The organism is Streptomyces adustus (genome assembly GCF_009377175.1).
Classification (GTDB): Bacteria; Actinomycetota; Actinomycetes; order Streptomycetales; family Streptomycetaceae; genus Streptomyces; species Streptomyces adustus.
Genome location: NZ_VJZD01000010.1, coordinates 1 through 55075, shown reverse-complemented (window position 1 = coordinate 55075; position 55075 = coordinate 1). Strand labels below are relative to the sequence as shown.

The 55075-nt window shown below is 71.2% G+C and carries 54 protein-coding genes and 3 pseudogenes (1 of these 57 cut by a window edge); 33 read left to right on the top strand and 24 right to left on the bottom strand.

All coding sequences use genetic code 11. The annotated features are described in order from the left end of the window. From FNH09_RS04410 to FNH09_RS04395, 4 genes are all read left to right on the top strand, one after another. Positions 1-509, top strand: the final stretch of a protein-coding gene (locus FNH09_RS04410; protein ID WP_238426445.1) for an extracellular solute-binding protein. Its footprint begins 835 nt before the window's first position; only the last 509 of its 1344 coding nucleotides appear in the window; its start codon lies off the left edge, out of view; the stop codon is at positions 507-509. 12 nt (positions 510-521) lie between these two features. After that, on the top strand, positions 522-1469 hold the full coding sequence (locus FNH09_RS04405) for a carbohydrate ABC transporter permease (protein WP_152885391.1): 948 nt from the start codon (positions 522-524) through the stop codon (positions 1467-1469). Between the two features lie 11 nt (positions 1470-1480). Beyond that, on the top strand, positions 1481-2347 hold the full coding sequence (locus tag FNH09_RS04400; RefSeq protein WP_152885389.1) for a carbohydrate ABC transporter permease: 867 nt from the start codon (positions 1481-1483) through the stop codon (positions 2345-2347). A gap of 201 nt (positions 2348-2548) precedes the next feature. Further along, entirely contained in the window at positions 2549-3202 is a 654-nt protein-coding gene (locus FNH09_RS04395) for a dihydrofolate reductase family protein (protein WP_152885387.1), read from the top strand. Between the two features lie 120 nt (positions 3203-3322). On the opposite strand, the gene FNH09_RS04390 is transcribed toward FNH09_RS04395, so the two are convergent. Further along, positions 3323-3799, bottom strand: coding sequence for a hypothetical protein (locus tag FNH09_RS04390; RefSeq protein WP_152885385.1), 477 nt, complete (start codon positions 3797-3799; stop codon positions 3323-3325). Between the two features lie 210 nt (positions 3800-4009). On the opposite strand from FNH09_RS04390, the gene FNH09_RS04385 reads away from it, so the two are divergent. Together FNH09_RS04385 and FNH09_RS04380 are read left to right on the top strand one after the other, a co-directional pair. Continuing rightward, positions 4010-4237, top strand: a complete 228-nt coding sequence (locus FNH09_RS04385) for a hypothetical protein (protein ID WP_152885383.1) — start codon at positions 4010-4012, stop codon at positions 4235-4237. Next, positions 4153-4610 (top strand): annotated as a pseudogene (locus FNH09_RS04380) (MBL fold metallo-hydrolase); the annotation flags it as partial. The gene FNH09_RS04385 and the pseudogene FNH09_RS04380, both read left to right, overlap by 85 nt. 49 nt (positions 4611-4659) lie before the next feature. On the opposite strand, the gene FNH09_RS04375 reads toward FNH09_RS04380, so the two are convergent. Further along, positions 4660-6372: a SulP family inorganic anion transporter gene (locus FNH09_RS04375; RefSeq protein WP_152885381.1), complete on the bottom strand. Its 1713-nt coding sequence runs from the start codon at positions 6370-6372 to the stop codon at positions 4660-4662. A gap of 220 nt (positions 6373-6592) precedes the next feature. Between FNH09_RS04375 and FNH09_RS04370 the strand changes: the two genes are divergently transcribed. From FNH09_RS04370 to FNH09_RS04360, 3 genes are all read left to right on the top strand, one after another. After that, entirely contained in the window at positions 6593-7222 is a 630-nt protein-coding gene (locus FNH09_RS04370; RefSeq protein ID WP_152885379.1) for a DoxX family membrane protein, read from the top strand. A gap of 183 nt (positions 7223-7405) precedes the next feature. Beyond that, entirely contained in the window at positions 7406-9787 is a 2382-nt protein-coding gene (locus tag FNH09_RS04365; RefSeq protein ID WP_152885377.1) for a phosphoketolase family protein, read from the top strand. A 102-nt stretch (positions 9788-9889) separates the two neighbouring features. Next, positions 9890-10405 (top strand): DUF2231 domain-containing protein, encoded by a 516-nt coding sequence (locus FNH09_RS04360; protein ID WP_152885375.1) that lies wholly within the window; start codon positions 9890-9892, stop codon positions 10403-10405. Positions 10406-10495: 90 nt separating this feature from the next. Here FNH09_RS04360 and FNH09_RS04355 read toward each other — a convergent pair whose 3' ends face one another. Then, positions 10496-12016, bottom strand: a complete 1521-nt coding sequence (locus FNH09_RS04355) for a bifunctional aminoglycoside phosphotransferase/ATP-binding protein (protein WP_152885373.1) — start codon at positions 12014-12016, stop codon at positions 10496-10498. Further along, complete coding sequence (locus tag FNH09_RS04350; protein WP_152885371.1) at positions 12009-12878, bottom strand: universal stress protein; 870 nt, start codon at positions 12876-12878, stop codon at positions 12009-12011. The genes FNH09_RS04355 and FNH09_RS04350 overlap by 8 nt, the downstream gene beginning before the upstream one ends. 224 nt (positions 12879-13102) lie before the next feature. Here FNH09_RS04350 and FNH09_RS04345 point away from each other — a divergent pair, with 224 nt between their 5' ends. Further along, complete coding sequence (locus FNH09_RS04345; protein ID WP_152885369.1) at positions 13103-14026, top strand: pyridoxamine 5'-phosphate oxidase family protein; 924 nt, start codon at positions 13103-13105, stop codon at positions 14024-14026. A 5-nt stretch (positions 14027-14031) separates the two neighbouring features. On the opposite strand, the gene FNH09_RS04340 is transcribed toward FNH09_RS04345, so the two are convergent. Next, positions 14032-14706 carry a CBS domain-containing protein gene (locus tag FNH09_RS04340; protein WP_202919589.1) on the bottom strand — a complete coding sequence of 225 codons (675 nt, stop codon included), beginning with the start codon at positions 14704-14706 and terminating at the stop codon, positions 14032-14034. A 199-nt stretch (positions 14707-14905) separates the two neighbouring features. Here FNH09_RS04340 and FNH09_RS04335 point away from each other — a divergent pair, with 199 nt between their 5' ends. Together FNH09_RS04335 and FNH09_RS04330 are read left to right on the top strand one after the other, a co-directional pair. Beyond that, on the top strand, positions 14906-17305 hold the full coding sequence (locus tag FNH09_RS04335) for a glycoside hydrolase family 65 protein (protein WP_152885367.1): 2400 nt from the start codon (positions 14906-14908) through the stop codon (positions 17303-17305). Between the two features lie 144 nt (positions 17306-17449). Continuing rightward, positions 17450-18004: a hypothetical protein gene (locus FNH09_RS04330; RefSeq protein ID WP_152885365.1), complete on the top strand. Its 555-nt coding sequence runs from the start codon at positions 17450-17452 to the stop codon at positions 18002-18004. A 51-nt stretch (positions 18005-18055) separates the two neighbouring features. Here the strand turns inward: FNH09_RS04330 and FNH09_RS04325 are convergent, their stop codons facing one another. The 4 genes from FNH09_RS04325 to FNH09_RS04310 all read right to left on the bottom strand — a co-directional run bounded on the left by FNH09_RS04325 (position 18056) and on the right by FNH09_RS04310 (position 20835). Next, on the bottom strand, positions 18056-19030 hold the full coding sequence (locus FNH09_RS04325; RefSeq protein WP_338017463.1) for a DMT family transporter: 975 nt from the start codon (positions 19028-19030) through the stop codon (positions 18056-18058). After that, positions 19027-19623: a TetR/AcrR family transcriptional regulator gene (locus FNH09_RS04320; RefSeq protein ID WP_152885363.1), complete on the bottom strand. Its 597-nt coding sequence runs from the start codon at positions 19621-19623 to the stop codon at positions 19027-19029. The genes FNH09_RS04325 and FNH09_RS04320 overlap by 4 nt, the downstream gene beginning before the upstream one ends. Before the next feature lie 123 nt (positions 19624-19746). Next, complete coding sequence (locus FNH09_RS04315; RefSeq protein ID WP_152885361.1) at positions 19747-20127, bottom strand: hypothetical protein; 381 nt, start codon at positions 20125-20127, stop codon at positions 19747-19749. Between the two features lie 75 nt (positions 20128-20202). Continuing rightward, the gene (locus tag FNH09_RS04310) at positions 20203-20835 is read right to left on the bottom strand and encodes a DUF6058 family natural product biosynthesis protein (RefSeq protein ID WP_152885359.1); all 633 of its coding nucleotides are present in this window, start codon (positions 20833-20835) and stop codon (positions 20203-20205) included. Positions 20836-21051: 216 nt separating this feature from the next. Between FNH09_RS04310 and FNH09_RS04305 the strand changes: the two genes are divergently transcribed. From FNH09_RS04305 to FNH09_RS04295, 3 genes and pseudogenes are all read left to right on the top strand, one after another. Beyond that, entirely contained in the window at positions 21052-21525 is a 474-nt protein-coding gene (locus tag FNH09_RS04305; protein WP_152885357.1) for a hypothetical protein, read from the top strand. A 153-nt stretch (positions 21526-21678) separates the two neighbouring features. After that, positions 21679-21966, top strand: a pseudogene (locus FNH09_RS04300) (SDR family oxidoreductase); the annotation flags it as partial. A 5-nt stretch (positions 21967-21971) separates the two neighbouring features. Then, a pseudogene (locus tag FNH09_RS04295) lies at positions 21972-22220 on the top strand (MerR family DNA-binding protein); the annotation flags it as partial. Positions 22221-22282: 62 nt separating this feature from the next. Here the strand turns inward: FNH09_RS04295 and FNH09_RS04290 are convergent. Further along, positions 22283-22774 (bottom strand): MarR family winged helix-turn-helix transcriptional regulator, encoded by a 492-nt coding sequence (locus tag FNH09_RS04290; RefSeq protein ID WP_152885353.1) that lies wholly within the window; start codon positions 22772-22774, stop codon positions 22283-22285. Between the two features lie 75 nt (positions 22775-22849). Between FNH09_RS04290 and FNH09_RS04285 the strand changes: the two genes are divergently transcribed. Then, positions 22850-23797, top strand: coding sequence for a zinc-binding dehydrogenase (locus FNH09_RS04285; RefSeq protein WP_162468095.1), 948 nt, complete (start codon positions 22850-22852; stop codon positions 23795-23797). Between the two features lie 747 nt (positions 23798-24544). Continuing rightward, positions 24545-25201: an HD domain-containing protein gene (locus FNH09_RS04280; RefSeq protein WP_152885349.1), complete on the top strand. Its 657-nt coding sequence runs from the start codon at positions 24545-24547 to the stop codon at positions 25199-25201. A gap of 267 nt (positions 25202-25468) precedes the next feature. Here FNH09_RS04280 and FNH09_RS04270 read toward each other — a convergent pair whose 3' ends face one another. Together FNH09_RS04270 and FNH09_RS04265 are read right to left on the bottom strand one after the other, a co-directional pair. Next, positions 25469-26929 carry a sensor histidine kinase gene (locus FNH09_RS04270; RefSeq protein ID WP_152885347.1) on the bottom strand — a complete coding sequence of 487 codons (1461 nt, stop codon included), beginning with the start codon at positions 26927-26929 and terminating at the stop codon, positions 25469-25471. 10 nt (positions 26930-26939) lie between these two features. Then, on the bottom strand, positions 26940-27617 hold the full coding sequence (locus FNH09_RS04265; RefSeq protein ID WP_152885345.1) for a response regulator transcription factor: 678 nt from the start codon (positions 27615-27617) through the stop codon (positions 26940-26942). A 151-nt stretch (positions 27618-27768) separates the two neighbouring features. On the opposite strand from FNH09_RS04265, the gene FNH09_RS04260 reads away from it, so the two are divergent. From FNH09_RS04260 to FNH09_RS04250, 3 genes are all read left to right on the top strand, one after another. Then, positions 27769-28356 carry a hypothetical protein gene (locus FNH09_RS04260; protein WP_152885343.1) on the top strand — a complete coding sequence of 196 codons (588 nt, stop codon included), beginning with the start codon at positions 27769-27771 and terminating at the stop codon, positions 28354-28356. 282 nt (positions 28357-28638) lie between these two features. Then, positions 28639-30024, top strand: coding sequence for a glycosyltransferase (locus FNH09_RS04255; RefSeq protein WP_338017462.1), 1386 nt, complete (start codon positions 28639-28641; stop codon positions 30022-30024). Then, a complete protein-coding gene (locus tag FNH09_RS04250; RefSeq protein WP_152885341.1) occupies positions 30021-30854 on the top strand; it encodes a polysaccharide deacetylase family protein in 834 nt (277 codons plus the stop codon). Before FNH09_RS04255 ends, FNH09_RS04250 begins: the two co-directional genes overlap by 4 nt. Positions 30855-30898: 44 nt before the next feature. Here FNH09_RS04250 and FNH09_RS04245 read toward each other — a convergent pair whose 3' ends face one another. Then, positions 30899-32215: a sensor histidine kinase gene (locus FNH09_RS04245; RefSeq protein ID WP_152885338.1), complete on the bottom strand. Its 1317-nt coding sequence runs from the start codon at positions 32213-32215 to the stop codon at positions 30899-30901. 154 nt (positions 32216-32369) lie between these two features. Between FNH09_RS04245 and FNH09_RS04240 the strand changes: the two genes are divergently transcribed. The 8 genes from FNH09_RS04240 (at position 32370) to FNH09_RS04205 (ending at position 41199) form a co-directional block, all read left to right on the top strand. Further along, positions 32370-32999 carry a hypothetical protein gene (locus FNH09_RS04240; protein WP_152885336.1) on the top strand — a complete coding sequence of 210 codons (630 nt, stop codon included), beginning with the start codon at positions 32370-32372 and terminating at the stop codon, positions 32997-32999. A 5-nt stretch (positions 33000-33004) separates the two neighbouring features. Further along, positions 33005-33742: an ATP-binding cassette domain-containing protein gene (locus tag FNH09_RS04235; RefSeq protein ID WP_162468094.1), complete on the top strand. Its 738-nt coding sequence runs from the start codon at positions 33005-33007 to the stop codon at positions 33740-33742. Continuing rightward, positions 33726-34391, top strand: a complete 666-nt coding sequence (locus tag FNH09_RS04230) for an ABC transporter ATP-binding protein (protein ID WP_338017461.1) — start codon at positions 33726-33728, stop codon at positions 34389-34391. The genes FNH09_RS04235 and FNH09_RS04230 overlap by 17 nt, the downstream gene beginning before the upstream one ends. Next, positions 34388-37033 carry an ABC transporter permease gene (locus FNH09_RS04225; RefSeq protein WP_152885334.1) on the top strand — a complete coding sequence of 882 codons (2646 nt, stop codon included), beginning with the start codon at positions 34388-34390 and terminating at the stop codon, positions 37031-37033. The genes FNH09_RS04230 and FNH09_RS04225 overlap by 4 nt, the downstream gene beginning before the upstream one ends. 81 nt (positions 37034-37114) lie before the next feature. Next, entirely contained in the window at positions 37115-37843 is a 729-nt protein-coding gene (locus FNH09_RS04220; RefSeq protein WP_152885332.1) for a response regulator transcription factor, read from the top strand. A 142-nt stretch (positions 37844-37985) separates the two neighbouring features. Beyond that, entirely contained in the window at positions 37986-38627 is a 642-nt protein-coding gene (locus tag FNH09_RS04215) for a response regulator transcription factor (RefSeq protein ID WP_152885412.1), read from the top strand. Beyond that, entirely contained in the window at positions 38618-39886 is a 1269-nt protein-coding gene (locus FNH09_RS04210) for a sensor histidine kinase (protein WP_152885330.1), read from the top strand. Before FNH09_RS04215 ends, FNH09_RS04210 begins: the two co-directional genes overlap by 10 nt. 38 nt (positions 39887-39924) lie before the next feature. Then, positions 39925-41199 (top strand): COG4705 family protein, encoded by a 1275-nt coding sequence (locus tag FNH09_RS04205; protein ID WP_152885328.1) that lies wholly within the window; start codon positions 39925-39927, stop codon positions 41197-41199. 29 nt (positions 41200-41228) lie between these two features. On the opposite strand, the gene FNH09_RS04200 is transcribed toward FNH09_RS04205, so the two are convergent. Both FNH09_RS04200 and FNH09_RS04195 read right to left on the bottom strand, forming a co-directional pair. Next, positions 41229-41672 (bottom strand): VOC family protein, encoded by a 444-nt coding sequence (locus FNH09_RS04200; protein WP_152885326.1) that lies wholly within the window; start codon positions 41670-41672, stop codon positions 41229-41231. Positions 41673-41802: 130 nt separating this feature from the next. Continuing rightward, positions 41803-42474 (bottom strand): peroxiredoxin-like family protein, encoded by a 672-nt coding sequence (locus FNH09_RS04195; RefSeq protein ID WP_152885324.1) that lies wholly within the window; start codon positions 42472-42474, stop codon positions 41803-41805. A 117-nt stretch (positions 42475-42591) separates the two neighbouring features. Between FNH09_RS04195 and FNH09_RS04190 the strand changes: the two genes are divergently transcribed. Beyond that, entirely contained in the window at positions 42592-43191 is a 600-nt protein-coding gene (locus FNH09_RS04190) for a TetR/AcrR family transcriptional regulator (RefSeq protein WP_152885322.1), read from the top strand. Positions 43192-43194: 3 nt separating this feature from the next. On the opposite strand, the gene FNH09_RS04185 is transcribed toward FNH09_RS04190, so the two are convergent. Continuing rightward, positions 43195-43668, bottom strand: coding sequence for a MarR family winged helix-turn-helix transcriptional regulator (locus tag FNH09_RS04185; RefSeq protein WP_152885411.1), 474 nt, complete (start codon positions 43666-43668; stop codon positions 43195-43197). A gap of 147 nt (positions 43669-43815) precedes the next feature. Here FNH09_RS04185 and FNH09_RS04180 point away from each other — a divergent pair, with 147 nt between their 5' ends. Beyond that, complete coding sequence (locus FNH09_RS04180) at positions 43816-44196, top strand: HGxxPAAW family protein (protein WP_152885320.1); 381 nt, start codon at positions 43816-43818, stop codon at positions 44194-44196. 75 nt (positions 44197-44271) lie between these two features. On the opposite strand, the gene FNH09_RS04175 is transcribed toward FNH09_RS04180, so the two are convergent. Continuing rightward, positions 44272-45033 (bottom strand): DeoR/GlpR family DNA-binding transcription regulator, encoded by a 762-nt coding sequence (locus FNH09_RS04175; protein ID WP_152885318.1) that lies wholly within the window; start codon positions 45031-45033, stop codon positions 44272-44274. Positions 45034-45123: 90 nt separating this feature from the next. On the opposite strand from FNH09_RS04175, the gene FNH09_RS04170 reads away from it, so the two are divergent. Further along, positions 45124-46332, top strand: a complete 1209-nt coding sequence (locus FNH09_RS04170; RefSeq protein ID WP_152885315.1) for an MFS transporter — start codon at positions 45124-45126, stop codon at positions 46330-46332. A gap of 111 nt (positions 46333-46443) precedes the next feature. On the opposite strand, the gene cutA is transcribed toward FNH09_RS04170, so the two are convergent. Next, positions 46444-46776, bottom strand: a complete 333-nt coding sequence (gene cutA, locus FNH09_RS04165) for a divalent-cation tolerance protein CutA (RefSeq protein WP_152885313.1) — start codon at positions 46774-46776, stop codon at positions 46444-46446. Positions 46777-47150: 374 nt separating this feature from the next. Further along, positions 47151-47927, bottom strand: coding sequence for an SDR family NAD(P)-dependent oxidoreductase (locus FNH09_RS04160; RefSeq protein WP_152885311.1), 777 nt, complete (start codon positions 47925-47927; stop codon positions 47151-47153). Between the two features lie 356 nt (positions 47928-48283). On the opposite strand from FNH09_RS04160, the gene FNH09_RS04150 reads away from it, so the two are divergent. Then, positions 48284-49480: a HEAT repeat domain-containing protein gene (locus FNH09_RS04150; RefSeq protein WP_152885309.1), complete on the top strand. Its 1197-nt coding sequence runs from the start codon at positions 48284-48286 to the stop codon at positions 49478-49480. Between the two features lie 312 nt (positions 49481-49792). On the opposite strand, the gene FNH09_RS04145 is transcribed toward FNH09_RS04150, so the two are convergent. The 3 genes from FNH09_RS04145 to FNH09_RS04135 all read right to left on the bottom strand — a co-directional run bounded on the left by FNH09_RS04145 (position 49793) and on the right by FNH09_RS04135 (position 51329). Beyond that, positions 49793-50131, bottom strand: coding sequence for a thioredoxin family protein (locus tag FNH09_RS04145; protein WP_152885307.1), 339 nt, complete (start codon positions 50129-50131; stop codon positions 49793-49795). Positions 50132-50231: 100 nt separating this feature from the next. Continuing rightward, positions 50232-50609 (bottom strand): DUF6234 family protein, encoded by a 378-nt coding sequence (locus tag FNH09_RS04140; protein ID WP_152885305.1) that lies wholly within the window; start codon positions 50607-50609, stop codon positions 50232-50234. A gap of 84 nt (positions 50610-50693) precedes the next feature. Then, positions 50694-51329 (bottom strand): TetR/AcrR family transcriptional regulator, encoded by a 636-nt coding sequence (locus FNH09_RS04135; protein ID WP_152885303.1) that lies wholly within the window; start codon positions 51327-51329, stop codon positions 50694-50696. A gap of 251 nt (positions 51330-51580) precedes the next feature. On the opposite strand from FNH09_RS04135, the gene FNH09_RS04130 reads away from it, so the two are divergent. Beyond that, positions 51581-53188 carry an MDR family MFS transporter gene (locus tag FNH09_RS04130; protein ID WP_152885301.1) on the top strand — a complete coding sequence of 536 codons (1608 nt, stop codon included), beginning with the start codon at positions 51581-51583 and terminating at the stop codon, positions 53186-53188. Positions 53189-53369: 181 nt separating this feature from the next. Here FNH09_RS04130 and FNH09_RS04125 read toward each other — a convergent pair whose 3' ends face one another. Both FNH09_RS04125 and FNH09_RS04120 read right to left on the bottom strand, forming a co-directional pair. Beyond that, positions 53370-53723: a hypothetical protein gene (locus tag FNH09_RS04125; RefSeq protein WP_152885410.1), complete on the bottom strand. Its 354-nt coding sequence runs from the start codon at positions 53721-53723 to the stop codon at positions 53370-53372. A gap of 459 nt (positions 53724-54182) precedes the next feature. Then, a partial coding sequence (locus tag FNH09_RS04120) for a tetratricopeptide repeat protein (RefSeq protein WP_152885299.1) occupies positions 54183-55075 on the bottom strand: 893 nt, incomplete at its 5' end.

The window sequence follows — 55075 nt, the reverse complement described above, 5'->3', positions numbered from 1 at the left end:
GCACGGGCAAGGCCGGCTTCCTCTTCGACGGGGAATGGCAGATCCCGTCGTACCGGGGGGTCAAGAACCTGAAGTTCGACGTCGTGCCGTTCCCGGCGCTGCTCGGCGACAAGCCGGTGGCCTACGCCGACTCGCACGCGCTGATCCTGCCGCGCAACGACCGCGGCGACGAGACCCGCACCCGCAATGCGTCGAAGTTCGTCAAGAGCCTGCTCGACAGCAGCGCGGTGTGGGCCGAGGGCGGGCACATCCCCGCCTGGCTGCCCACCCAGAGGAGCAAGGCGTTCCTCGACCTGTCGCCGCAGCGCAACTACGTCGAGGCCGCCTTCAACGCCCAGTACGACCCGGTCGCCTGGTACACCGGCGCCGGCTCGGACTTCCAGGGCGTGATCGGCGGAACGGTCATCGAGGCGCTCGCCGGGCGGATCTCGCCCACGGGCATGGCGGGCGCGATGCGCTCCGCGCTAAAGCGGTACACCACGTCCCGACCGCCGGTCACGATGAAGTAGGAGGCAGTCACCATGACGACCGTCGTCTCGACGCGACCGGCACCCGCCGCAACCCCCACGGCACTCGCCGCCGACCGGCCCACCTCTTCCGAACGCCGGGCGGGCCGACTGCTCACCGCCCCCTTCCTCGTGATCTACCTGCTGTTCCTGGTCGGCCCGCTGCTCGTCGGTGTGGTGCTGAGCTTCTTCAACACCACCACCGTCAAGAGCGGCCTCGGGGACTTCGTCGGCCTGTCGAACTACCGCGAGGTGCTCACCGACTCCCTTTTCTGGGAGAGCCTGTGGCACTCGGTGCTCTTCACCCTGCTGACCACGCCCCCGCTGGTGATCCTCGCCCTGGGCGTCGCCATCCTGGCCTCGCGCATACGCCGCGGCCGGCTCTTCTACCGCATCGCGTTCTTCGTGCCGTACGTCGTGCCGTCCTCCGTGGTCACCCTGGTCTTCCTGTGGATGTACACCCCGCAGATCGGCCTCATACCCAAGGTGTTCGACGCCGTCGGACTGCCGGTGCCGGACTTCATCGGCAGCACCTCGGGCGGCTGGACCGCCGTCGTGCTGATGACTGTGTGGTGGACGTTCGGCTTCAACTTCGTCCTCTACACCGCGGCGATCCAGGACGTCCCCGCGGACGTCTACGAGGCGGCGGCCCTCGACGGCGCGAGCCCCTGGCAGCAGATCCGCCACATCACGATCCCCCTGCTCGGCCGGACCACCAGCCTGGTGCTGATCCTCCAGATCCTCGCCTCGCTGAAGGTCTTCGACCAGATCTACCAGTTGCTCGGCGGCGGACCGAACCAATCGACCCGACCGGTCATCGAGTACATCTACGACACCGGCTTCACCGCCTACCGGGGTGGCTACGGCGCTGCCGCCACCATGGTGTATTTCGTCATCATCGTCGCGATCTCGGCGGCCTGGTACGGGCTGCGGCGCCGTCGCGCGACCAGCAGCGCGGCCTGAGCGGAGGACCCATGACCACCATCACCCAGCCGCAGCTCGCCGAACCGAACGGCACGGTCAACGGCGCCAGACTCTTCAACCGGCTCTGCGCCGTGTGCCTGACCCTGTTCGCGCTGATCTGGCTGGTGCCCTTCGTCTGGGCACTGATCACCTCGCTGCGCGACGACGCCGCCATCACCCAGAGCCCCACGTCGATCTTCGACGGCGGCTGGTCGCTGAAGGCGTACTCGACCGCCTGGGACAACCACCCGATCGGCACCTGGTACCTCAACAGCCTGGTGATCTCGGTGCTCGCCGTGATCTTCACCGTGGCCTTCTGCTCGATGGCCGGATTCGCCCTGGCCTTCCTGCGCTTCCGTGGCCGCGCCCTGGTCATGGCGGTCGTCACGGCCGGCCTGATGCTGCCGACCGAGGCGCTGGTGCTGCCCCAGTTCATCGAGTACCGGTCCTTCCACCTGCTCGGCACGTTCTGGGCGCTCGTCCTGCCGTCGGTGGCGGCGCCGATCTCGGTGTTCGTCTTCCACTCCTTCTTCCGCGGCATCCCCACGGCGCTGATCGAGGCCGCCCGTATCGACGGCGCGAGCTGGTGGCGGGTCTACGCCAGCGTGTGCATGCCGATCTGCCGCCCGGCGGTGTCCACGGTCGCGATCCTCACCTTCATCAGCTCCTGGAACTCGTTCCTGTGGCCGCTGCTGGTGCTCAGCCAGACCAGGTCCCAGACCATCCCGGTGGGCCTCGCCTCCCTCGTGGACCCCAGCAGCCCCCAGTACGCCGAGATCATGGCCTCCTCCGTCCTCGGCTTCATCCCGCTCATCGCGGTCTTCCTGGTCTTCCAGCGGCAGATCGTCCAGGGCATCGCCACGACCGGCATCAAGTAGCGGTCCCGACCCGCCACCGCGGCGGTGCCACAGCCCCTCGCCGGGAGACCGGAACGGGTGACGGCACCGCCGCGGCGGCGTTCGCAGGGGTTCTTCGGGGAAGAGTTGCCGGGCACTGTCGATCCGGCACCGCCTCGTTCGACGTCCTGATGTGGGGCCCGTCGCCGGACGAGGGACGGGCCAGGACCTGAACGAGGAAACATGACAGAACAGCTACTGAGAGTGATGAACTTCTGTGTCTCGCGCGACGGGATCGCCTGCGGACCCGGCGAGGACCAGAGCCTGGAGGAACCCTTCGGCCTGCCCCGTCCCGAGCGGCTGTTCTCCTGGGCCGGCGCCACGGCCAGCTGGCCCAACCGGACCGACCCCGGCGGCAGCCGCGGCCTCGACGACTACTTCACCCGGGACTTCCCCCGCAACATCGGCGCCGAGATCATGGGGCGCAACAAGTTCGGCCCCCAGCGCGGGCCCTGGCAGGACCACGACTGGCAGGGCTGGTGGGGTGACGAGCCCCCGTTCCGCACCCCCGTGTTCGTCATGACCCACCACAGCCGCCCGTCGTTCACGCTCTCCGACACCACCTTCCACTTCGTCGAGGGCGACCCGAAGACGGTCCTCGAACAGGCGAAGGAGGCGGCACAGGGCCAGGACGTCCGACTCGGCGGCGGGGTCACCACCGTCCGCCAGTTCCTGGACGCCGACCTCGTCGACACCCTGCACGTGGCGGTCGCACCGGTGGAACTCGGCTCGGGGCTCCGGCTGTGGGACTCGCCCGACGAACTGGAGGACCGGTTCAATCACGAGGCCGTGCCCAGCGCGAGCGGCGTCGTGCACCACCTTTACTGGCGGAGGTGACCGGAGCACACCGGCCACGCTCCGTCGCCGTGCTGAGATGCCGCGGAGACCTGGCGGGCGGCCGAACCCGCTGGTCTCCGCGGCATCAGGGACGAACGAAGCGCTCGACGCGCAGTCGGCTCAGCTGAAGACGAAGGGTCCTGGCGACTGGGCGGCGCTCGACGTACAGGTCACGGTGATGCCGAAGATGACCATCTTCAGCGAGCCCTTGTAGAAGTCCAGGCTGTCGCCGACGGCCACGGTGCCGGGGAGCGGACCGACGGTGACCGCCCCGCCTGCGGGCATGGCCGGGTTCACGGTGCCGCTGAAGACCCGGTTGGCGCCCGTGGAGTTGGTCATGGTCAGCGTGGAGTTGATGGAGTTCGCCGTGAGCGCGAGCGGGGTGGTGATGGCGGTGGAGCTGAGGGTGATGGTGGCCGAGGTGCTGCTGACCTGGGTCGCGGTCAGTGTGGCCGTGCCGCCGCCGAAGAGACCGCAGCTGGCGGTGATGGTGGCCGAACCGGGGGTGACGGCGGCGGACGCTGAGGGTGCGAAGGCCAGCGCCGTGGCGGCCAGGATGCCAGCCGTGAGTGCCGCACCTGAGGCTAATCGCTTCATGGGATCGAGCTTCCTTCCCGTACGTGGGAATGCCATGTGGGAAGCGACCCCGTCCGGGTGGGTGCGGTCACACCGCGGGGCGCCGGATCTGACGGACCGTCGGATCCTGGGTCCCATTGATGCGCGAGCGGCACGGGCCGACAAGGTTGAAATTTGGCCGATCGCGTGAACGCCCTTGCGGATCAGCGAAGTTGCGCTGACCATCCCTCGATGAACGGCTGTTCCTGGCCAACGGTCACGGCACTGCGCGTGGGTCCGGGTCCGGCTGTCCTGTACCAGCAGGGCCGGTTGCCGCTGGAGAAGTTCGTCACCGAACGCATCGGCCTGGACGACGTCGAGGACGCCTTCCACACCATGCACACCGGGCCCCCGAACTCGGTGAGCGGCTGGACGCACCGGTCCGACTGCACCCCGGTGACCGCCAGTTGTGGGAGATGACGCATCCGGGACGCACCTTCCAGGAGTTCGCGGACGGCACCCGCATCCGCGTGGCCGGTACGGAGCCGACGGCACCCGCATCCGCGTGGCCGGTACGGAGCCGACGGCGATCCACACCCCGGGCCACTCGCCCGGCTCGGTCTGCCTGCATCTGCCCGACGCGGACGCCCTGTTCTCCGGCGACACCCTGTTCAGCGGCGGCCCCGGCGCCACCGGACGCTCCTTCTCCGACTTCCCGACCGTCATCGCCTCGATCCGCGACCGGCTGCTCGGCCTGCCCGGACACACCCGGGTCCACACGGGGCACGGCGACGGCACGACCGTCGCGCGGGAAGCACCCCACCTGGGGGAGTGGATCCGCCGGGGCCGCTGACACCGTAGCGAGCCGGGCCAGTTGGGCGTGGTGCACGGGTGACGATCGCCTATCGGCGGCCGAGCCACCCGCGGTACGCGGCCACGGCGGTCGGGAGCGTCGGGAAGATCAGGTCCCTGCCGACCGACTCCGCGAGACCGTACGCCTCAAGATCGTCCAGCAGTTCCTGCTTCACGCGGGCGAGGGCGAACACGAGGCCGCGGTCGATCAGTTCGCGGCGCAGCTCGTCCACCGCGTCGAGGGCGGTGATGTCGACCTCCACATTGGCCTCGGTGTTGAGGACGAACCAGAAGACCGGTTCGGTCTGCCCGTCGACGGCGGCCAGGGCCCGGCGCCGGAAGTTCTCCGCGTTGGCGAAGAACAGCGGAGAGTCGTAGCGGTAGACGAGCAGCCCGGGAATCGTCCGGGCCTGCGGATAGTCGTCGACGTCGTGCATGCCGGCCATCCCGGGGACCAGTCCCTCGACGGCGTCGTGCGGACGGGCCACCCGGGACAGGAGTTCGACCACCGACAGGCCGACGGCCACGATCACGCCGTACAGGATGTCCAGAGCGAGGACCCCGGCCAGGCAGCCGAGCGCCAGGAGCAGCTCCCGGCGGCGGAAGGACGCCAGTCGGCGGAAGCCGCCGAGATCGACCATACGGACGGCGGCGTAGACGACGAGCGAGCCGAGCACCGCGGAGGGCGTGCGCGTCAGCAGCGGGCTGAGGAAGAGCAGCACCGCGAGCACCACCCCCGCGGCCACCAGCGAGTACCCCTGGCTGCGAGCGCCCCCCGAGGCGGCGAGGGCGGTGCGGCTGGCACTGCTGCTCACCGGGAATCCGTGCAGTACCCCCGCGCCCAGGTTCGCCGCGCCCAGAGCGAGGAACTCCTGGTCGGCGTCGAGCCCGGGACCCTCGTCGTCCCGGCCGTTGAACGCCCTCGCGGTGAGGATGAAGTCGGTGTACGCGACCAGCAGCACACCGAGCGCGGGCAGCACGAGGTGCGGCAGCTCACCCAGGTCCGGGACGGCGAGACCCGGCAGACCGGACGGGACCTCACCGATCACCTTCAGCCCGTACCGCCCGTCGAGGTCGAACACCACGACGGCGGCGGTGCCGAGTACGAAGGCGACCAACGGGCCGGGCACGGCACGGGCGTAACGGGCCGTCACGAACAGGAACACCAGGACGACGGCGGAGAAGACGACGGTCGCCGGGTCCGCGTCGGACAGGTGCACGAGGAAGGACCACAGCTGAGGGAAGAACTCCACACCGCTCGTCGTCACACCGGTGAGCTTGGGCAACTGGTCCACCATCATGATGAGCGCCACGCCCGCGAGATAGCCGATCAGGACCGGACGGGACAGCAGGTCCGCGAGGAAGCCCAGCCGCACCACGCGGGCGGCCAGGCAGAGCAGCCCGACCGTGACCGCGAGCGCCGCCGCCAGCGACGCGTAGCGCCCGGGGTCCCCGGCGGCGAGGGGCGCGACCACGGTGGCCGTCATGAGGGCGGTCGTGGACTCCGGGCCGACCGACAGCAGCCGTGAGGAACCGAACACCGCGTACAGCGCGAGGGCCGGGAGGATCGCCCACAGACCGGCGACCGGCGGCAGCCCGGCCACGCCGGCGTAGGCCATGACCTGCGGCACCAGATAGGCGGCCACCGTCACCCCGGCGAGCAGGTCACTCGACAGCCACGACCGCCGGTAACCGAGCAGGGCGACGAGGCCGGGAGCCAGCCGGCGCCACTGCGGGACGTGCCTGCCCGAACCTTTGGACATGTGTCGCCTTTCCGTCGTCTGCCCCCATGATCCACCGGACCTGAGGGCTACGCCGAGAGCCCGTCTGCCCGGTGTGCCCCGCTCGGCCCAACGGCCGGACAGAACAGGGCCGTTCGGCCCCGCGGACACGGACCTTCGGCATCCGTCGCCGTTCGGCGCGCGCGGCCAGAGTAGGGAGTGTCAGGCACCGAGCCGACCACTCCCGAAGGGAACCACCACGATGGCCCTGCACGAGCACCCGCACCGGGGCTCCGGCTTCCACCTGCCGTCGCTGCGCGGGAACCGGACCGCTTCCGCATCCGAGTCGGCCGTGTCGGCGGACGCCGGCACGCACACCGCGCAGGCCTACGCCTTCGCGTCCCTGCGTCTGCTCACGGGGTTCGTCTTCCTGTGGGCCTTCCTCGACAAGACCTTCGGGCTCGGCTACGCCACCCCGTCGGGCAAGGGCTGGATCGACGGCGGATCGCCGACGAAGGGGTTCCTCGGCTCCGTCGCCGCCGGCCCGATGCGATCCACCTTCCACTCCTGGGCCGGCGCCCCGTGGGCGGACTGGCTGTTCATGCTCGGCCTGCTCGGGATCGGCCTGGCCCTGACCGTCGGGCTCGCGCTGCGGATCGCCGCCGTCGCGGGCACGGCGATGATGGCGCTGATGTGGATCGCCGAGTGGCCGCCGGCCAGGCACCTCGCGGACGGTTCGGCGAGCATGTCGGCGAACCCGTTCGCCGACTACCACCTGGTCTACGCCGTCGCCCTGATCGCTCTGGCCGCCGCCGCGGCCGGCGACACCCTGGGCGCGGGCCGGTACTGGGCCGGACTGCCCCTCGTCCGCGACCACCGCTGGCTGCGCTGATCAGCACCGGCTCGGTGGCCCCCGCCCGGACCACCGAGCCGAGCCGTTCGGGGGCCGGTCGATCCCGATCCGGGACCAGCGGCCCCCGCACGCGGAACCGCCTGATCACCCTCGCCCTCTTGCCGGCCCGGCCATGCCGCCGCCACCGCCCGACGGCCCCACACCGACTTCCGGAGTCCCCTCATGTCCAAGGCCGAACACCAGGACGCCCCCGTACTGACGGACGAGGAGCTGCGCTCCCTGGACGCACACTGGCGGGCCGCCAACTATCTGGCCGCCGGCCAGATCTACCTCATGGCCAACCCGCTGCTGACCGAGTCCCTCAGGCCCGAGCACATCAAGCCCCGGCTGCTCGGGCACTGGGGCACCTCGCCCGGCCTCAACCTCGTGTACACCCACCTCAACCGGGTGATCAAGGCCCGGGGGATCGACGCCCTGTGCGTGTGGGGTCCCGGCCACGGAGGTCCCGCGATCCTGGCCAACTCCTGGCTGGAGGGCAGCTACAGCGAGACCTACCCGGACGTGCCGAGGGACGGTGCGGGCATGGCCCGGCTCTTCCGGCAGTTCTCCTTCCCGGGCGGTGTGCCCAGCCATGTCGCCCCGGAGACGCCCGGCTCCATCCACGAGGGAGGTGAGCTGGGCTACTCGCTGTCCCATGCGTACGGCGCGGCCTTCGACAACCCTGATCTGCTGGTCGCCTGCGTGATCGGCGACGGCGAGGCCGAGACCGGGCCGCTGGCCGCCGCCTGGCACTCCGACAAGTTCCTCGATCCCGTGCACGACGGAGCCGTGCTGCCGATCCTCCACCTCAACGGATACAAGATCGCCAACCCGACGGTGCTCTCCCGTCTGCCGGAGGCCGAACTCGACGCCCTGCTGCGGGGATACGGCCACGAGCCCCTTCACGTGACCGGCGACGACCCGGCCCAGGTCCACCGGGACATGGCGGCGGCGATGGACGACGCCCTGGACCGGATCGCCGCGATGCAGCAGACCGCCCGCGAGGGCGGCGTCACCGAGCGCGTGCACTGGCCCGTGATCGTGCTGCGCACCCCGAAGGGCTGGACCGGCCCCGCCGAGGTCGACGGCGAGCCCGTCGAGGGCACCTGGCGCGCGCATCAGGTACCGCTGCCCGGCGTCCGTGAGAACCCCGAACACCTCCGCCAGCTGGAGAACTGGCTCCGCTCCTACCGGCCCCAGGAGCTCTTCGGCCCCGACGGACGGCCCGCCGCCGACGTCCTCGCGTGCGTCCCCGACGGGGTCAAGCGGCTGGGCGCCACCCCGCACGCCAACGGCGGCCTGCTGGTCCGTGACCTGCCCATCGCTCCGCTCGACGACTTCGCCGTACCCGTCGACAAGCCGGGCGCCACCCTGCACGAGCCGACCCGCGTGCTGGGAGACCTCCTGGCCCGGGTGATGAAGGACACGGGGCGGCGACGCGACTTCCGCCTCGTCGGCCCCGACGAGACCGCGTCCAACCGGCTCCAGGCCGTCTTCGACGTCAGTGGAAAGGCATGGCAGGCCGAACGGCTGCCGGTCGACGAACACCTCGAACATCACGGCAGGGTCATGGAGATCCTCTCCGAACACACCTGTCAGGGCTGGCTGGAGGGATATCTCCTGACCGGCCGGCACGGCCTGTTCTCCTGCTACGAGGCGTTCGTCCACATCGTCGACTCCATGGTCAACCAGCACATCAAGTGGCTCAAGACGTCACGGGAGCTGCCCTGGCGAGCGCCCATCGCCTCTCTCAACTACCTGCTGACCTCGCACGTGTGGCGCCAGGACCACAACGGCTTCTCCCACCAGGATCCCGGCTTCGTCGACCACGTCCTCAACAAGAGCCCGGAGGTCGTACGGGTCTATCTGCCGCCGGACGCCAACACGCTGCTGTCGGTGGCGGACCACGCGCTGCGCAGCCGCGACTACGTCAACGTCATCGTGGCGGGCAAACAGCCCTGCTTCGACTGGCTGAGCATGGACCAGGCCCGTGCCCACTGCGCGCGCGGCGCCGGCATCTGGGAGTGGGCGGGCACGGAGAACGGCGGCGAGCCCGACGTGGTCCTGGCCTGCGCCGGTGATGTGCCCACCCAGGAAGTGCTCGCCGCCGCCGCTCTGTTGCGCCGCCACCTTCCCGACCTCGCCGTCCGCGTGGTCAACGTCGTCGACATGACGCGGCTCCTGCCCCGCGAGGAACACCCGCACGGGATGAGCGACTTCGAGTACGACGGGCTCTTCACCACCGACCGGCCGGTGATCTTCGCCTACCACGGCTACCCCTGGCTCATCCACCGCCTCGCCTACCGCCGTACCGGTCACCGGAACCTGCACGTACGCGGATACAAGGAGTCCGGCACCACGACCACGCCGTTCGACATGGTCGTCCGCAACGACCTCGACCGCTACCGCCTCGTCATGGACGTCATCGACCGTGTCCCCGGCCTCGCCGTGCGGGCCGCCTCCGTCCGGCAGCAGATGGCCGACGCGCGCACCCGGCACCAGGCATGGATCCGCGCATACGGTACCGACCTGCCCGAGGTCGCGGACTGGACCTGGGACGCCTGAGGGTCGGCACAAGAGATCCTCAGAAGAAGCTGAGAAGTTCCTGTGCGAGGCTGGCGCGCCTGATCAACACAGGGAACCCCAACTCGCTGGAGGATTGCGCCGATGAGCCTGGTCAACGGCCTGCCCGCACACATACTGCTCGTGCATTTCGTTGTCGTCCTCGTTCCCCTGACCGCACTGGCACTCGTGGCCTGTGCGATCTGGCCCAGGGCCGCACGACGCATGGGGGTCGTCCTGCCCGTGCTCGCCCTGGTCACGCTCGTGAGCGTTCCGCTCACCACACAGGCCGGGGAATGGCTGGAGGGACACGTCGCAGGCAACGCGCTGGTGCACCGGCACGCCGAACTCGGCGACGGCCTGCTTCCCTGGGCCGGAGGCCTGTTCCTCCTCTCGGCCGCCGTCTGGTGGGCGACCGGCCGGACCGCCGGGTCGGGGTCCGGCGCCTCCGGCACCACACGGCGGTCCGGCGTGCCGGTGCGCGTCGCGGCGGCGGTGCTGTCGCTCGCGGTGGCCGCGGGAGCCGTCGTGGACGTCTACCGCATCGGCGACTCGGGGGCGAAGGCCGCGTGGCAGGACGGCTTCGCCAAGACGGCGTCGGGCGGGGGCGACGACCACTGAGCTGCCGTGGGCCAGGCTGGCGCGCCGCCGAGGAGCCCGGCCGGTTCGTCGCGTGCCTGACCTGGCCGGTGCCGAGGGGCGCGTCCGTCTTCAGTCCGGCTCCATGTACGGGCGGCGGAACACCGGTGCCTGAGCGGTGCCCCACGGACGTACGGCGGCCAGGGCCCGGGAGGCGGCGGCTTCCAGCGGCCCGCTGGTGTCGACGGTGACGGCTTCGGGCCAGGGGGGTTCGGCGGCCGCCATGGCGGCGGCGATGTCGGGGTCGGCGTCGGACGGCCCGGACGCGCGCGTGCTCAGGCGGGCCGCGGAGACCTCGTCCGGCACCTCGCAGTGCAGGGCCACCAGGTCGGCGCTGGTGTGCTCGGCCACTGCCCGTGCCGCCGTACGCTGCTCCGCCGTGGACCAGGTCGCGTCCAGGACGACGGATTCGCCGGACGACAGCAGGGCGGCTGCGCGGTCGAGCAGGGCGGCGTAGGTCCGGGCCGTCCACTCGGGTGTGTACAGGCCCTCGCCGTAGGGGGCCGCCGCTGACTGTTCCGGGGCGATGCCCGCCAGTTCCTTGCGGAGACGGTCGCTGCTCAGGAGGGTGGCTTCCAGCCGGTCGGCCAGCGCGCCGGAGAGCGTGGACTTCCCGCTTCCGGGCAGTCCGCCGACGAGCGTCAGTCCGACGGCGGCGGTGCGCAGATGGCGCAGGGTCGTCGAGACCAGCCGTCGTGACGCCGACTCCGCGCCCGGCGCTCCCTGCTCGGCCTGGATCAGCGACACCTTGGCGCGGACGAACGCGCGGTAGGCGACGTAGTGGTGCCACAGGGACGGGGGCGCGGGATCGCCGGAGTACCCGCTGTAGCGGGCGAGGAAGTAGGCCGCGGCATCCGGGGCGCCGAGTTGTTCGAGGTCCATGGCGAGGAAGGCGGCGTCGTCGAGACCGTCGACGTACCGCAGGTGGTCGTCGAACTCCAGGCAGTCCAGGATGCGGGGTCCGTCGTCGAGGCAGAAGACGTCCTCGGCGAGCAGGTCTCCGTGGCCGTCCACCACCCGCCCCTGCTCGATGCGGGAGTCGAACAACCGCTCGCGCCCGGCGAGGTAGCGGCGCACCAGCCGCTCCACCTCGGGCACCCCGTCGGGCACGGAGTCCTCCCCGGTCAACGCTCGGATCTGTGCGAAGCTCGCCTCCCACCGTGCCGCCAGCGCGTCCCGAGTGCCCTGCGCGTCCACGTCCGGGCCGCGCGGCGCCTGCGTGTGCCAGGCGGCGAGCCGTCTGGCCACGACGTGCAGCACGTCGTCGAGCGGTGCGCCCGTGCGCACCAGCCGTGACAGGCGCCGGTCCGCCGGCATCCGGCGCATCACGACGAGCGGTTCCGGCGTCTCGGAGTCTGGGCCGGAGATCTCGCCCAGGCCCAGGTAGACGTCCGGCGAGAAGCGGCGGTTGAGGGCGATCTCGCGTTCGCACGCCGTGCGACGGGCCGCCGGTTCGGTGTAGTCGAGGAAACCCAGGTTCACGGGTTTCTTGGCCTTGTAGGCGCGGTCGCCGGCGAAGAACAGGATCGCGGTGTGGGTCTCGTACACCTCCGCCCGCGGCGGCTGCCGGCCGGGCGGGCCGGGCTCAGCCATGGGGGACGACGGCGACGGGGCAGCGGGCGTGGTGCAGGGCGGCGTGGGCGACCGGACCGAGATGCGGTGCCACCCCGTGCCGGTGCGCGCGCCGGCCGACCACCAGCAGCGCGGCGCCCTCGGCGGCCTGGACGACGGCCTTGGCGGGGCTCGCCAGACGGATGCTGTCGGCCACCTCCACCTGCGGGTACTTCTCGTGCCAGGGACGGAGCGCCTTGCCCAGCGCCTCGCGTGCCTCCTTCGTCATCTCCTCGGCGACGGCGTGGTCCGTGCCCCAGGGCGTGCGCGCGTGGAGCGGTACGCTGCGGCCGTGGACGGCCAGCAGGGGAACATGCCGGGCCGCCGCGGTGTGGAAGGCGAAGTCGAGCAGTTCGTCACCGCTGTCGTGCAGTTTCAACGCCACGACCACACCACCCGTCGGTGCGTGGAACGGTCCCTCCTCCGTCGGCTCCGCGCGGACGAGGACGACCGGCCGCTCGGCACGCGCCACCACCGGCATGCTGACGTCGCCCATGAAGTAGCTCTCGGCGGCTGGCAGTCCCCGGGAGCCGAGCACGAGCATCTCGGACTCGGCGGCGGCCTTGACGAGGGCCCCTTGGGCGGCCTCGGGGACCAGCGTCCCGACCACGGTCAGGCCCGGATGGCGTGCCTGGAGTTCGGCGCGCGCGGTGTGGACGAGACGCTTCGCCCAGTAGTTCTGGTCGACCTCGGCGGCGCCGAGGGCCGGTTGCGGCGCCAGCAGTGGCCAGGCGTGCAGCAGTTGCAGGGTGAGCCTGAGCTTCTCTGCCTCGTCGGCGGCCCAGCGGGCGGCGGCGAGGCTCTCGGGTGAGCCGTCCAGGCCCACGGTGACGACTGGCTGCATGGCGGCGGTCTCCGTCTCGTACGAAGCTGGAGATGACGGTGAAGGAGTCAGGCGGCGCGCGCCTGGTCCGGACGCCGACGAGATGCCGGGCGTGCGTTCTCCCTTTTCGAGAAGTACCCCAGTTCCCTCCGCGGCGCATGTGGGCCAGGGAGACCGCGTGGGCGGACAGCGAGACCGGATCCCCACGGCAGACACAGCACCATCTTCAGGAGAGGGCGGCCGCCATGCGAGCACATCTCGGTGACCAGCTCGTCGTCGAACGCACGAAGCCCGGCGCGGCGCGGCGCGACGGGGAGATCGTGGGACTCCACCACATGGACGGCACACCGCCGTACGACGTGCACTGGTCGGACACGGACGAGGTGGCGCTCGTCTTCCCCGGGCCCGACGCGCACATCCACCACCCGGAGCACGAACGGTCCGGCACGGCTCAGGGGCCCGTCGCACCGCACATCGCTGCGACGGAGGCCGCATTCACGAGTGACCCGGCGGCCGGTGCCGCCGACCCCGGGGACATCGGCCGCCGGGTGGCCGCCGAACGCCGCAGCCGAGGCCTCAGCCTGGAGGAGACGGCCCGCCGGGCACGGATGTCGCCCGGCTACCTGTCGTACCTGGAGGAACACCCTGCCGACCCGAGCCTGGGGGCTCTCATCAGGCTGGCCGACGCGCTGGGCGTGACCGCGGCCGTTCTGCGTGGAGCGGGAGTCGACCGGCCGCCGGGGCAGGGCCACGCCCTGCTGCACCCGCGGCTTCAGGAACTCGACCCGGGCGAGTGCCGTGCCCTGCTCTCGTCCCACGGCTTGGGACGCATCGCGGTGTCGTCGCCCGACGGCCGCCCGGCGATCGTCCCGGTCAACTACGAGGTCGTCGACGACGTCATCGCCTTCAGGACCGCCCCCTACGCGCTGCCCGCGGCGGCCGTCGGAGCGGAGGTCGCCTTCGAGGTCGACCACGTGGACGACGCGCGCAGCCAGGGCTGGAGCGTGCTCGCCGTCGGACGGGCGAGCGAGGTCACGGATCCCGACGCCGCGCGCAGGCTCACCGAACGGGCCCACACCACGCCCTGGCCGGGCGGAGCGCGCGGGATGTGGGTGTCGATCCGGCCCACGAGTCTCACCGGCCGCAGGATCACCGCGGCGGACCAGTAGGCGGGTCACACGTCCCCGGACCGGTCCGGGGACGCGTCCTCGCCGCCGAGTCTGGCCTCGACGCCGACCACGCCCTCCACGGCCCGGACGAGGCGTTCGGCGACCCAGGCGAGCGACGGGTCGTGGACCTTCCCACGAAGGGTGACGACCCCGTCGAGCGCGGACACGTGGATCGTGTGACCGAGCGCGGGGAAGAGGTACGACACCACTGTGCGGCGCACTTCCTCCTCGATCTCCTCGTCCGGTCGCAGGAAGACCTTCAGCAGGTCGCCACGGCTGACGATGGCGCGCAGCCGCCCGTCCTCGTCGACCACGGGCAGACGCTTGACGTGCTCCACGGCCATGATCCGGGCCGCCTGGGCCAGGGTGGCGTCCTGGTGCACCATGATCGCGGGGGTGCTCATGATCTCCTCGGCGGTCAGGGCTGCCGCCTTGGCGAGGTCGGACGGGCGCCGCAGCTGCTCGGCGCGGGTGACATCGCGGTCCCGGAACTCCTCCTTGAGCAGCAGATCGGACTCGGAGACCACGCCGACGACCCGCCCGTCGCCGTCCACGACCGGCACGGCGCTGACATTCCGGTCGACCAGGGCCCGCACGAGGTCCTTGAACCGCGTGTCGCGCCGGACGGCCACCACAGGGTAGGTCATCACGTCACTGACGATGTGCGGGCTGTCAGGCATGTCCCGTCCTCGCGGGCCGCGGTTTCGGTCCCACGTCCCAGCATCACCGGGCCGCGTCACAGCGCAACCCGGCCGGCGCGGGCCGGCCTGTGTCGCACCGACTCGGGGGCGGTGCGACGGTATTCACAGGGGTCTCTCGGTGGCGGTCGACCGAGACCCACCGCGCGGCCCGATTCTGCTGTCGAGAGAAGGGCGCGGGATGTCGGACTGGACGTGGGAGTGGGAGGGCTACGTCCCCGAGAGCGAGCAGCTGCGTGAATCGCTGTGCACGCTCGGGAACGGCTACTTCGCCACACGAGGAGCGGTGCCCGAGTGCCGGGCAGGGCTGGTGCACTGTCCCGGAACCTATGTGGCCGGGTGCTACAACCGCCTGGAGTCCACGGTGGCGGGACGACAGGTGGTGAACGAGGACCTGGTCAACCTGCCGAACTGGCTTCTCCTGCGCTTCCGGGTACGTCGTGCCGGCGGAGCGTGGGGCGCCTGGCTCACCCCGGACACGCACCCGGTCCTGGACCACCGGCACGCCCTGGATCTGCGCCGTGGCACGCTCACCCGCGCCTTCCGCCACCGGGTGGACGAAGGCGGCGTGCTCGCCGTCGAACAGACCCGGCTGGTGCACATGGGCGAGCCCCACCTGGCCGCGCTGCGCACCGTCTTCTCGGCCGAGGGCTGGTCGGGTGAGGTAGAGGTCCGGTCCGGCATCGACGGCGACGTGATCAACGGCAACGTGCACCGCTACCGAGCCCTCGAACGCCGCCAGCTGACCGGTGTACGCACCGGATTTCTGGAACCCGGCACGGTCTGGCTGACCAGCCGCACCAGCACCTCGGGCGTCGAGGTCGCCATGGCGGCCCGTACGGCCGTCACCGGCGCCGCCCCGGTCACGTCCGTGTTCCCGCCGACCCGTCGCCGAGCCGTGCACCGGCTGGTGGTCCCGCTCACCCCCGGCCGGCCCGTCACCGTGGAGAAGACCGTCGCCCTGCACACCTCGCGCGACTCGGCGATCGGCGACCCGCTCGGCGCGGCGATCGACCGGGTGGCCACGGCGGCGGACTTCCCGCGGCTGCTGGACTCCCATGCCGCCGCCTGGGAACGGCTGTGGCGAGGCGCGGAGATCCAGGTGCCCGGCCGGGCGGGCCACGTCCTGCGGCTCCACCTCTTCCACCTCCTGCAGACGCTGTCCCCGCACACCGCCGACCTCGACGTGGGCGTCCCGGCCAGAGGGCTGCACGGCGAGGCGTACCGCGGCCATGTCTTCTGGGACGAGCTGTTCGTCCTGCCGTACCTCAACCTGCACTTTCCGGAGGTTTCCAGGGCGCTCCTCGACTACCGCTACCGGCGCCTGCCGCGGGCCTGCCGGACGGCCGCCGAGGCCGGCCGGGCCGGGGCGATGTACCCGTGGCAGAGCGGATGTGACGGCCGCGAGGAGAGCCAGGCATGGCATCTGAACCCCGCCTCGGGACGCTGGCTGCCCGACCACTCCCGGCTCCAGCACCATGTGGGCTCGGCGATCGCCTACAACGTCTGGCAGTACTGCGAGGCCACCGGCGACACGGAGTACCTGCACACCAAGGGCGCGGAGATGCTCCTCCAGATCGCCCGGTTCTGGGCAGGCCTCGCGGCCTTCGACCCCGGTACGGGCCGCTACCGCATCCGGGGCGTGGTCGGCCCCGACGAGTACCACGACGCCTACCCGGACGCCGCCCGGCCGGGCCTGGACGACAACACCTATACGAACGTCACCGCCGCCTGGGTCCTCGTCCGTGCCCTGGAACTGCTGCGCCGTCTGCCCGCCTGGCGCAGGGAGGAACTGTGCGACCGCATCCGGCTGGACGCCGACGAACCGCCCCGGTGGGAGGAGGTCTCCCGAGGGCTGCGGGTCCCCTTCCACCAGGGCGTGATCAGCCAGTTCGAGGGTTACGGCGATCTCGCCGAGCTGGACTGGGACACCTACCGGGCCCGGTACGGCAGCATCCGGCGGCTGGACCGGATCCTGGAGGCCGAGGGCGACACGGTCAACCGCTACCAGGCGTCCAAGCAGGCCGACGTCCTCATGCTCGGCCACCTGTTCTCGCCCGCCGAACTCGGGCGGCTCTTCGCGCGCCTCGGCTATGCCGTGGACGACGAGGTCTGGCACCGGACGGTCGACTACTACCTGCCTCGTACCAGTCACGGTTCCACCCTCAGCGGGCTGGTCCACGGACTGGTGCTCGCCAGAGCGCGACGGGCCGAGGCCTGGCAGTACGTCCAGGAGGCACTGGAGGCCGATGTCGCCGACATCCAGGGCGGTACGACCGGCGAGGGCATCCATCTCGGGGCGATGGCCGGAACCCTCGACCTGGTCCAGCGAGGACTGACCGGCCTGGAGACCCGCGAGGACGCCCTCCGGTTCGACCCGGTCCCCCTTCCGGCGCTCTCCGAGTACGGCTTCTCGCTGCGCTACCGCGGACACTGGGGCGTGCGCGTGGGGCGCCGGAGCGGACAGTTGGAGATCCGGGTGCCGCGCTCGGAGGAGTCACCGCTGCGCGTCGTCCTGGCCGACGGGGCCGTGACCGTGGCGCCGGGGCAGACCTGCACGCTCGTGGTGCCGGAGAACTGAGGATCACCCCGCTGTCGTACAAGCACCTCTGGGAGTAGTCGCTTTCGACATCGGCGTCCGCGACGATCCGAACGATCAACGGGCCGGGTACGGTCCCCCCGGAGGGCCGAACCCGGCCGTCATTTCCCGACGCCAGGAGCACCGTTGTCGCTCATATCGTCGTCCGTCTCCACCCGTGTCGGCCTGGCGGCGGCCCTCTTGCTGCCGACCGCCTTCCTCGGTGCGTGCTCCGTCCTCGGCGGGGACGGCTGCCACGGCACGGAAGCTGCGCTCAAGGGGATGGCGGCACAGCCGCTGTTCGACGCGGCGCCCGCCCGCGCGGCGGAACCCGCCAACTATCGCGGCGTGGGTGTGACCACCGGCTGCGACGACGACAGCTCCGGGGAGCCCTGGCTGCACGCGGACCGCCTCTACACGTACCCGGGCAAGCCCGCCGACGTGATCGCCTACTACACCGGGACCGCCGCCTCGGCCGGCTGGCGGTTCGAGCGCAACCCGGACCCCGAGGCATCGCCGGCCACCGCGCCGGAGGCCTGCTGGACCAAGACCGACCAGGGCCGACACCTGCTGCTCGACGTCGACTTCCGCACGGAGGACTACTCGCCCGCGCCCGAGGTGGGCAAGGAAATCGCCTACGAGGTGTCGGTCGGCAGCACGGCGGACGGCGGTGGCGGCAGCGAGGCGGCCTGCTGGCAATGAGCCTCGGCCCCTGCAACGCAGGGGAGTGCGACCGATCTTGAGATTCGATCTCTAGACAGCGTCTGCGGTCTTCGGGGACCGGTTGCTGTCGTGGCCCACAGGGTTGCGTGCCCTGCGGGCGGGTGTGGGGGTGGTGAGGACGGCGAGGCAGGTGACGACGAGGGCGATGCCTGCCCAGCCGGCGGCGGGGAGGCGTTCGCCGACGACCAGGACGGCGAGGAGGGCGGCGACGGCCGGTTCCAGCAGGGACAGGGTGGTGGCGGTGCTGGCGGGCACGTGGGCGAGGCCCCAGCCGAACAGGACGTACCCGACGAGCATGGGCACGAGCGCCATGTAGGCGCCGACGGCGGCATTGGGCCAGGAGGCGACCAGCGGCGCGCCCGTGATCGCCAGCACGGGCAGGAGGAGGAGTCCGCCGATTCCGAAGACGGCGCCCATCGCCGCGCGGGAAGGGATCCGGCGGGTGATGAGCCGGTGCGCGGCCCAGGAGTAGAGGGCGTACGTGGCTGCGGCCACGAGTCCGAGGCCGATGCCGAGCAGGGTGGCGCTCAGGGAGGAGCGGCCGGTGGCAGCGGTGGCGTGGGCGGCTTCGGCGACGCAGAGCAGGACGGTGCCGAGGAGGCCGAGCGTGGCCGCGAGCAGCCAGCGGCGCGTGAGCCGGCGGCCGTCCACCACACGCTCGATCAGGGCCGAGGCGAGTGGCGCGGTACCGATGGAGACGACGGTGCCGACGGCGACTCCGGCCAGGTGCATGGAGCTGTAGAACGCCAGCGGGTAGACGGCCACCGAGGCGGCGCCCAGCAGCACCGTGCCGCGCCGCTCGCGCAGACCGGCGACGCTGTCGGTGATCTGCGGGGCGGCGAGGAGGGCCTGAAGGAGGCCGCCCAGACCCATGGCGGCGGCGCCGATGGCCAGGGGGCCCACGGCCGGGGCGAACGTGGCGGCCGTGCCGGTCGTACCCCACAGCACGGAGGCGGCCAGCACACACAGGGCTCCGACCCCGGCGGACCGGCCGGTGCCGGTCACAGCCGCTCCAGCATGGCCGCGGCCATCGAGCGGGCGTGCCGGACGCGCTCGCCGTCGCCCTCCAGTCCGGCGCGGGCCATCGCGCCCTCCAGCAGGAACGACAGCTGCTCGGCTGCCGCGCGGGCGTCGTCCGGCCGGTCGGGCAGCAGTCGCTCCAAGTGGCCCGCGAGCAGCTGCTCGACCTCCTCCTTGTGGGCGCGCACCACGGCCCGTCCCTCGTCGCCGACCGGGAGCTCTGCGGCGGCGTTGAGCAGCCCGCAGCCGCGGAAGCCGTGCTCGTACGCGAACGCCGCGTGGTCCGCGTAGGCGTCGAAGACGGCCAGCACACCTTCACGAGGGCCGTCGACGCCCTCCAGCCGGGCCCGGTAGAGACCGAGCCACTCCTCGTGCCGGGCGTCCAGATAGGCCCGGACCAGGTCGGCCTTGGAGGAGAAGTTGTTGTACAGGCTCATCTTCGCCACGCCGGCCTCGGCCGTGATGGTGTCGATGCCTGTCGCCGCCACCCCGTCGGCATAGAAGCGCCGGGCCGCCGCCTCCAGAAGCCGCTCCCGGGCAGGCCGCCGCCGTCCGGCGCTCACGTCGCTCTCGCTCATCACAATCCAAAATAGGTAGGTCGGTCTACCTAAAGTAGAGGACGGTCGCCGGAACAGCGAAAGATCTCCAGCACACTGGTGCGCCGTCGGGGACAGGCGGCTGACATCGCAGAGTGGCCTGTTCTAGAAGGGCGGCCAGTCGGAACCCGGAGGCGGGGCGGGAGAGACACGGTTGTCGTTCCGCATCTCCAGGGGCCAGCGTGCGTCGATGACCGCGGCCACCTCCTTGCAGACCTCGCAGGCATGCGGCCCATCGGGCAACCACGGATACGGTGAGCTGGTCAGACCCTCGTGGGTCAGTCCGCACAGCGTCGCACCGAAGCCCTCGGCGGAGTACGCGGACGCCACGTCGTAGGCGTGGGCCACCTCCTCCGGGAGCTGCGGGGATTCCGCCCAGTCCCACGGCGCGTCGCTGTACTGCGGCCGCGAGACCTCGCGCGGGTCGTGTCCGAATTCGGTCCAGGCGTAGCACCAGGGACAGAACCAGCGTTCCTTGACGGCCATGTTCCATGGCATCCGCGGTTCGCGGACCGGCATTCGTCGCATCTCGTGGTCACAGACATCGCAGTTCACACCGCATCATGCCTGACCGGGGACAGCCGTTGCCCCGGGTCGTGGTCGCGGGAAACGGGCGCGCACGGCGTCGACGCAGGTGTCCCGGGACGTCGGTCCGGCGAACCGGAGACGGTCGTAGGCCGTGAACGCCGGTTCCAGTGCGTCGAGTTCGTCGACCAGAGCATGCAGCCGCTCACACCACCGCGCCGAACCGGCATCCGGTTCGCTCTCGGCGGCACTGATCGCGGACGTCAGGTGATCCTTGCGCTGAATGGCGGCCGGAGTCACCGAATGCAGGCAGACGTACTGTCCGCTGAGGTAGGCATCCCACTCCTCCTTCCCGGCGATCGGGTCGGCCCAGTGACCGGTGAACCACGCCTTGAGCGCCTCGACACCGCCCGCGTCATCAGCGAGAGCGAACAAGTCGCCCGGCACCATCTCGGCACCGTCCGAGCGGAGATATCCAGGAAGGGGCAGGCGCTGCCCCAGCATCAGCCGACGGACCTCATCGGCATCGCGACCATGGACCGCGCACAGTTCCTCCAGGGCAACGAACTGCGCGCTGACGTACACGTCATCCGCGTCGGTCATCGGATGGTCGCCATTGACCTCGCGAAACCGCGCGGCAAGCTGCGACTTCAGATCCGTCTTCGACATCTGGTTGCCTCCGGCGTCACCGGCGCGGGCCTCTTCCGCGCAGGACTCCGCACGTTACGGACCGGATGGTTCGGCACTCACCGAACCATCGACGAGATCACGGCAGCACGAGGCTATCCTCGTCCTCGTCTCGGCCCACCGATCCGCAGCGTCCCCGGTCCGCGACGGCGCACGATTCGAGAACGGCGTCCCGGTCGAGCGTGAGGAGCAGGCCGTTTGAACGTCCACGAGATCCTGCGGAACCCGGACGAGCACGTCCGCTTCGCGGCCTACCTCGACGAGCTGGGGCTCGTTGCCGATCCGGACGAGGTCGACCTGGTCGGCCGCGTGCTCACCGACCCGGACCGGACGATGGCCCGGTCCGCCGTGCTGCGGCACCTCGACCGTCGAGCCGACGGCCTCTACCCCGGTCCCGCCTACGACGGTTGGGCGCGGACGATGACCCAGGCCGTGATCGACCACCCCTTCCTGGCCCAGCGTCTGCGGGAGTGGGCACTCTTCCGCGCCGTCACGCTCGAACTGCCCTGGCAGCCGGACGAGTTGCTCGCGTCGTCCAACTGGCTCCAGCTCAAGACCGCCGCCGGCACCAACACCGAGGCCATCGAAATGCTCGCCGAAGCCGGCCGCACCAGGCGAATCCGCAACACCGCCAGGACCGCCCTCGACCACCGCGGCCTCGCGCTGGACTGAGTCCACTCGAGCCCGCTGATGGGCCGCGAACGTACCCCCGTTTCATCGCCCGGGCAGCGTCGGGGCGGCTTCGAGCGCGCCTGTCCCGTCGAACTCGCGCGGATCCCGCGCTCCGGTTGTTCAACCCTCCTTGACCGCCGTCCGACCCCATGTGCTCCTGTCCATCTGGAGACACAACGTGGAGTTCCTTGGCGTGAGGCCGCTCGCGGGCTGATCGTCAACGTCAGTACGTCGGTCGGGCAGCGGGCCTGGCCCGGCAGCTCGGTCTGCGCCGCGGCCAAGACCGCCCTGGACTCGCTGACCCGCAGCTGGGCGGTCGAGCCGGCACCCCGGGGGATCCGGGTCGTGGCTGTCGCCCCGGGCGCGATCGACACTCCCATCGGCGAGCACCAGGGCCTGACACCGGAGCGCCGGGCCGCGGTGCGGGAATGGCAGTTGGCGGAGGGGCGGCGGTACGGGTGCGCAGCATCCGTTCCTTGCCGGCCGCCGGACTCACCCTGGACGACGTGCGTGTGTTCCTGCCGTGCCCGGACGGCGATGTGGCCGGCGCACCGCCGTCGGACATGGGTCTGCGGGTCGCATGGCAACGGCTGGCAGCCCTCCATGAGCGGATCGCCACCCAGGCCGAGGCCCGCGACCGGCCGGCAGCCGCGCTCCGACGGAAGACCGGCGGACTGATCCGCCCGGTGGACTGACCGACCCCCCGGCGGGATCACGCCGAATGCCGGGGTGCGCTGCGTGTACGGCTGCCGGGGCCTCAGGCGGAGGGCGGGGAGCTCGCGTTGCGGGTCTGCTGGATCAGCACGGTGGTGGCTCTCTCCAGGAGTTCGCACAGGGCGGCGTGTTCGGACGGGGTGAAAGCGTCGGTGAGTGCGCGTTCGAGGATGATCACCTCCTCGTAGGCGCGGTCCAGGAGTGTCCGGCCCTGGTCGGTGAGGGTGGCGATCTGCACCTTGGCATGCACTGGGGACGTCTCGCGGTGGATGAGCTGCTTGGTCTCCATGTTGGTCAGCACGCTGCTCATGCTCTGCTGGGTCACCCCGCAGGAGCGGGCCAGCTGGGAGCCGGACATGCCGCCCTCGCGTGAGAGGGCCAGCAGCACCGTGTACTGGGTCATCGTCAGGCCGTAGGTGCGCAGCACCGCCTCGTGGTGCGCCATCAGCGCCTGTTCCGACCGCCTGATCCGGGTGCAGAGGTCCTGTTCGACCGGGGTGTGCGCCATGTACTCCCACTCCAATGACAGGTCCATGGATTGACTAAGGAACCTTATATACCTACCGTCTTCGACAGTAAGGATACTGAGTCAGCACAGGGGGTTGTAATCGTGAAGTCTGTCCTTCTCGACGCCGAGAACCGCTACCGCATCGCAGAACTCGCCGAGCCCGCACCCGGCCCCGGCCAGGTGGCGATCCGCGTCGCCTACGCAGGGGTCCAGTGGGGCGACACCATGGTCCGGGACGGCCACTTCCCCGTGCCCCGGCCTTTCGTGCCCGGCTTCGAGGCGTCCGGACACATCGCCGCGGTCGGCGAAGGCGTCGACCCGGGCCGTATCGGTGAACCCGTCGCCGCGCTGACCACCGCAGGAGCCTGGGCCGAAGTGGTCGTGGCACCCGCCGTACTCGCACTGGACATCGGCGGCCTGCCGCTGCGTACGGCAGCAGGCGTCGGCTGGGGCGGGCCGACGGCCTACGACCTGGTCGACACCGTTTCGCAGGTACGTCCCGGCGAGAGCGTGCTGGTGCACGCCGCCGCCGGCTCGGTGGGCACCCTGGCCACCCAGTTCGCCCGGCTCGCCGGCGCCGGTCGCGTCGTCGGAGTGGCCGGCAGCACCGCCAGGGCCGAATACGCCGCACAGTTCGGCTACGACCAGGTCCTGCTGCGCGAGGAGTTCCCGGGCAAGCTCGGTGACGAGAAGTTCGACGTGATCCTCGACCCGGTCGGCGGCTCGACCCGGCTCGCCGGTCTGGAACGGCTCGCCGCACACGGCCGGCTGGTGGCGTACGGCAACCTCGGCACCTATGAACCGGTCCTGGCCGACGCCAACGACCTTCTCATGCAGGGGAAGTCCCTCATGACCTACAACGGCAACCTGCTCGGCCGGACCCGCCCGGAGCAGCTCGCGGACAGCGCCCGCCGCGCGCTCGGCCTCGTCGCCGACGGCCAGGTGCGGGTGGACATCACCGCCGAGTACGAGCTCGCCGACCTGGCCACAGCCGTACAGCGGCTCGCCGACGGCTCCACCCACGGCAAGAGCATCCTTCGTATCGCCTGACAGCGCACATGCGACGGCCCGCGGAGCGCCGGCAGGACCAGGAGCGAGTCACCCCCAGGTCCGGCGGCACAGGCCCACGATGCCGGAGGAGGCGACGCCGTTCGCCTGGCGGCACAGCCGACGCATCTGACCGGGCCAGTTCTGCGGACGGCCGCGCGGTGCCCGTTGAGCCGGGCCGTGGTGGGACTTCGCGTGCGGGTGCGCGCGCGACGGCTCCCGGTTCCGCGGGGCGGCCGGCGCAGGTGGCGCCACACGCGTCGGCGGGAGCGCACGTGGCGTGTGTGGCGCCGGTCCCGTCGCCTGGTGCCGGGGAGTCGCTCCGGCCTCGGCCGTACGGCGCGGTCGCTGCGGATCGGTCCTCACCAGAGCGGAGCGGGGCGAGGACTGCACCACGGGTACGGGCACGTGCACGGGTGTCGGCGAGGCCGCGCCGTCCACCGAGAGCGAGGCACCCGCACCCGGGGGGCCGACGGGCGGCGCGGTATCGGGAGCCACGGTGGTGCAGCCCGTGACACTCAGCAGTGCCAGGAGCAGGACGGTCAGCCGAGGAGAAGACACCGGGCCACTGTGCTGCACCGCGGATCCCGGCGAGCGGCACCACGCGGCCGGTCTCACCGCAAAGCGGGAGGGCGCGCCGCGGGTTGACGGGGTAGAGGCCCGTGTGCGGGCGGCGAAGACGGCAGCGGTCCGATGGCCGTGGAGCACGACGCACCCTGCGCGCCGGACCGTGCGTGCCACGATGAGGTCATGAGTGATGAGCGTCGCCGTTTACTTGCCGAAAAGACACCCTTCCCCGACGACCTCGGTGATCGACTGCATGCCCAACTCACCTTTCTCGTCGAGATCGACCAGCTCAAGACCGTCCTGCGTCAGTCTCCCCTGGCTGCGGCGGACCGCCGTGAGAACGACGCGGAGCACTCGTGGCACCTGGCGATGATGGTCGTGATCCTCTCCGAGCACTCCGACCAGCCCATCGACGTGGGTCACACCGTCCAGCTCGTCCTCGTGCACGATCTGGTGGAGATCTACGCGGGCGACACCCCCCTGTACGACAGTGCCGCGGGCGGCGATCAGCGCGAGAGGGAAGTCGCCGCTGCCGACGAGCTGTTCGGTCTGCTTCCGGCGGATCAGGCTCGGCGCATGCGGCTCCTGTGGGACGAGTTCGAGGAACGTCGCACTCCGGAAGCCAGATTCGCCAAGGCGATGGACCGGTTTCAGCCGCTGCTGCTCAACTGGATGGCGCGCGGCGGTACATGGCGTACTCCGGGCGTCACCGCCGACGATGTGCGGGCCCGCAAGGCGGTGATCGGGGAGGCGTCCGCCTCCCTGTGGCGGGCCGGGCGGCGCCTCATCGACGAGGGCGAGACACGCGGCTGGTCGAGACGCGCCACGCCTCCGGAGTGACGGGTGCATACGGTGACCGCCCTGTGACGGAGAACGTGCCACGGCGGTCACCGAGGCGGAGTCGTCTTGCGGAGCGGTTCGAACCGGCTCGTCCGTGAGGTGACGCTCACCCGGCCCGAGACGGCGGATCTGGTGGTCCAGGGGCGTGAGGACGTGCCGGTGCGTGGCCCGCGGCGCGCGGCCTACGCGCTGACCGCGGCCGGGCAGGAGCGGGTTGCCGCGTGGATGGCCGAGAGCGTCGGGCTCAGAGCTCAGTGCCTTCGGGGTTCATTGCCGGGCGGTGGTGGTCAGGCGGGTGCGGAAGGTGGTGCCGTCCGGGGTGTCGAGGACGGTGACGGTGCCGCCGTGGAGGGCGGCGATGTCCGCGGCGATGGGCAGGCCCAGGCCGGTGCCGCCGTCGTCGCGGCTGCGGGCGTCGTCGAGGCGGGCGAACCGTTCGAAGATCTTCTCCCGGTCGGCGGGGGCGATCGGGGGCCCGTCGTTGGCGACGTCGACAACGGCGTCACCGGTCTCGACGTCCGTCGACAGCCGCACCGTGACGGTGGTGCGGGCATGGCGCTGGGCGTTGTCGAGGAGGTTGGTCAGCAGTCGGCCGATCCACAGCGTGTTGCCGGGCACGGTGATGTCCCCGGGGGCATGGAGGGTGACCGGGTGGGGGTCGGTGGAGCGGGCCGCGACGGTGGTGCGGGCGAGTTCGGTGAGGTCGACGACTTCGTCGCGCCGGTTGTGTCCGGTGGCGTCGAGGCGGGCGAGCAGCAGCAGGTCGGCGGAGAGCGCCTGGAGGCGCTCGGTGTCCTGGAGGGCGCCCGCCACCAGAGTGTCGCGCACCTCCGGATCGGGATGGGTGAGAGCGACCTCCAGCTGGGTGCGCAGCACCGCGAGGGGGCTGCGCAGCTCGTGCGAGGCGTCGGCGATGAATTGGCGCTGCCGCGCGCCCGCGGCCTCCAGCCGTTCGAGCATGGCGTTCATCGTGTCGGCGAGGCGGGCGACCTCGTCGTCGCTGCGCGGGGCGGGGACCCGGCGGTCCAGGCCGCGGTCGCCGATGGCGGCCACCTCGGCGCGGATCGCCTCCACCGGCCGCAGCGCGCGGCCGGTCGTACGCCAGGTCAGGGCGCCGACGGTGCACAGCAGCAGGGCGCTCAGGGCGGCGAGGGCCCCGGTGGTCACGTCCTCGGCGGCGTCGGCGGTGCGCAGTGAGGCCCCGACGTGGATGGTGACCGGGCCGGTGGGGGTGGTGGCGGTGACGGTGGTGACGCGCTGGTGGTGCTCCTCGCCGAGGGCGTCGAGGTCGTACGTCCGGTGGCCGTTGCGGGTGCCGGTGGGGGTGAGGGCGGGGCGGCCGGTGAGGTTCTGGCTCTGCGCCACGACCTTCCCGTGGGCGTCGACGACCTGCACGAAGTCGGTTCCGGGGGTGAGCGTCAGCGGTTGGGTCAGACGGCCGGCCGCGGCGAGACGGGCGACGTCCCGCGCCTGAGTGTGGACCCCGGTCTCCACGGTGCGTTCGAGGTTCGCGCGCAACAGCAGGACCACGACGGCCGACGCGGCGAGCATGACGACGGCGACGCTCGCGCACGCGGCGAGCGTGGTGCGGGCCCGCACGGAGCGCGGCGCCCGCCGTCGGATCACTGCGACCGCCCGGGGATGCCTGGTCAGCCGGCGCAGCGAGGCACGGGCCCGGCGGCGCACCGCGCGCACAAGCCCGGGGCCGCGCCCCGGTTCACGGGCCATGGACTCCGTCTCAGCCACCGTCGGCCGCCAGCCGGTATCCGGCGCCCCGGACGGTCTGCACCGCGGCCCGTCCGAACGGAGTGTCGATCTTGCGTCGCAGGGCGCTGACATGGACCTCGACGGTGTTGGGGTCGCTGTCGACGCCGCTGTCCCAGACCTCGTCCAGGATCTCCCGCTTGGAGACGGCCTCCCCGGCCCGCCGCGCGAGGTGGTCCAGCACGGCGAACTCGCGCGGGGTGAGCGATATGGACACGCCCCCGCGGGTGCAGGTGCGGGCGGCGGAGTCGACCACCAGGTCGCCCAGCACGGTGCGCCTCGGGGCCCGGCTGCCGATCCGGCGGGCCAGTGCCCGCAGACGGGCGACGAGCACCACGAAGGAGAACGGTTTGGAGAGGTAGTCGTCGGCGCCGGTGTCCAGTGCCTCGGCCTCGTCCCACTCGCCGTCCTTGGCGGTGAGCATGAGGATGCCGACGTTGCTGCCGGTGGCGCGCAGCCGCTGGCACACCCGGTAGCCGTTGAGGCCGGGCAGCATGATGTCCAGCACGACCACGTCGTAGGCGCGCTCGGTGGCCTTGGCGAGCCCGGACACGCCGTCGTGGGCGACATCCACACTGAAGCCCTCGACGGTCAGCCCGTGCTGAAGCGCCAGGGCCAGCCGGCGCTCGTCCTCCACCACCAGTACACGCATGCCCCCCAGAGTGACAGGTCGCGGGACGGGCAACGCACCAAGCTGAAGGCGTCTTCAGGTCTTCAGCAAGTCTTCAGCACCCTCCGGCGATGCTGTCCCCGGATGTCCGGGCACAGGGCCCGGACCCTTCCAGAAGACCAGGGCGGGCACAGTGAGCGAAAGCATGGGCGCGGGGGAGCCGCAGGAGCGGACGGACGAGGACGGTCCGGGCCCGACGGAGAAGAAGCCGTTTGGCATGCGCCGGCTGCGCGGACGCGGAGCGCGCTGGGCGGTGGCCGGCGCGGCGGCCGTGGTGGTGATCGGCGGCGGTGCGGCCGCGGCGGCGATCCACCACCACGAGGAGGAGGACCGCGGCGAGCACAGGACGGTGTTCGCCGGGGGACACGAGTGGCGCGACGGGCAGCGGGCGGAGTCCGAGGACCGCGACGGATCCGACGGCGCGAAGGAGCGCGACGGCCGGATCCGGGACGGCGAACGCGGCTCGCGCGCCGAGGACGGCCTCGGGTCGTCGGCCGACGAGGCCCCGGCCCCGCTGCCCTCGCTCGCTGCCGCGGACGCCGTGGACAAGGCCGTCGCCGCGGTCAAGGACGGCAAGGTCGAGTCGTTGGCGCCGGTCACGCAGCAGGGCGGCGGCCAGGCCTGGCGGATCGTGGTCGTCGGCCCCGACGGGGTGCGGCACGCGGTGACCATCGACGGCACCGGGGGCACCCTGACCGGCAACACCGTCCTGGGCGGCTGAAGCCGGACCACTCGTGCGGCGCGGCCCGGCCGCGCCGCACGCGACACGGCGGCGCACCCCGCCCGAAGCGCCCCCGGTCCGAAGCAGCCGCGGCCCGCTGCCGGCGGCCGTGACCTGCGCAGTGCGCCGACCGGGCTCGTACCCGCCGAGGCAGGGCACCTCCGGTGGCCGCGACTGCCCTGGTGCTCGACGCGCGGGACGCGGTGGCCGGCGCTGCGCGTACGGCCGCCCGGACGAGGCAGGCCGGGGTTCTCGATCTTCCACCTACACAGAGGAAAGCCCATGGCCAACAGCGGACGAGCGCATCTGACACCAGCGGTCATGGGCGAGTCCCCTGGACGGGTGCCGACGGCACACCCGGACCGCATCGCGATCGTCTCGGCGAGCATCGGCGCCGGTCACGACGGCGCTGCCGCGGAACTCCAGCGCCGTCTGACGGCGCAAGGAATCGTCGTCGACCGATACGACCTGCTCGACCTCGTGCCCGCCCGCCTCGGCCGAACCGCCAGGGACGCCTACCGTCTGATGCTCGACCGTGCGCCCTGGCTCTACCAGCGGATCTACTCCAGCACCGAACGCGCCGGCGGTGGTGGCCGCGAGGTACGCGCCCTGCTGAGGTCCGCCGAGAACCGCGTCCTGAAGGCCCTGCACCCGCAGACCGGCGCCGTCGTCTCGACCTACCCGGGGGCCAGTCGCGTGCTGGGCAACCTCCGGCTCGACGGACGCCTGGGCATCCCCGTTCTCACCTATCTGACCGACTTCTCGGTGCACCCCTTGTGGGTGGCGGACGGCGTGGACGTGCATCTCGCCGCCCACGCCGTGCCTGCCGCTCAGGCGCGGGCGGCGGGGGCCAAGGACGTTCGCGTCCGCGGGCCGGTGGCCGACCCCCGGTTCCAGCCCCGCGACTTGCGGCAACGCAGCCTCGCGCGCGTGAGGTTCGGGCTTCCTCCCCTGGCCCCGCTCGCGCTGCTGGTGGCCGGATCGTGGGGCGTCGGTCCCGTCCGGCAGGCCGCCCGGGAACTGCGCGACTGCGGCGCCGTCGTCCCGGTCGTCGTGTGCGGCCGCAATACGGCGCTGGCCGCGCAGTTGCGTGCCGACGGTATCGAGCATGTCCACGGCTGGGTCGACGACATGCCCGCCCTGATGCACGCGGCCGACGTTCTGGTCCAGAACGCGGGCGGACTCACCACGATCGAGGCCTTCTCCGCAGGGCTTCCTGTGGCCAGTTACGGCTGCATACCGGGCCATGGCCTGACCAACGCCGAGGCCCTCGACCAGGCAGGTGTGGCGGTCTGGATACGTCACCAGGATCAACTCAAGGACGTACTGGACAACTTGATCGACGGGCCGCTCGGGCTGAGCCAACGCGACGCGGGACTCGCGCTCTTCGCGGATTCCCCGGACCATGGACCGGCGGCCGAGGCGGTGCGCGTGCTTCGCTCCGGACGGCCGCTCGCGGCATCGCCGCCCGCCACCCGGCGACGCACCCGGCTCCGGCAACTGGCCGTCACGACCACCGTGGCCTGCGCGGTGTGGACGTCCGCCGTTGCCGCCGGGGTCGCGACCAGTGACGAAGGCAGCACCCTGATGCACGCGGTGAGCCAGAGCCTCGACCCGGACCTCGACTCCGGCCACGCCGGTCACGGTGCGGACGGACATCATCGATGACGCGCCCGCTCAGGACAGCGCCCCTTCTCAGGGCCGTCGCGACAGCCGTTCCGGCCGTGCTGGCCACCGCCCACTGCGCACCGGTCATCTCGACGTTCGGGCCTCTTCGCAACCGCGTCATGCCCCGCCTCGCCGGCCAGGGCCGCGCGGATCACGTAGCCCTCACCTTCGACGACGGTCCCGACCCCAAGTCCACGCCCTCGTTCCTGCACCTTCTGGCCGCGAGGCGGGTGCAGGCCACCTTCTTCCTGCTCGGCACCGAGGCACGCCGCTCGCCCGACCTGGTCCGCGAGATCGCCGCGGCAGGTCATGAGATCGGCGTGCACGGGTGGGCGCACCGCCCGCTGCTGCTGCGCGGCCCGCGCGCGACCCACACCGACCTCGCCCGCGCACGCGACACCGTCGCCGAGATCACCGGCAGACGGCCCACGCTGTTCCGCCCGCCGTACGGCGTCATGTCCGGGTCGGCCCACCAGGCGGCCCGCCGTCTCGGACTCACCCCTGTCCTGTGGACCTGTTGGGGCGAGGACTGGACCGCCAGGGCCACCCCGGAGTCGGTCCATCGCACCGTCGTCACCGACCTGTACGGCGGAGGCACCGTGCTGCTCCACGACTCGGACTGCACCTCCGCGCCCGGTGCGTGGCGCTCCGCCCTCGGCGCCCTTCCGCGCATCCTCGACACCTGCGAGGAACGAGGGTACGAGGCAGGTCCGCTCCGTGACCACGGATCCCCTCCTCCCCGCTCGGCGGATCGGGCACGGACTGCACTGACGCGGAGCCTGCGGTGCGATGCGAAGCGCCCCGACGGTCGGCTCCGGCACGGCGTTTGAGGACACGGCGGCAACGGCCGGCCGCGACGGAGAGCGCGCCGGTCTCAGCGAGTCAGGTCCTCCTCGCCGCCCTGGGCGATGGGCAGGAGGAGCATGAAGGTGGCCGGACTGGCGTGCGTCACGGAGAGCCGTCCGCCGAGCGAGACGGCCAGGTCACGGGCGAGCGCCAGACCGATGCCCGCTCCAGGACCGCCACCCGAATGCCCGCGGTCGAACAACCGCGCGGGATCCCCCTTGATGCTGCCCTCGTCGCTCACGTCGAAGGCGAGGGCGCTGCCCAGATCACGTACCCGGAGCCGGACGGTGCCGCGCCCGTGGACTCTGGCATTGTCGAGCAGAATGCCCAGCACCTCGGACACGGGCCCGGCCGGGATCCGTACATCCGCGGGCAGATCATCGGCGGCGCTCACCAGGCGCCGGCCGTCCCGGGCGAAGAGCCCGTGCCACCTCTCGGCCGTCTCCCGGATCAGCTGTTCTGCCGCCACCTGCGTGGCAGCCGAGTGGGCCCAGCCCTGCGAGCGGGACAGCCGTAGAAGTTCCTCCACCGTGTGGTGCAGACGTTCGGTGGTGGCCAACGCCTCGGCCACGACCGGCCGCAGCCGGGTTTCGTCGTCCTGGCCGAGCCCTTCCTCCAGCGCGAGTTGCAGACCCGCCAGCGGGGTGCGCAGCTGATGGGATGCGTTGCTGGTGAAGTCGTGTTCATGGCGCAGGAGTTCGGACAGGCTGTCCAGCATCTCGTTGTGGGTGCGCGCGACCTGGTCGATCTCGGCGATGCTGCTGGAAGCGGCCCGCCGGGACAGGTCGCCCTCGGCGACGGCCCGACAGTGCCGGGAGAGCTCCTCCAGTGGTGCGGCCAGCGCCCGTGCCTGGCGACGGGCGACGAGCACCGCGATGCAGACCGCCAGCACAGCCACGCCCAGCAGGACGCTCCATGCCGCGAGGACCCGGTGCTGCACGGAGGCCGCCGGTGACGACGCCCGCACGACACCGATCACCTGCTCGGCGTGCGGGACCGGAACGGTGACGACGATCTGTCCGCGCGTCTCGCCGCGGACCAGTCCACCGCCCAGGGCACGGCGGACCGGAGCGTCCCCGTTCGTCGGACCGCTGCCCGCCCGCAGCCGGGCTCGGGGGTCGTACAGGCCCAGGTGCCCGCCGGACGGAGCAGGGGGCAGTTCCACGAGGTCGCCGGTGACGTAATCGGGGCTCACGCGCACCGCGGCCGCCAGGGCCTCCCGCTCCAGAGCGTCGCGCTGCGCCGTGTACAGGGACGACCGGATGACCAAAGCCAACGGGACGGCAAGAAGGACCACGGCGACCAGTGCGGCGGTGAGCGCTACTCGCACCACTCGCTGTCTCATGCCTTCATGATGCGGGCCCGCCACCTGGTCCGACGCGACGCGGCACCGCTTTTGCCTTCGTCTAACCCTCGCCGGGCGCAACGTTAACCGGCCGGTTCCTAACGTCACTGTCATGGCAGGGCGGCACGGGTACCTCAGGAGAGGGGCAGCAACCATGGGACGACACACACCAGCGGTCGCGGCGGTGGGGGTGGCGATCGCCGTCGCGGTGACCGCCGGCTGTTCCGGTTCCGGAGCGCAGGGCTCGGCACCGACGAAATCCACGGCGGGCGGTGACGGGCAGGCTCATGCCGCGCCCACCGAGTCCAACCCGCCCGGCGACATCCCCGACAACCAGGTCTACGTCGCCTACCGGCCGACCGGCGGCTCGTTCACCGGTTTCACCGTGAAGGTGCCCGAAGGCTGGGCCCGCACGGTCCAGGGCGGCACCACGACGTTCACGGACAAGCTGAACACCATCACCATCACGTCGGTGCCGGCCGCCGCCGCCCCGACGACCGGCTCGGTCAGCGCCACCGAGGTCCCGAAACTTCGCACCCAGACACCGAAGTTCGCCGAACCGAAGGTGTCCGAGGTGACCCGGCACGCGGGACGCGTCGTTCTGCTGACCTACCGGGGCGACTCGGCCAAGGACCCGGTCACCGGCAAGGTGGTGCGCGACGCCTTCGAACGCTACGCCTACTACCGGTCCGGTCATGAAGTGAACCTGACCCTGTCCGGCCCGGTGAACGCCGACAACGTCGACCCGTGGCGCATCGTCAGCGACTCCGTCACCTGGCGGTGAGAGCAGTGCGCAACCCCACCGTCGTACGCTCCGGCGACGAGGACGTCCTCACCGCCCGCGAGCTGTACCGCTTCTACCGCGCGGGCGAGGAGGAGACACTCGCGCTGCGCGGGGTGTCGCTGTCGGTGCGGCGCGGTGAGACGGTCGCCGTCGTAGGACCCTCGGGGGCGGGCAAGTCCACCCTGCTGGCCATTCTGGCAGGTCTCGACGAACCCTCCGGAGGAGAAGTCCGCGTCGACGGCGTCCGCGTCAGCCACCGGCCCGAGACGGAACGGGCCCGGCTGCGCTCCCGTCACATCGGCGTCCTGCTCCAGACCCGCAACCTGCTGCCGCACCTGAGCGTGCGCGACAACGTCCGGCTGCCGCAGCAGGCCGGTGGCCGCAAGCCCACCGTCACGGCCGACGAGCTCCTGGCACAGGCGGGGATCGGCGAGCGGTCCCACGCCCTGCCCCGCCAGCTGTCCGGCGGCGAACTCGCGCGGGCCGGACTGGCCGTCGCCCTGGCGAACTCCCCTTCCGTCCTCCTGGCGGACGAACCCACGGGTGAACTCGACGGCGAGACCGAACAACTCGTCCTCACCATGCTGCGGCAACGGGCGGCGGAGGGCTGCGCGGTGCTGATCGTGACACACAGCGCGGAAGCAGTCCGCATCGCCGACCGGGTCATCGCCCTCGACGACGGAAGGGCCACCGACAGGCCGTCCTCTGCTGCCCCGGGGAGAACCCATGATGCCGCCCGATGACGCACTCGTGACCTGCACCGACGCAGCCCTCACCTTCGGCCGCGACGCGCAGGCGGTGGTGGCGGTGCACGGAGCGAACCTGACCATCCGTGCGGGCGACCGGCTCGCCGTCGTCGGATCGTCCGGCTCGGGCAAGAGCTCGCTGCTGCACCTGATCGCCGGACTCGAACAAGCCACCACCGGATCCGTCACCCGAGCCACGGATGTCGAGCGGAGCGACATCGGGCTGGTCTTCCAGAACGACAGCCTCATTCCCGCGCTGAACGTGGCCGAGAACGCCGCCCTCCCGCTGATCCTCGCCGGCCATCCCGAGAAGGAGGCGCAGCAGGCCGCTCTCACGGCACTCGACCAGGTCGGCGTACGGCACCTGGCCGACCGGCTGCCCGAAGAGATCTCCGGCGGCCAGGCCCAACGCGTGGCCGTCGCCCGCGTACTGACCCAGGCCCCCCGCCTGATCCTCGCCGACGAACCCACCGGCCGCCTCGACCACGCCAGTGGCGGACGCGTCCTGGACGCCCTGCTGGCCGCCGCGGACCTGACGCGGGCCGCACTCGTCGTCACCACCCACGACCCGTCCGTCGCCGCCCGGCTCGCCCGGCGCCGCACCATGCGCGACGGACGACTGCTCGCACCCGAGGAGACGCCATGATCACCGCATGGGCGAAAGGCCTGACCCGTCACCGCACCGGACGGCTCCTGGCCGCCCTGGCCGGCGTCGCCCTGGCCGTCGCCCTGATCGCGGCACTCGGCTCCTTCCTCACCGCGTCGAAGGCGACCATGACCCAGCGCGCCCTGCGCTCGGTCGCCGTCGACTGGCAGGTCCAGGTCCAGCCCGGCGCCGACCCGAACACCGTCCTGTCCCTGGTCCGCAAGGCCCCCGGCACACAGACCGCGCTCCCGGTCGGCTACGCCCACACCACCGGCTTCAGCGCCCAGGCGCACGGCAGCACCCAGACCACGGGGCCCGGAATCGCACTCGGCCTGCCCGACGGCTACCGCGACCGGTTCCCCGACGCGATCCGCACGCTCGCGGGCTCCCCGACCGGCGTCCTGCTCGCCCAGCAGACCGCGTCCAACCTGCACGCGGCCCCGGGAGACACCATCACCGTCGGGCTCCCCGGCGTCGGCCGCCGCCAGGTCACCGTGAACGCGGTGGTCGACCTGCCCCAGGCCGACTCCCTCTTCCAGACCGTCGGCGCACCCAGCCAGTCCCAGCCCACCGCGCCGCCGGACAACGTCGTACTCCTGCCCGCCGCACAGTTCGCCGCCCTCACCCACGGGGCCACCGCGACCACGACACAGATCCACGTCGCCCGCGACCACACCCACCTGCCCACCGACCCCGCGGCCGCCTTCACCACCGTCACCGGCGCAGCCCACAACCTGGAGGCCCACTCCGCGGGCACCGCACTCGTCGGCAACAACGTCGGCGCCGCCCTGGACTCCGCCCGCCAGGACGCCCTGTACGCCCAGGTCCTCTTCCTCTTCCTCGGCGTCCCCGGCGCCGTCCTCGCCGCGGCACTGACTGCCGCGGTCGCCTCCGCGGGCGGTGACCGCCGCCGCCGGGAACAGGGGCTGCTGCGGCTGCGCGGGCTGCGCCCCGGGCAGATCACCGCGCTCGCGGCCCTGGAAGCAGCCCTGATCGGCCTGCTCGGCGGTCTCGTCGGGCTGGGCACGGCCGCCCTGACCGGACACCTCGTCTTCGGCGCCGCGTCCTTCGGTGCCGGCCGTGCCACCTGGCCGCTCTGGTACGGCGTCGCCTTCGCCCTCGGGGCCGCGGTGGCCGCCGGAGCCGTCCTCGTACCCGCCCTGCGCGATCTGCGCACCGTCACCGTCGCCGAGACCCGTAAGGAGAACAGTCCCCGGCGTACCCCCTGGTGGATGCGCTACGGCCTGGACTTCGTCCTGCTGGCCGGCTCGTGGCTGGTCTTCCGCGCCTCCTCCGGCAACCAGTACGCCCTCGTCCTCGCGCCCGAGGGCGTGCCCACCATCTCCGTGTCGTACTGGGCCTTCCTCGGGCCCGTACTGCTGTGGATCGGCGCAGCCCTGCTCGTGTGGCGCCTCACCCTGCTGGCCCTCGACCACGGCCGCCCCGCGCTGACCCGGCTCGCCCGCCCCCTGACCGGGAACCTGGCCGGCACCACTGCGGCCACCCTCTCGCGCCGAAGCCGCACGCTCGCACGGTCGGTGGTCCTGCTCGCCCTCGCCGTCTCCTTCGCCGTGTCCACCGCGGTCTTCAACGCCACCTACCGGCAGCAGGCGGAAGTCGACGCCCGGCTGACCAACGGCGCCGACGTCACCGTCACCGAACCTCCGGGCGCTCACATCCCACCGACCGAGGCAACCGCTTTGCAGGTCAGCGGCGTACGACACGTCGAGCCGCTCCAGCACCGGTTCGCCTACGTCGGCTCCGACCTCCAGGACCTCTACGGCGTCCGCCCCGACACCGTCACCCGGGCCACCTCGTTGCAGGACGCCTACTTCGCAGGCGGGACCGCGCAGCAGCTCATGCGCAGCCTGGCCCGACGCCCGGACAACCTCCTGGTCAGCGAGGAGACCGTGCACGACTTCCAACTCCGGCCCGGCGACACCGTCAACCTCCGCATCCAGGACGCCCGGACCAAGGCCCTGCGCACCGTCCCCTTCCACTACGCCGGAGTGGTCAAGGAATTCCCCACCGCCCCCAAGGACAGCTTCTTCGTAGCCAATGCCGCCTACATCACCCGGACCACCGGCAACGACGCCGTGGGTGCCTTCCTGATCGACACAGGCGGCAGCCGGCAGCAGCAGATCGCCGCTCACCTGCGCAAGCAACTGGGCAGCGACGCCACCGTCACCGATCTGACCCAGACCCGCGGCACGGTCGGCACCAGCCTGACCTCCGTCGACCTGGCCGGCCTCACCCGCATCGAACTCGCCTTCGCGGTACTGCTGGCCGCCGGAGCCGGAGGACTGGTCCTCGCCCTCGGACTCGCCGAACGGCGCCGCACCTTCGCCATCGCCACGGTCCTCGGCGCGACGAAACGGCAACTGCGCGGCATGGTCCTCACCGAGGCCCTCCTGCTGGCCGCGCCCGGCCTGGCCGCGGGCACCCTCATCGGCTGGGCCCTGTCACAGATGCTCGTCAAGGTCCTCACCGGCGTCTTCGACCCCCCGCCGGCCACGCTGGCCGTCCCCGGCGCCTACCTCACCCTCACCGGGCTCGCCGCCGTCACCGCCGTACTGGCCGCGGCCCTCAACGGCATCCGCAGCTCCCGGCGCCCCGCCGTGGAGGAGCTGCGCGACATGTGAACCGGAGCTGCGCGACATGTGAACCACGCCGAACGAGCCGCAACGATCGAAGAACTCACCAAGGGACCTACGCTGGCGACCATGGGCACGTCCACGGCACCGGACCGAAACAGCCTGCGCGTCCTCGTCGTGGAGGACGATGAAACCATCGGCCACCACCTCAAGACCGGCCTGCGCGGCAACGGCTACGCCACGGCCTGGATCCGCACCGGCGTCGCCGCTCTCACCGAGGCAGGCACCTCCTCCTACGACGCCGTCCTGCTCGACCTCGGCCTGCCCGACATCGACGGCCTGGACGTCGCACGGGACCTGCGCACCCGGTTCCCGGACCTGCTGATCGTCATCCTCACCGCACGCACCGACGACATCGACATCATCGCCGGCCTGGAGGCCGGCGCCGACGACTACCTGGTCAAGCCCTTCTCCCTGACCGTGCTCCTCGCCCGCCTGCGTGCCCATCTGCGCCGCCGAGCAGCCACACCCACCGAGCAGACCCCGATACACCTGCACGACCTCGTCGTCGACGCGAAAGCCCGCCGGTGCACCCTCCACGGCGAGGAGATCAGACTGCGCCCCAAGGAGTTCGAACTGCTGGCCACGCTCGCCCGGCACCCGGGAGAAGCCGTCGCACGCGAGACCCTGATGGCCGAGGTGTGGGACGAGAACTGGTTCGGTCCCACCAAGACGCTGGATGTCACCATGGCGGGCCTGCGCCGTCAGCTCGCCCAGGCCGCGGAGGCGGCGAGGCGCCCGTGCCGACTGCCGCGCGTCGTCACACTGAGAGGACACGGCTACCGGCTGGAACTGTGACGGCGACTACAAAGCTGTAGTCGTATAGTGGCTTGTCCGAACCCCTCCCTCCGAGAGAGTCTCGCGGACCACCGGTGCGCCGACCAGGGAGAGCGGAGAACTCTGGCCGTGGAGCATCTAGGGGCAGGCTGTGGCTTTGATTATGGTGTGTGAGGACGACGCTGCGGTCCGTGACGTGCTCAAGCGCGCACTCGAGCACGACGGCCATACGATCGCCGTCGCTTCCACGGCGGACAGCCTGCTGCGGCACCTTGAACCCGTCCCTCAGCTGATCGTCCTGGATCTGGGGCTCCCGGACGCCGACGGCCGCGACGTCTGCCTGGCGCTGCGGGCACGCGGCGTCGACGCCCCGGTGCTGATGCTCACCGCCCTGGACGGCATGCATCACAAAGTGGGCGGCTTCGAGGCGGGAGCCGACGACTACATGACGAAACCGTTCGACATCCCGGAGCTGCTGGTGCGGGTCCGCGCCCTGCTGCGCAGAACGACCGCGACGACCCCACCCAGGGGCGTCGTCCTCGATCCGGCGAAACACGTCGTGAGGCACGGTTCGACGAGCGAGAACCTGACGCCGACCGAGTTCCGGTTGCTGGGCCGGCTCATCGCCTCGCAGGGCGACGCCGTACGCCGCCACGCCCTCGTCGCCGCGGGCTGGCCGCATGGCGCGCACGTCAGCGACAACACCCTTGACTCCTTCGTGCGCCGGCTGCGGACCAAACTCGGCGCTCTGGGCGTGGCCGATCGCCTGGCGACGGTCCGTGGGGTGGGCTATCGATGGGAGTGACGGGTTTCCGCGGGAGGGTCGTCGCGCTCGCGGTTCTGATCGCGACAGCGGTGGTCGCGGTGCTGGTGGTGGTCTCACATGTGTTGCTGAGCCAGGTGACCGACGCCGACGCGAACGCTCTGGCGCACAGCCGTGCGGAGGCGGTGGCGGCGAACGTGGCCGTACGCGGTGGCCGCGTCGTGCTGATCGAGAGCGGAAACGAAGCGCTGGACACGGTCTCATGGGTGTACGCCGACGGGCACCTCATCGACGGGCTCGTGCCGGATGGTGACGTCGCCCGCGTCGACGCGCTCGTCGGCTCCGGGCAGTCCCGGACCACCCTGGTCGGCAGTCACCTCCTGTACGCCCGGCCGATCCGGCTCGAAGGCCACCACGTCATGGCGGTCGTGCGGGTGGATCTGACGCCGTACGAGACGTCGGAGCAGCGCAGCCTGACGATGTCGCTCATGCTGGGCGGCGTCGTGATCCTGCTCGCAGGCGCCGTCGCACACGTCGTGGTGGGTCGTGCGTTGCGGGTGGTCCACGACATGGCCGCTCTCGCCGACGACTGGGGCGATCACGAACCCGGACGCCGGTTCGACCTCGGCGTTCCGCGCGATGAGTTCGGGGAGCTCGGGCGGACCCTCGATCGCCTGCTCGACCGTGTGGACAACGCGCTCGCGGACGAGCGCCGGCTCACCGACGAGATCGCCCACGAACTGCGAACGCCCTTGACGGCCCTGCGGGGCGAGGCGCAACTGGCGCAGCTCTCCGGTCATCGTCTGGCACCGGAGTCCGTCCTGACCGAGGTCGACCGTCTGAACACGGCGATCACGACGATTCTGGGTTCCGCCCGGACACGGATCGACGGCGGTACGCGTTGCGATCTCAGGGCGGCGGCCCGACAGGCGATCGCCGGGCGCTCCATCGAACTCGCCGTCCCGGCCGACGTCGACGTCGCCGTGGCCACGGAACTCGTCGTGGCCGTGCTGTCCCCCCTGCTGGAGAACGGCCTGCGGCATGCGAGTTCGCGCGTGTGGGTCACGGCGCGCATCCAGCCGCAGGGGGTCGTGATCGATGTCCTCGACGATGGCCCGGGATTCGATCCGGCGGAGGTCGACCGGGTCTTCGAAGCGGGCGTGACCAGCGGCGACGGGCACGGGTTGGGGCTGGCCGTGGTCAAGCGTCTCGCCGCGTCCGCGGGAGTGGCGGTCCGTGCGATCGCGGACGGCCACGGTCGCGTCGAGGTGACCTTCCCCACCCCGGAGGCGATCGCGTAGTCAGGTTGCGTGCAGGTCGGCCGAGCCAGCCTTGCCGCATGACGACGACGAGCGAGACCCGCACGGGCCGCAGCGGGCGGCTGCTGCTGAACAAGGTTCCCGAGGTCACCATCTGGTTCTGGGTGATCAAGATCCTGTGCACGACCGTCGGTGAGAGCTTCGCCGACTGGATCAACATGAAGCTGGGCGTCGGCCTGGTGAACACGGCCTGGATCTTCACCGCGGTGTTCGTGGTGGTGCTGGGCGTCCAGCTGCGGCTGAAGCGGTACGTCCCCTTCCCGTACTGGCTGACCGTGGTCGTCGTCAGTGTCACGGGCACCCTGTACACCGACATCCTGACCGACCAGCTCAATGTGCCGCTGTGGATCAGCACCGCGGTGTTCTCGGTCCTGCTCGCCGTGGTCTTCGGCGTGTGGTGGCTGCGCGAGCGCACCCTCTCGATCCACTCGGTCAACACGCTGCCGCGTGAGTCGTTCTACTGGCTCACCGTGCTCGTCACCTTCGCCCTCGGCACCGCGACCGGCGACTGGACCCTCGAACTGACCGGCTGGAGCCCGGGAGCCTCGGTCCTGCTGCCGCTCGGCCTCATCGCGGCGATCACGCTGCTGTGGAGGTCCGGCGCGAACCCGGTGCTGTCCTTCTGGCTCGCCTACATCCTGACCCGCCCGCTGGGCGCCAACATCGGCGACTGGCTCGCCTCCCCGAAGGTCGCCCAGCCGGGCGAGCCGACCGGACTCGCGCTCGGCACCTTCACCACCAGCCTGATCTTCCTCGGCCTGATCCTGGCGACTGTCGTCTACCTGACGGTGACGCGCTCCGACGTGACCGAGACCTACGACGCCACGCACACCCCGCAGACCACCGCCGACCCGCGCAGGGAGCGCGTCGCGCTGGCGGGCTTCGGCCTCCTCGCCGTCGCCACCACGGGCCTGCTGGTCTGGGCGCACAGCCAGCCGCACGTCGGCCCGGCGCCGGAGGAGGATGCCACCTCGACCGTTCACCTCGCCCCTGGCCAGGCCGTGAAGAAGTTCCCGGCCACGAAGGTCGACGCGCTGAAGGCACTCGCATCGACCTCGCTCAAGGACGCGCAGTCGGGGAACGCGACCGGGGCCCACGCGGCCGCCCAGTCGCTGCGCGACCTCTGGGACGCCGACCAGGACACGTTGCAGCCGCTGGACAACACCGGCTGGACGTTCCTCGACGCGCAGATGGACCAGGTCCTGAAGACCTTCGGCATCGACCACTCGAACCCGCCGATGTCGCCTGCACAGCAGGAGGCCGAACTCAACACCCTCCTCACGGACATGCGCTGAGGACCTGATCGGCGCACGGTACCGGCGGGTCAGCGGCCGATCTCCTCGGCCAGGGCGAGGACGATGCCCGAGGGGCCGTGGAGGTAGCAGAGGCGGTAGATGTCCTTGTACTGCGCCACCTCGCCGATCAGTTCGGCGCCGTGGCGGCGCAGGCGGGCGATGGTGTCGTCGATGTCGTCGACGGCGAACATGACCCGGTGCAGGCCCAGCGTGTTCGGCGGCGGATTGTGGGATCCGTCGCCGATCGCCGTGGGGGAGTGGTACTGCGCGAGCTCCAGCTTGCCGTGGCCGTCCGGGGTCCGCATCATCGCGATGTCGCTGCGGACCCCGTCGAGTCCGACGGCCTGATCCGCGAAGAGGCCCTCGATCTCCGCCCTGCCCTCGACCTCCATGCCCAGTTCGGTGAAGAAGGCGACGGCGGCGGCCAGGTCCTCGACGACGATGCCGACGTTGTCCATCCGCTGAAGCGTCATGACGGTTCTCCCTCTGTGTCGCGCGACCCTCCGAGGCCACCGGTATACCGGGGACGGAGCCGACGACCCATTCTCGACACCCGCGAACCGGCTCAGTGCTCACCGAGCCGTCTCCCGGCCGCGCACTCTCCTAATTCATGCCGTCGCCGGTTTCGCCGAGCATGTCCAAGGCCGCGACGACGTCGGCCGGTTCGGCGCGGGCGGTGTAGTCGGTGTCGACGAAGGCCCAGCGGATCACCCCGCCCCGGTCGATGACATACGTGGCGGGCAGGGGCAGTGTGCGGGGGTGGCTGTCGTTGACGCGCTGGAGGTCGAAGCCGAGCTTGTCGTAGACGGCGGCGAGCTCGTCGGGGAGGTCGAATGCGAGGCCGTACTGCTTGGCCGTGTCGGAGCCGAGGTCGCTGAGGACGTCGAAGGCCAGACCGTGCTTCTCGGTGAGGGTGAGCGACTCGTCGGGAATCTGCGGGGAGACGGCGACCAGACGGCCGCCACGCGCGGTGATGTCGGCATGGTGCCGCTGGAGGGCGCGCAGGGCGAGGTTGCAGTACGGGCACCACGCGCCGCGGTAGAAGGTGAGGACGACCGGGCCCGAGGCGAGCAGGTCGTCCAGGGTCACCAGGGCGCCGGTCGCGGAGGGCAGGGTGAAGCGCGGTGCGGGCTCGCCGACGGTGCGGGCACGGCCGCCCTGACCGGAGTCGGCGAGCTCCTGGGCCGCCCGGTCCATGACCTGGCGCATCTCGACGGGGATGTGCTGGTCCCGGGTTGCGCTGAGCGCGAGCAGTTCGGTGGCGAGGTCGGTCATCGGGGTTCCTCCGCATCCGTGGAACGAGCTTCTTGAAACGACCGTTCCAAGATAACGACGGCCCTGTCCTCGCGCCAGGTATCTTGGAATCATTGTTTCAAGTTGATGGGGTGGCACATGCCGGACGTCAAGCACTTCGATCCGGACGCGGCGCTGGACACGGTGGTACGGCTGTTCTGGCACCAGGGCGTGGCCACGACCGGGATCCAGGACATCGTGACCGCGACCGGCCTCAACCGCTCCAGCCTGTATGCCACCTTCGGCGGCAAGCAGGAGCTCTACCTCGCCGCGCTGGAGCGATACCGCGAGCAATGGTCCCGGCCGGCGTTCCGCGGACTCGCCGAGGACCGCCGGGGGCTGCCCGCCGTCGCGGAGTTCTTCGACGCGCTGATCACGGTGCGCTGTTCGGGCGCGTACGCGCGCTGGGGTTGCCTGGTCTCCAACGCGCAGGCCGGCGCGGAGAACGGCGACCCCGACGTCCGTGCCTTCCTCGACCGGCACCACGAGGAACTGCGGGAGGCCCTGCATGCGGTGCTGCTCGTCGCGGAGGCGGAAGGCCAGTTGGCTCCCGCCACCGACCCGGCCACGGCGGCCGACCTGCTGGCCTTGCTCACCTACGGCGTCAACCTGCGTTCCCGCGCGGGCGCCGAGGCCGGTTCGCTGAGCGCGACCGTGGTTGCCGCACTGGGGTCACTCGGCGGCCGTCCGGCCGAGTAGCCGTCATCCCTGACGGGATCGAGACGCGTCGGGTGACGGTGAAGCCGATGCTCCCTCTCGGATCTCGTGCAGCGCCTCGTCGAACATGCTGCGGGCGCGGGTGAACCAGTCCGTCAGTACGGCGATCTCCTCCGGCCCGTAGTCACCGAAGAGGGCCGCCAGTCGCTGGTAGACGGGGCCGTAGATCTCGACAATGCGCCCCTGGGCGGTCTCCTCCATGACCACGTACACCCGTCGACGGTCGCTCGGGTCCGCGGTGCGCCGGATGTAGCCGGCCTTCTCCAGGCGGTTCAGCACGCCCGTGACCGCTCCCGTGGTCAGCCTGGCCCGCTCCGCGAGATCGCCCGCGACCAGTGACTCGCCCGCCGTGGAGGCCTCGATGAGGAAGCCCAGGCAGGTGAGGTCCGTGACGTTCAGACCCATCCGACGGGCGATGTCCTGCTGTCCGAACTGGGCGGTGGCGATCATCCGGTCCATGGCATAGAGGGCCTGGTCTGCCGTTGCGGCCGGGCGCGTCTTGTGATCGCTCACGAGTCCCCTTAGTATCTAAGATAATTAGCTCGCGAGATAAGAGATCTCACGGCGGGTCAGCCCTACCATCTTCACAGCCCAGGGAGCACGATCATGTTCATCCACGGTGACGACGAACACGACCTGGGCCACACTGTCGCCGGCTGGACCGGTGTGGGCATCGCGGTGCCGGGATTCGGGCTGTGCGGACTCGCGACGGTCAGGGCCTCGGGGCTGCTCGCGCTCGGGGGAGTGGCGGTACTGGTCCTGGCGCTGCTGACCACATGGATGCTGCACCTGGCGGGCTGGGGCAAGCCGACCGGCCCGCGCCCGGCCGCCCAGTGGGACTGGCGCGTCAGGGACCTCGCCGCCCGGGGCGGACACCCGGACTGCCTCGGCTGCCGCCTCGCCGGGCGACATGCACCCCGCCGACAGGTGGCAACCCGAGCCGAGGAGACGGTCGTTGCCGCCGTCCTGTCGGCCGACCACGGATGAACCGTCCCGGGTGCCACCGGTGGCACCAGGTCGCCTTCGTGTCCGAGTGTGACCCGCCCGGCGGTGCGGGGGTGGTCAGACGATCTTGACGACGGTGCCCGCGTCCTCGAGTGCGGTCAGCTCGTCGGGGGGTGCGGTGGTGTCGGTGACGAGCGTGTGCAGGAGCGCGGACGGGCCGACGTAGGCGAAGGCGGTGTGGCCGAGTTTGCTGCCGTCGGTGGCGAGCAGGACCCGGCGTGCCGAGGTCATGGCCGCCCTTTTGACCGCGGCGTCGTCGAGGTCGTACGCGGTCAGGCCGTCGGCCGCGCTCAGTCCGCAGCAGCCGATGACGGCTGTGTCGAAGCGCAGCGCTGCCAGGGAGGCGAGGGTGAGGGGGCCGGTGAGGGCTCCCTCGGCGGCCCGGGGCTGTCCGCCGGGCACGATCAGCGTGGCCGGGCCGGGTGCCGTACTGAGCAGGTTGATGGCTTGGAGGGACAGCGGCATGACGGTGACGGGGCGGTCGCGCAGCAGGCGGGCGACTTCCAGGCAGGTGGTGCCGCTGTCGAGCAGGACGCTTTCGCCGTCGGCGATGAGCGCGCAGACCTCGGCGGCGATCCGGCGTTTGGCGTCGACCGACTCGTTGGTGCGCAGCGCGAAGGGGGGCTCCTCGCCCCTGAGCAGCAAGGTGCGTGCCCCGCCCCGGACGCGTTCGAGGACGCCCTGGGCCGCCAGGGTGTCGAGGTCGCGCCGGATGGTCATCTCCGAGGCGCCGGTCAGCTCCGCGAGCTCCTGGACCGTGGCGGCGCCGGAGTCCCTGACGGCCTTCGCGATCAGCCCGTGCCGCTCTGCGTTGCTCATACGGGGATTGAACACCACCGCGCAATGAACATGCAACGTGTTCAATTTCAAGGCTTTCGAACATTCAACTTGTTCGTTACGGTGAGCGGTATGGAACGTTCGCTTCGAGCCGCCCGTGTGGCTACCTATGTCTACTTTGTCTTGTGCGGCACCTTGATGGGTGCCTGGGTGGTGCACATTCCCGCCGTCGAGGAGCGCGTGGGTGTCAGCCACGCGGCACTGGGCGGCCTGCTGGTACTGCTCGGGCTCGGGGCCTTCGCCGGGATGCAGGTGGCCGGCCCCCTGGCCGACCGCTTCGGCGCGCGCGTCGTCGTTCCCGCCAGTGGTGTGCTGTGCGGCGCGTCCCTGATCCTGCCCGGTCTCGCCCGGGACCCCTGGACGCTGGCGGGGGCCCTGTTCGTCTTCGGGTTCTGCAACGGCTGCCTGGACGTGAGCATGAACGCCCACGCCGTGCACGTGGAGAAGGCCTACGGACGGCCCGTCATGTCAGGCTTCCACGCCACGTTCTCCGTCGGCGGTGTCGTCGCCGCGCTCGTCGCGGCCGGTGCCGCGAGCGCCGGCCTGACCCCGGTCGCCAGCATGGCCGCCATGGGAGCCGTGGGCATCGTCGTCGCCCTGGTGTCGATCCGTGCGCTCCTGCCGTCCGCCCCCAACGCCGAGAGCTCCGACTCCCCGCCGGAGACCGAGGCGGTACCGGACACCGCGCCCGGCAGCGCGAGGGGACGCATCTGGCTGCTCGCCGTCCTGGCGCTGATGGTCATGCTGTGCGAGGGCGCCGCGAACGACTGGAGCGCTCTGCACCTGAAGGACGTTCTCGGCGCACCCGCCGGGACGGCCGCCTTCGCCTACGGCACGTTCGCGGCGGCCATGACCATCGGCCGGCTGCTCGCGGACCGCCTCGTCGCCCGGTTCGGCTCCATGGCGATCCTGCGCCACGGAGCGGCGATGGCCGCCGTCGGCATCACGCTCGTGGCTCTCGCCCCGTGGATGTGGGCCGCGTTCATCGGCTGGGCGCTGTTCGGCCTGGGCCTGTCCGGCACGGTCCCGCAACTGTTCAGCGCGGCCGGTCACGCCGACCCCGCTGCCGCCGGGGCCAACGTCTCCCGGGTCGCCGGGCTCGGCTACGTCGGCATGCTCGCCGGACCCGCCGTCATCGGCTGGCTCACCCACCTCGTCCCCCTCAACCACGCCTTCGTCCTGCTGACCCTGCTGTGTGTCACCACCGCCGCGGCCGCCGGGATCCTGCGCACCGGATCCGACCGCATGCCCCGCACCGAGATGGCCACCGCCGACCGCTGACCGCTGGTGCGGCACGGGCCTGACCCCGTGCCGTACCAGCCTCCATCTCCCCGACTGCCGGGGCTGGGCCCGAACTCGCCCGACACCTGCGCAAGTTCGCAGCGCGAGGGGCTAGACGGCGGGGCGAGGCCTGGTCTCCTCGGCCACCCAGGCGAGGTAGGCCACTGAGCCCCCGGTCACCGGGACGGTGATCCACTCAGGCACCTCGTAGCCGTGCTGCTCGGACACCCACGCCTCCAGCTCGGGAAGTCGCTCGGCGGTCGTCTTGTACGAGATCCGCCACTCCTGGGCAGTCTCGACGGCATCGTTCCACCAGTACACCGCGGTGAACGGCTGATCGATGTGCGCGCAGGCGGCCAGCCGGTTCTCGACAGCGCCACGCGCGAGAGCCTCAGCCCGCCGTGCGTCGTCGATGGTCGTCTGCGCAATCACGATGTCGGTCATGCGGCTGCTCTCCCCAGGTCGGCGAATTACGAAGCCTGCCGTGGTTCGCTAGCCGCAGCTCTCGTCAGGCCAGGCGCCTATTGTGGCGGCTGGGAGCGCCCGAGGAATCGCGTGAGCGCGGCGATCGGCCCGAGGGGGTCGGCGTAATCGACGGTCTCCTTCTCCTCGAACGAGCCGTCCTGGCGCCGAATGGTGGTGCGCTGACTGCGCTTGATGCCGCCGGTGCGCAGCAGGTAGACGGAGCGAGACGAACACGAGCTGGGCGCGCTTGGCGGCACCCCGTCCGAAGGCGGCCGAGGCGCTGGGGCTGGTCCTGCTGTCCGTGGTGACGGTCGTCGGTGCGGCGGTCACCTGGACGCTGATCCCGAGGTCGGTCAGACGCTGTACCCGCCGTCCACCCCCAGCGCCTGACCGGTGATGAACCCGGCCCGGTCCGAGGCGAGGAAGGCCACCGCCTCCGCGATGTCCTGCGCCTGCCCGAACCGGCGCAACGGTATGTTGCGGCGGGTGACGGCGAGGGCGCCCTCGTCCAGCTCGCCGGAGCTGATGAGGCGGCCGGCGATGCCGTCGGTGAGCATGCCGGGGGCGACGCAGTTGACGCGCACGCCGTATCGTCCCTCCTCCGCGGCGAGGGCACGGGCGACGGCCTCGACCGCCCCCTTGGCGCCCGAGGACAGTCCGTCGCGGACGGGGAACCGCCGCGTGGCGACCGTCGTCACGGCGACGACGCTGCCGCGGCTCTCCCGCAGCAGCGGCAGCGCCGGGTGCACCAGATCGAAGAACGCCACGGCGTCGGCCTCCAGCTGGGCACGGTACTGGCCTGGCGTGACCTTGCTCAGATGCGTCATGGGTACGTGCGGTCCCGCGGCGTACACCAGGGTGTGCAGACCCCCGCCGCGGCGGGCGAGGTCGTTGACGGCCCGCGCGGTGGCCTCCTCGTCGGTGAGGTCCACCCGCACCGAGCCGACGAAGCGGCCGGAGGCCCGCACCTCCCCGGCGAGCGCGTCGGCCTTCTCCTTGTCGGAGCGGTAGGTGAAGGCGACCGCGCTGCCGCGCCCGGCGAGGAGCCGGACGACCGCCGAACCGATGCCGCCGGTGCCGCCGGCGACCAGAGCGACTCCGTGCCGCTCGGAGAACTCGTTCAGGAACATGCGTCACAGCCGAGGGATTCGGCGCTGATGACCTTCATGGCCTCACTGGTCCCTGCGTAGATACGGGTGATGCGCCCGTCCGCCTACGGACGGGCGATCGGGTACTCCCGTACATAGCCGTAGTCGCCGAACAAGTGAAGGCAGCGACCGACCGCGCGGGCGGGCGTCACGGCCGCGGTGCCGGCGGCTGCTCGGAGCTTGTTCCTTGGCCTTCGATGCTCTGTGACGTCGAACGGGTCCGTCTGCCAACGAAGTCGGACCGGATCCCTGGGAGAAGCCAGCCGCGCTGCACCGGCTCACACCCGCGGCGGACATGAGGCCGACGTCGAACTCCTGGTGTGTCAGGATCTGCTGCTGTGACCAGCGATCCTCTTGCCAACCTGGACGATGTGCCGTGGGCCGAACTTCAGCACTCCTACGGCAAGGCCGACGACGTCCCTGGACACCTCCGGGCGATGCAGGCTGGGGACTGGGAGGGCCAGTACCCGCCGAGTGCGCAGCTCGCGAACCACATCGTGCACCAGGGCACGCGATCGCAGGCTGCGGTGTACACCGTTCCGTTTCTCGTGCGGATGGCGCTCGACCCGAGATTGGTCAACAGGCACCGGTTCGTCGCTCTGCTGGTCGCCATCGCGATCGGACTGGACAACAACCATCTGCCGAACGCCTACGACCCTCGGGAGGACCGCGACAACCTGGCAAACCTGCGAGCTGAAGCCGACGACTGGGCCCAGTGGATCGCCGAAGCCACGGACGACGAGCAGCGCGAGCAACGCGAAGCGAGCTGGGAGCAGGTACTCATCGACGCCGAAGCGATCGTGCTCTCCTACGACGCCGTTCGGGAGGCGCTTCCCGACCTCGCCGTCCTGCTGACCTCGGACAGCCCTGAGCTGCGCGCCGAGACGGCGAATCTCTTCGCATGGTTCCCCGAGTCCGCGGCGACCTCGATTCCGCTGCTGAAGGCGTTCGTCGTCGATGAAGCCTCGCCCGGCGCTGCGGCGACGGGCCTGGTCGCCCTCGGGCTGCTCGGCGATCCGGCGACTGTCCCCTTCATCGAGGGCTACCTGGACAGCCCTGTCACCGAGCTGCGCTGGGCCTCCGCCTTCGCGCTGACACGGCTCGGCATCGCCGGCCCGGCCGTCGTCGACGTGCTGATCGAGGTTGTCGCCCGGCCGCCGGAGAGGGCTGAGACCATGTCGTTCCTGAGCGGCTCCTACGGCAGCCTCGCCGCGATGGCCCTGGCCGAGACGTCCGAGGGCACGACGCTCCGGGCGGTCGAGGCCGTGCTGGTCGGCCTGGCCGACTGCACGGGCGTCGAGAGGTGGCACGACAGGTACTACACAGCACACAGGCTGTTCACGCTGGTCTTTCCGGGCGAACCCGCCCAACGGCCACAGTCCTTCGGAGACCTGAGCGACGTGCAGCAACGTGTCGTGCGGTTCGTCGTCGACCAGGACGCCGATGGCTGGCCCTCTGGCGGAATGGATGCTCTGAGGCGGTGGAAGGTGCCGACGGAACGCTCCGCTCTGCGCCTATACGTCGGGGGTGTTTAGGTCGGCCGAAAGGCCGACATCCGATGTCGGGTGCCGGTGAGGCCGAATCGGATGACGGGCGGCCGGGGTGGTGGCGCAGTGGTCGCCGGACACATGCCGCGGGTGGGACCGGGCCGGGCTGGTGGTGGTAACCGTGAACAAGACGGCCGACGCGCTGTGCTCGACGAGGTTGGGGCCGACCTGATCACTGCCTGCCGGACCGATGCGGCAGCGGGCTGCCGACAGTCTCGCGGTGGCGGCTGCTTTCATCGACGTTGCGCCGCCACAATGGGTTCGTGCCGAGCGCAGTCGGCACGAACCCGCCCCGGCTCTTCACCGGTGGCCTTCGAGCAACTGCTCCGCCTCGGCGACCGTCAGGACCCCCGTACCGTGAGCCACCGCTTCTCCCTCCTTGAGCAGGACGTAGGACGGGGCTCCGGTGATCTCGTAGCGGCCGGTCGTCCGCGGGCAGCGTGTGATGTCGGTGCGGACGACCGTCAGACGGTCCTGGTACGTCTCGGCGATGTCACCCATGACCAGGTCCATCGCCCGCGAAGGCTCGATCGCCTTGGGCCATGCCCCGGTGAAGTAGGCGAGGACCGGGGCCGCGCTCATCCTGAGGATGAAATCGAACTCCGCGTCCTCACGCGGTTGGTGAACCCGCTGCACCATGGAAGCTCCTGACCTTGCGTTCCGTCGTTCCACCCCCATCATCCGGTACGGGCATACCGTGGAGATCACCCGACGTGACCGTGCCGTGGCCGGTGACGGCTCATGGCGTCGGCGGAGTGGTGGCGCAGCCCAGGCCGGAGCGGCAGGCATCGCGATAGGAGGTCTCGTAGGCCCGTTCACCGGCGACCTTCGCGCTGCTCAGAATCCCGCAGACGACGACAACCATCACGATCTGGGTGATGGTGATCACGTGGGCCCGACGGACCGCGCCCACGACCGAGGCGACCAGGGCGGCGACCGCCACGAACGCGGCCTCGTGCAGGTAGGGACCCGGCGGCACGCCGTGGCTCTGCGGATCGAACGACCAGTAGGTCGCGGCCCAGGACAGCCAGATCAGCGCGAGAGCCGCCACCTCGACCACCGCCAGGGCCACGGCTATGGCCACGAGTCGACCTCTGCGCTCGGGATCCGCGTTCATCCGGCAAGGGTCGCCCGCGCGGCACACGGCGTCATGAGTACCCGTACTCAGCCCCTGGCCGTGACCCGGGGCCGTCCCCTCGGATCAGCCGACGGCCGGAGCCTCGGCGACCGGCGGCGTGACCGGGGCGGCTGCCGCCGAGGCCTCGGCGGTCACGGGGTTCAGCAGGTGGGCGATGCTGCGGGCGGCGGCGGTGACCTCGGCGTCGGAGGCGTCGAGGCCTTGGGCGGCGAAGTAGGTGAAGTTGACGCTGAGCAGGGCCATGCGGATGCGCAGCGCCTCCTCGACGGACGCGCCCGGGCCGGTGAGGGCCTCGAACAGGGTGTTCATCCGCTCGTGGACGCTCTGGTGACCAGGGTGCAGGTCCTTGATCACGCGCTGGTTGGCGAGGGCGAACCGCACCATCCGTGATCCCCGCTCGGACGCCATGTCGATCATCCGGTCGATGGCCTGTGTGAGCAGCTGCGGTCCCGGGGTCTGGGTCCGGGCCCAGGCGATCAGCTCGTCGAAGGTGGCCAGGTGCTCGGCGAAGAGCGAGACTACGATGTCCTCTTTGCTGGTGAAGTGGTAGTAGAGGGCCGCCTTGGTGACCCCGAGCCGCTCGGCGATCTCGCGCAGCGAGGTGGCTTCGTACCCCTTCTCGGTGAACAGTTCCATGGCCACGCTGCGGATCTCGGCCTTGGTGTCGCTGCCGCGTCGGTGCCCTGTCCCTGCCGCCATCGATGTCCGCCTTCTCTCGTCCCCGGGGGTTCGGCTTGCAAGCTTACCGTCCGGCAAGTAGTTTACTTAACGACAGGTAAGTGGAGTGCCCATCGAACTCTGCTTCGGCCTCGCAGTACGCGGGCCGCACCTGGAGCAGATCCCCCCTTTTTTCTCGGCGCTTCCGTCGTCCACACGCCCTGTGGACCGGGGCGTCCGTCGGCGTGGGCTGCTCGCAGTCTTGCAGTGACCGTTCGAAGAGAGGCCGTGCCATGGAGTCGACAGCAACGAAGACCGCCGAGGGGGAGGCGCCGCCCAGGTTCACCCACCGTGAGATCATGGTGACAATGAGCGGCCTGGTCATCGCGATGCTGCTGGCCATGCTCGACAACATGATCGTCGCTCCCGCGCTGCCCACCATCGTGGGTGACCTGGGCGGGCTGAACCACCTGGCATGGGTGACCACCGGCTACATCCTGGCGTCGACCGCCGCCACGCCGATCTGGGGCAAGCTCGGCGACCTCCTCGGCCGCCGCGTGACCTTCCTTTCGTCGATCGTGATCTTCCTCATCGGTTCCGTGCTCTGCGGCATGTCGCAGAACATGGGCGAGCTGGTCGGCTTCCGCGCCCTTCAGGGCCTGGGCGCCGGTGGCCTGATGGTCGGCGTGATGGCGGTCATGGCCGAGATCGTGCCGCCGCGCGAGCGCGGCAAGTACCAGGGCGTGCTGATGGCCGTCATGCCCGTCGCCATGATCGGCGGCCCGCTGGCCGGCGGCTTCATCACCGACCACCTGAACTGGCGCTGGGCCTTCTACGTCAACCTGCCGCTGGGCATCGCCGCCCTCGCGGTGTGCTGGTTCACCCTGGCCAAGCTGTCCCGCGGCACCGGCAAGGCGCGCATCGACTGGACCGGCGCGGCCCTGCTCACCATCTGGATCAGCACCCTCGTCCTGATCACCAGCTGGGGCGGCAACGAGTACGAGTGGGGCTCGGCCACGATCATCGGCCTGGCCGTGCTGACCGTGCTGGCCTTCGTCGCCTTCGTGATCGTCGAGCGCCGCGCCGCCGAGCCGATCATGCCGCTGGCGGTCTTCAACAACCGCAACTTCTCGCTCGCCGGTGCCCTCAGCTTCATCGTCGGCTTCGCCATGTTCGGCGGGGTGACCTTCCTGCCGCAGTTCCAGCAGTTCGTCCAGGGCTCCTCCGCCACCAACAGCGGCCTGCTGCTCATGCCGATGATGCTGTCGTCCATGGCCGTGTCGCTGGCCGGAGGTGCCGTGATCAGCCGCACCGGTCGCTACCGCGCCCTGCCGATCGCCGGCACCGTCCTGATGGCCGCTGGTCTGGCGCTGTTCGCCACCATGGACATCAACACCACCAGCGCCACCACCTCGCTGTACATGGTCGTGCTCGGCGCCGGCATGGGCTGCCTGATGCAGAGCACCATGCTCATCGCCCAGAACAACGCACCGCTGCGTGACATAGGCGCCGCCACCGGCGCCGCGACCTTCCTGCGCAACATGGGCGGCTCCGTCGGCGTCTCCCTGCTGGGCTCGCTCTACGCCACCACCCTCACCGACAGCGTCACCTCCCACATGAACCCCGCGGCCGGCGCGTCCGGCGGCCAGTTCGAGGTCGCCCAGATGACGCCGCAGGCCCTGAAGGGCCTGCCGGAGACGGTGCAGCACGTGTTCCAGCAGGCCGTCAGCGACGGCGTGGGCGAGGTCTTCGCCTGGGGCGCGGCCGTGGCCGCCGCCGGACTGCTGATCGCCGTCTTCATCCGCCACGTCCCGCTGCGCGGCTTCGACTCCGCCGCCAAGCCCGACGCGGCCCCCGAGGGCACCGACCAGGACACCCCCGCCCCGGCCACCGCGGGCTGACCCACCACACAACCCGAGCCGTCCGGGACGGTCCCTCAGCGGACCGCCCCGGACGGCTTTCGGTTTGTCCCGGGTCGCCACCGTCGACGGGGATCTTCGGCGTCATGGCTCGCCCGACCCGGCTCATCAAAGGTCGGGTGTCGATGACGACCTGTTGGTTGGTCGAGTGCCGGTAGTCGCCTCAGCGGAACTCGTGGACCACCTGGATCTCGCCGACAATATGGGCGTTGAAGTCGTCCAGCTCCTCGGCCGGGACCCACAGCTCCAGGATCGTCCGTCCGCCGGCCTGTTGGACGGGATACCGGCTCAAGAACTCCGACTCGACGTCGAAGCGAGTGACGAAACCCGCGCCACTGTGCTTCACGTTCCAGTCCCGTGCGATCCTGACCGCGTAGTCCTCGTTGAGGACCGGGTAGAAGATCGGCTGCTCGGGCAGTCGGGGCGGCCAGGCACGCCAGTTCAGCTCTCGCACGAGAGCCAGCTCCTTGGGGCCGGTGGGGCGCCACAGGGTCGTCGTTGCTTGCCGGCTGGTCATCTGCATCGCTCGCTGAACGTAGGCCGCTGGTACGGCGCGGATCGGGAGACCGGACGATACCGCCACCGCGAACTCGCCAGCCACGCAGTTTCCGCACCTCGGCCGGTTCCGGCGCGAGCGGTGAGACCAGGTCCGCGTGTCGGGTTGAACCGTCGGGCGCCCGGCGGCCGTTGTGCAGTCGAGACCGGTCGCGATGGCCGATCGTCGAGCCGGGGAGGATCCCCATGTCCACGTCGTCGTTCACTTCGTCGGAACCGTACGGGCGGCCCGTCCCGTACGGTCGTGCGCGGCTCGGGCCGCGCGGTCTCATGAGCCGGCGCAGGACCGGGTCGGACGCGGAAGGCCCCGCGGCGCGACCGGAGCAGCGGGCGCAGCCCGGCGGTCCCGCCTCGGAACCCCCCGCGCCTTCGGTGCCCGACGTGCTGCTCCCGCTGCCTCCTGGGTTCGAGCCGGCCGGGGCTACCGGGCCGTGGGCCGAGAGGAGTCGAGTTTCTCCTTGATCTTCTCGGCGTCCGGGTGATCGAACTCCGCGAAGATCGCCAGAGCTTGGCGCCAGCTGCCGTCGGCCGCCTCCGGGTCGCCCGCAGCCAGCTGGACGTCGCCGAGGTGGCCCAGGGTGTGCCCTTCCCCCCACCGGTTGCCGATGTCCCGGTGGGTCGCCAGTGCCTGGTCGTAGTGGTCGACCGCGCGGTCATGGGCGCCCAGCCGGTGGTGGACCGTGCCGAGCACGTCGAGGGCGACCCCCTCGACCCACCGGTTGCCTCCGGTACGCAGGACGGTCAGCGCCTGCTCCAGGCAGCGGACGGCGTCGTCGTACCGGCCCAGCCGCTGATAGGCGTCGCCCAGGTTGCTCAGCGCGATTCCCTCGCCCCAGATGTCGCCGAGCTTCCGGTCCAGCGCCAGGCCCCGGCGGCTGTACTCGACGGCCTTGGCGAACTGGCCGGCGTGCAGATAGGCGTCGCCCAGGTTGCCCACGGCCCGCAGCCTGCCCTCCGCGTCCCCGAGCTCCCGGTAGATGGTCATGGCCCGGTGGTAGTGGTCGATGGCCTCGTCGAAGCGGCCCGCGCTGCGCAGCGCCGCGGCCAGATCGCCCAGCGCCCGCGCCTCGCCGGGACGGTCGTGGGCGGCGCGCGCGGCGGACAGCCCCGTACGGGAGGTGTTGGCCCAGTCGCCGAGATGGCTGCGCAGGTAGAAGAACCCCCACAGCACGGCGGGCAGCCGCCAGGCGATGCCCGTCAGCCCGGATGCGGCGGCCTGCTGGACCGCGCCGACCAGATTGGGACGTTCGGTCTCGCACCAGTCCAGGGCCTGGTCGTGGGTGGTGAACGACAGGGGCCGGCAGGGGGCCGCCG

What these genes read in the sequence shown, in the direction of transcription:
- FNH09_RS04405 (WP_152885391.1), top strand. Translation starts at nt 522, where the DNA reads ATGACGACCGTCGTCTCGACGCGACCGGCACCCGCCGCAACCCCCACG.
- FNH09_RS04400 (WP_152885389.1), top strand. Translation starts at nt 1,481, where the DNA reads ATGACCACCATCACCCAGCCGCAGCTCGCCGAACCGAACGGCACGGTC.
- FNH09_RS04395 (WP_152885387.1), top strand. Translation starts at nt 2,549, where the DNA reads ATGACAGAACAGCTACTGAGAGTGATGAACTTCTGTGTCTCGCGCGAC.
- FNH09_RS04390 (WP_152885385.1), bottom strand. Translation starts at nt 3,799, where the DNA reads ATGAAGCGATTAGCCTCAGGTGCGGCACTCACGGCTGGCATCCTGGCC.
- FNH09_RS04385 (WP_152885383.1), top strand. Translation starts at nt 4,010, where the DNA reads ATGAACGGCTGTTCCTGGCCAACGGTCACGGCACTGCGCGTGGGTCCG.
- FNH09_RS04375 (WP_152885381.1), bottom strand. Translation starts at nt 6,372, where the DNA reads ATGTCCAAAGGTTCGGGCAGGCACGTCCCGCAGTGGCGCCGGCTGGCT.
- FNH09_RS04370 (WP_152885379.1), top strand. Translation starts at nt 6,593, where the DNA reads ATGGCCCTGCACGAGCACCCGCACCGGGGCTCCGGCTTCCACCTGCCG.
- FNH09_RS04365 (WP_152885377.1), top strand. Translation starts at nt 7,406, where the DNA reads ATGTCCAAGGCCGAACACCAGGACGCCCCCGTACTGACGGACGAGGAG.
- FNH09_RS04360 (WP_152885375.1), top strand. Translation starts at nt 9,890, where the DNA reads ATGAGCCTGGTCAACGGCCTGCCCGCACACATACTGCTCGTGCATTTC.
- FNH09_RS04355 (WP_152885373.1), bottom strand. Translation starts at nt 12,016, where the DNA reads ATGGCTGAGCCCGGCCCGCCCGGCCGGCAGCCGCCGCGGGCGGAGGTG.
- FNH09_RS04350 (WP_152885371.1), bottom strand. Translation starts at nt 12,878, where the DNA reads ATGCAGCCAGTCGTCACCGTGGGCCTGGACGGCTCACCCGAGAGCCTC.
- FNH09_RS04345 (WP_152885369.1), top strand. Translation starts at nt 13,103, where the DNA reads ATGCGAGCACATCTCGGTGACCAGCTCGTCGTCGAACGCACGAAGCCC.
- FNH09_RS04340 (WP_202919589.1), bottom strand. Translation starts at nt 14,706, where the DNA reads ATGCCTGACAGCCCGCACATCGTCAGTGACGTGATGACCTACCCTGTG.
- FNH09_RS04335 (WP_152885367.1), top strand. Translation starts at nt 14,906, where the DNA reads ATGTCGGACTGGACGTGGGAGTGGGAGGGCTACGTCCCCGAGAGCGAG.
- FNH09_RS04320 (WP_152885363.1), bottom strand. Translation starts at nt 19,623, where the DNA reads ATGAGCGAGAGCGACGTGAGCGCCGGACGGCGGCGGCCTGCCCGGGAG.
- FNH09_RS04315 (WP_152885361.1), bottom strand. Translation starts at nt 20,127, where the DNA reads ATGGCCGTCAAGGAACGCTGGTTCTGTCCCTGGTGCTACGCCTGGACC.
- FNH09_RS04310 (WP_152885359.1), bottom strand. Translation starts at nt 20,835, where the DNA reads ATGTCGAAGACGGATCTGAAGTCGCAGCTTGCCGCGCGGTTTCGCGAG.
- FNH09_RS04290 (WP_152885353.1), bottom strand. Translation starts at nt 22,774, where the DNA reads ATGGACCTGTCATTGGAGTGGGAGTACATGGCGCACACCCCGGTCGAA.
- FNH09_RS04280 (WP_152885349.1), top strand. Translation starts at nt 24,545, where the DNA reads ATGAGTGATGAGCGTCGCCGTTTACTTGCCGAAAAGACACCCTTCCCC.
- FNH09_RS04270 (WP_152885347.1), bottom strand. Translation starts at nt 26,929, where the DNA reads ATGGCCCGTGAACCGGGGCGCGGCCCCGGGCTTGTGCGCGCGGTGCGC.
- FNH09_RS04265 (WP_152885345.1), bottom strand. Translation starts at nt 27,617, where the DNA reads ATGCGTGTACTGGTGGTGGAGGACGAGCGCCGGCTGGCCCTGGCGCTT.
- FNH09_RS04255 (WP_338017462.1), top strand. Translation starts at nt 28,639, where the DNA reads ATGGCCAACAGCGGACGAGCGCATCTGACACCAGCGGTCATGGGCGAG.
- FNH09_RS04250 (WP_152885341.1), top strand. Translation starts at nt 30,021, where the DNA reads ATGACGCGCCCGCTCAGGACAGCGCCCCTTCTCAGGGCCGTCGCGACA.
- FNH09_RS04245 (WP_152885338.1), bottom strand. Translation starts at nt 32,215, where the DNA reads ATGAGACAGCGAGTGGTGCGAGTAGCGCTCACCGCCGCACTGGTCGCC.
- FNH09_RS04240 (WP_152885336.1), top strand. Translation starts at nt 32,370, where the DNA reads ATGGGACGACACACACCAGCGGTCGCGGCGGTGGGGGTGGCGATCGCC.
- FNH09_RS04230 (WP_338017461.1), top strand. Translation starts at nt 33,726, where the DNA reads ATGATGCCGCCCGATGACGCACTCGTGACCTGCACCGACGCAGCCCTC.
- FNH09_RS04225 (WP_152885334.1), top strand. Translation starts at nt 34,388, where the DNA reads ATGATCACCGCATGGGCGAAAGGCCTGACCCGTCACCGCACCGGACGG.
- FNH09_RS04220 (WP_152885332.1), top strand. Translation starts at nt 37,115, where the DNA reads ATGGGCACGTCCACGGCACCGGACCGAAACAGCCTGCGCGTCCTCGTC.
- FNH09_RS04215 (WP_152885412.1), top strand. Translation starts at nt 37,986, where the DNA reads ATGGTGTGTGAGGACGACGCTGCGGTCCGTGACGTGCTCAAGCGCGCA.
- FNH09_RS04210 (WP_152885330.1), top strand. Translation starts at nt 38,618, where the DNA reads ATGGGAGTGACGGGTTTCCGCGGGAGGGTCGTCGCGCTCGCGGTTCTG.
- FNH09_RS04205 (WP_152885328.1), top strand. Translation starts at nt 39,925, where the DNA reads ATGACGACGACGAGCGAGACCCGCACGGGCCGCAGCGGGCGGCTGCTG.
- FNH09_RS04200 (WP_152885326.1), bottom strand. Translation starts at nt 41,672, where the DNA reads ATGACGCTTCAGCGGATGGACAACGTCGGCATCGTCGTCGAGGACCTG.
- FNH09_RS04195 (WP_152885324.1), bottom strand. Translation starts at nt 42,474, where the DNA reads ATGACCGACCTCGCCACCGAACTGCTCGCGCTCAGCGCAACCCGGGAC.
- FNH09_RS04190 (WP_152885322.1), top strand. Translation starts at nt 42,592, where the DNA reads ATGCCGGACGTCAAGCACTTCGATCCGGACGCGGCGCTGGACACGGTG.
- FNH09_RS04185 (WP_152885411.1), bottom strand. Translation starts at nt 43,668, where the DNA reads ATGGACCGGATGATCGCCACCGCCCAGTTCGGACAGCAGGACATCGCC.
- FNH09_RS04180 (WP_152885320.1), top strand. Translation starts at nt 43,816, where the DNA reads ATGTTCATCCACGGTGACGACGAACACGACCTGGGCCACACTGTCGCC.
- FNH09_RS04175 (WP_152885318.1), bottom strand. Translation starts at nt 45,033, where the DNA reads ATGAGCAACGCAGAGCGGCACGGGCTGATCGCGAAGGCCGTCAGGGAC.
- FNH09_RS04170 (WP_152885315.1), top strand. Translation starts at nt 45,124, where the DNA reads ATGGAACGTTCGCTTCGAGCCGCCCGTGTGGCTACCTATGTCTACTTT.
- cutA (WP_152885313.1), bottom strand. Translation starts at nt 46,776, where the DNA reads ATGACCGACATCGTGATTGCGCAGACGACCATCGACGACGCACGGCGG.
- FNH09_RS04160 (WP_152885311.1), bottom strand. Translation starts at nt 47,927, where the DNA reads ATGTTCCTGAACGAGTTCTCCGAGCGGCACGGAGTCGCTCTGGTCGCC.
- FNH09_RS04145 (WP_152885307.1), bottom strand. Translation starts at nt 50,131, where the DNA reads ATGGTGCAGCGGGTTCACCAACCGCGTGAGGACGCGGAGTTCGATTTC.
- FNH09_RS04140 (WP_152885305.1), bottom strand. Translation starts at nt 50,609, where the DNA reads ATGAACGCGGATCCCGAGCGCAGAGGTCGACTCGTGGCCATAGCCGTG.
- FNH09_RS04135 (WP_152885303.1), bottom strand. Translation starts at nt 51,329, where the DNA reads ATGGCGGCAGGGACAGGGCACCGACGCGGCAGCGACACCAAGGCCGAG.
- FNH09_RS04130 (WP_152885301.1), top strand. Translation starts at nt 51,581, where the DNA reads ATGGAGTCGACAGCAACGAAGACCGCCGAGGGGGAGGCGCCGCCCAGG.
- FNH09_RS04125 (WP_152885410.1), bottom strand. Translation starts at nt 53,723, where the DNA reads ATGACCAGCCGGCAAGCAACGACGACCCTGTGGCGCCCCACCGGCCCC.